The sequence below is a fragment of the Streptantibioticus silvisoli genome (assembly GCF_027947535.2).
In the GTDB taxonomy this organism is placed as follows: domain Bacteria; phylum Actinomycetota; class Actinomycetes; order Streptomycetales; family Streptomycetaceae; genus Streptantibioticus_C; species Streptantibioticus_C silvisoli.
Genome location: NZ_JAAGKO020000003.1, coordinates 57,000 through 113,542 on the forward strand (window position 1 = coordinate 57,000; position 56,543 = coordinate 113,542).

At 74.4% G+C, this 56,543-nt stretch carries 50 protein-coding genes (2 of these 50 cut by a window edge); 32 read left to right on the forward strand and 18 right to left on the reverse strand.

From position 1 onward, the window contains the following. The 3 genes from POF43_RS03100 to POF43_RS03110 all read right to left on the reverse strand — a co-directional run. On the reverse strand, nucleotides 1–165 hold the 5' end (the start) of the coding sequence (locus tag POF43_RS03100) for an alpha/beta hydrolase (RefSeq protein ID WP_282704387.1). The gene continues 621 nt to the left of window position 1, outside the view; the window shows 165 of its 786 coding nt (coding positions 1–165); its start codon is at nucleotides 163–165; the stop codon falls past the left edge of the window. Nucleotides 166–403: 238 nt separating this feature from the next. Then, nucleotides 404–1,405, reverse strand: a complete 1,002-nt coding sequence (locus POF43_RS03105) for a ribokinase (protein WP_282704388.1) — start codon at nucleotides 1,403–1,405, stop codon at nucleotides 404–406. After that, a complete protein-coding gene (locus tag POF43_RS03110; RefSeq protein ID WP_282704389.1) occupies nucleotides 1,402–2,679 on the reverse strand; it encodes a LacI family DNA-binding transcriptional regulator in 1,278 nt (425 codons plus the stop codon). The genes POF43_RS03105 and POF43_RS03110 overlap by 4 nt, the downstream gene beginning before the upstream one ends. 296 nt (nucleotides 2,680–2,975) lie before the next feature. Here POF43_RS03110 and POF43_RS03115 point away from each other — a divergent pair, with 296 nt between their 5' ends. Further along, on the forward strand, nucleotides 2,976–3,527 hold the full coding sequence (locus POF43_RS03115; protein ID WP_271325708.1) for a sigma-70 family RNA polymerase sigma factor: 552 nt from the start codon (nucleotides 2,976–2,978) through the stop codon (nucleotides 3,525–3,527). Next, nucleotides 3,515–4,189 (forward strand): hypothetical protein, encoded by a 675-nt coding sequence (locus POF43_RS03120; protein ID WP_271325707.1) that lies wholly within the window; start codon nucleotides 3,515–3,517, stop codon nucleotides 4,187–4,189. Before POF43_RS03115 ends, POF43_RS03120 begins: the two co-directional genes overlap by 13 nt. 198 nt (nucleotides 4,190–4,387) lie before the next feature. Here POF43_RS03120 and POF43_RS03125 read toward each other — a convergent pair whose 3' ends face one another. Continuing rightward, nucleotides 4,388–4,702, reverse strand: a complete 315-nt coding sequence (locus tag POF43_RS03125; RefSeq protein WP_271325881.1) for a hypothetical protein — start codon at nucleotides 4,700–4,702, stop codon at nucleotides 4,388–4,390. A gap of 177 nt (nucleotides 4,703–4,879) precedes the next feature. Here POF43_RS03125 and POF43_RS03130 point away from each other — a divergent pair, with 177 nt between their 5' ends. Then, entirely contained in the window at nucleotides 4,880–5,863 is a 984-nt protein-coding gene (locus POF43_RS03130) for an aldo/keto reductase (protein ID WP_271325880.1), read from the forward strand. A gap of 428 nt (nucleotides 5,864–6,291) precedes the next feature. On the opposite strand, the gene POF43_RS03135 is transcribed toward POF43_RS03130, so the two are convergent. Next, a complete protein-coding gene (locus POF43_RS03135) occupies nucleotides 6,292–6,675 on the reverse strand; it encodes a VOC family protein (protein WP_271318416.1) in 384 nt (127 codons plus the stop codon). Nucleotides 6,676–7,018: 343 nt separating this feature from the next. On the opposite strand from POF43_RS03135, the gene POF43_RS03140 reads away from it, so the two are divergent. From POF43_RS03140 to efeB, 6 genes are all read left to right on the forward strand, one after another. Then, on the forward strand, nucleotides 7,019–7,933 hold the full coding sequence (locus tag POF43_RS03140; RefSeq protein WP_271325767.1) for an NADP-dependent oxidoreductase: 915 nt from the start codon (nucleotides 7,019–7,021) through the stop codon (nucleotides 7,931–7,933). Between the two features lie 329 nt (nucleotides 7,934–8,262). Further along, nucleotides 8,263–8,997 carry a GNAT family N-acetyltransferase gene (locus POF43_RS03145; RefSeq protein WP_271323657.1) on the forward strand — a complete coding sequence of 245 codons (735 nt, stop codon included), beginning with the start codon at nucleotides 8,263–8,265 and terminating at the stop codon, nucleotides 8,995–8,997. A gap of 683 nt (nucleotides 8,998–9,680) precedes the next feature. Beyond that, on the forward strand, nucleotides 9,681–10,187 hold the full coding sequence (locus POF43_RS03150) for an Asp23/Gls24 family envelope stress response protein (protein ID WP_271317007.1): 507 nt from the start codon (nucleotides 9,681–9,683) through the stop codon (nucleotides 10,185–10,187). A 300-nt stretch (nucleotides 10,188–10,487) separates the two neighbouring features. After that, nucleotides 10,488–11,366, forward strand: a complete 879-nt coding sequence (locus tag POF43_RS03155; RefSeq protein ID WP_271323656.1) for an alkaline phosphatase family protein — start codon at nucleotides 10,488–10,490, stop codon at nucleotides 11,364–11,366. A 151-nt stretch (nucleotides 11,367–11,517) separates the two neighbouring features. Beyond that, nucleotides 11,518–12,765 carry an EfeM/EfeO family lipoprotein gene (locus tag POF43_RS03160; RefSeq protein ID WP_271323655.1) on the forward strand — a complete coding sequence of 416 codons (1,248 nt, stop codon included), beginning with the start codon at nucleotides 11,518–11,520 and terminating at the stop codon, nucleotides 12,763–12,765. Further along, nucleotides 12,762–14,039: an iron uptake transporter deferrochelatase/peroxidase subunit gene (efeB, locus tag POF43_RS03165; protein ID WP_271323654.1), complete on the forward strand. Its 1,278-nt coding sequence runs from the start codon at nucleotides 12,762–12,764 to the stop codon at nucleotides 14,037–14,039. The genes POF43_RS03160 and efeB overlap by 4 nt, the downstream gene beginning before the upstream one ends. Nucleotides 14,040–14,262: 223 nt before the next feature. Here efeB and POF43_RS03170 read toward each other — a convergent pair whose 3' ends face one another. After that, on the reverse strand, nucleotides 14,263–15,903 hold the full coding sequence (locus tag POF43_RS03170; protein ID WP_271314917.1) for an FAD-dependent monooxygenase: 1,641 nt from the start codon (nucleotides 15,901–15,903) through the stop codon (nucleotides 14,263–14,265). A gap of 140 nt (nucleotides 15,904–16,043) precedes the next feature. On the opposite strand from POF43_RS03170, the gene POF43_RS03175 reads away from it, so the two are divergent. The 7 genes from POF43_RS03175 (at nucleotide 16,044) to POF43_RS03205 (ending at nucleotide 21,437) form a co-directional block, all read left to right on the forward strand. Then, nucleotides 16,044–17,144 carry a SchA/CurD-like domain-containing protein gene (locus tag POF43_RS03175; protein WP_271314916.1) on the forward strand — a complete coding sequence of 367 codons (1,101 nt, stop codon included), beginning with the start codon at nucleotides 16,044–16,046 and terminating at the stop codon, nucleotides 17,142–17,144. Between the two features lie 144 nt (nucleotides 17,145–17,288). After that, entirely contained in the window at nucleotides 17,289–17,768 is a 480-nt protein-coding gene (locus POF43_RS03180; protein ID WP_271324305.1) for a cupin domain-containing protein, read from the forward strand. Then, nucleotides 17,765–19,033: a beta-ketoacyl-[acyl-carrier-protein] synthase family protein gene (locus POF43_RS03185; RefSeq protein ID WP_271314914.1), complete on the forward strand. Its 1,269-nt coding sequence runs from the start codon at nucleotides 17,765–17,767 to the stop codon at nucleotides 19,031–19,033. Before POF43_RS03180 ends, POF43_RS03185 begins: the two co-directional genes overlap by 4 nt. Then, complete coding sequence (locus POF43_RS03190) at nucleotides 19,030–20,253, forward strand: beta-ketoacyl synthase N-terminal-like domain-containing protein (RefSeq protein WP_271314913.1); 1,224 nt, start codon at nucleotides 19,030–19,032, stop codon at nucleotides 20,251–20,253. Before POF43_RS03185 ends, POF43_RS03190 begins: the two co-directional genes overlap by 4 nt. A 35-nt stretch (nucleotides 20,254–20,288) precedes the next feature. Continuing rightward, a complete protein-coding gene (locus POF43_RS03195; protein WP_271314912.1) occupies nucleotides 20,289–20,546 on the forward strand; it encodes an acyl carrier protein in 258 nt (85 codons plus the stop codon). Between the two features lies 1 nt (nucleotide 20,547). Then, nucleotides 20,548–21,108: an SRPBCC family protein gene (locus tag POF43_RS03200; protein ID WP_271324306.1), complete on the forward strand. Its 561-nt coding sequence runs from the start codon at nucleotides 20,548–20,550 to the stop codon at nucleotides 21,106–21,108. Beyond that, a complete protein-coding gene (locus POF43_RS03205) occupies nucleotides 21,105–21,437 on the forward strand; it encodes a TcmI family type II polyketide cyclase (RefSeq protein WP_271314910.1) in 333 nt (110 codons plus the stop codon). Before POF43_RS03200 ends, POF43_RS03205 begins: the two co-directional genes overlap by 4 nt. Before the next feature lie 100 nt (nucleotides 21,438–21,537). On the opposite strand, the gene POF43_RS03210 is transcribed toward POF43_RS03205, so the two are convergent. Further along, nucleotides 21,538–22,602: a methyltransferase gene (locus tag POF43_RS03210; protein WP_372515793.1), complete on the reverse strand. Its 1,065-nt coding sequence runs from the start codon at nucleotides 22,600–22,602 to the stop codon at nucleotides 21,538–21,540. Next, nucleotides 22,599–23,681 carry a right-handed parallel beta-helix repeat-containing protein gene (locus tag POF43_RS03215; RefSeq protein ID WP_271326007.1) on the reverse strand — a complete coding sequence of 361 codons (1,083 nt, stop codon included), beginning with the start codon at nucleotides 23,679–23,681 and terminating at the stop codon, nucleotides 22,599–22,601. Before POF43_RS03215 ends, POF43_RS03210 begins: the two co-directional genes overlap by 4 nt. Nucleotides 23,682–24,033: 352 nt before the next feature. On the opposite strand from POF43_RS03215, the gene POF43_RS03220 reads away from it, so the two are divergent. Both POF43_RS03220 and POF43_RS03225 read left to right on the forward strand, forming a co-directional pair. Then, on the forward strand, nucleotides 24,034–24,741 hold the full coding sequence (locus POF43_RS03220; RefSeq protein WP_271318073.1) for a hypothetical protein: 708 nt from the start codon (nucleotides 24,034–24,036) through the stop codon (nucleotides 24,739–24,741). A gap of 61 nt (nucleotides 24,742–24,802) precedes the next feature. After that, nucleotides 24,803–25,312 (forward strand): DinB family protein, encoded by a 510-nt coding sequence (locus POF43_RS03225; RefSeq protein WP_271325932.1) that lies wholly within the window; start codon nucleotides 24,803–24,805, stop codon nucleotides 25,310–25,312. A gap of 158 nt (nucleotides 25,313–25,470) precedes the next feature. Here the strand turns inward: POF43_RS03225 and POF43_RS03230 are convergent, their stop codons facing one another. The 3 genes from POF43_RS03230 to POF43_RS03240 all read right to left on the reverse strand — a co-directional run bounded on the left by POF43_RS03230 (nucleotide 25,471) and on the right by POF43_RS03240 (nucleotide 28,801). Continuing rightward, the gene (locus tag POF43_RS03230) at nucleotides 25,471–26,676 is read right to left on the reverse strand and encodes a saccharopine dehydrogenase family protein (RefSeq protein ID WP_271325891.1); all 1,206 of its coding nucleotides are present in this window, start codon (nucleotides 26,674–26,676) and stop codon (nucleotides 25,471–25,473) included. Between the two features lie 327 nt (nucleotides 26,677–27,003). Further along, on the reverse strand, nucleotides 27,004–28,290 hold the full coding sequence (locus tag POF43_RS03235; RefSeq protein ID WP_282698953.1) for an MFS transporter: 1,287 nt from the start codon (nucleotides 28,288–28,290) through the stop codon (nucleotides 27,004–27,006). Between the two features lie 88 nt (nucleotides 28,291–28,378). Beyond that, complete coding sequence (locus POF43_RS03240) at nucleotides 28,379–28,801, reverse strand: ArsR/SmtB family transcription factor (protein ID WP_282704390.1); 423 nt, start codon at nucleotides 28,799–28,801, stop codon at nucleotides 28,379–28,381. A 119-nt stretch (nucleotides 28,802–28,920) separates the two neighbouring features. Between POF43_RS03240 and POF43_RS03245 the strand changes: the two genes are divergently transcribed. After that, nucleotides 28,921–30,189 (forward strand): FAD-binding protein, encoded by a 1,269-nt coding sequence (locus POF43_RS03245; RefSeq protein ID WP_271322412.1) that lies wholly within the window; start codon nucleotides 28,921–28,923, stop codon nucleotides 30,187–30,189. 18 nt (nucleotides 30,190–30,207) lie between these two features. Then, nucleotides 30,208–31,167, forward strand: a complete 960-nt coding sequence (locus POF43_RS03250; protein WP_271322411.1) for an aldo/keto reductase — start codon at nucleotides 30,208–30,210, stop codon at nucleotides 31,165–31,167. Between the two features lie 7 nt (nucleotides 31,168–31,174). Here the strand turns inward: POF43_RS03250 and POF43_RS03255 are convergent, their stop codons facing one another. From POF43_RS03255 to POF43_RS03275, 5 genes are all read right to left on the reverse strand, one after another. Beyond that, on the reverse strand, nucleotides 31,175–31,993 hold the full coding sequence (locus POF43_RS03255; RefSeq protein WP_271315539.1) for a class II glutamine amidotransferase: 819 nt from the start codon (nucleotides 31,991–31,993) through the stop codon (nucleotides 31,175–31,177). Nucleotides 31,994–32,261: 268 nt separating this feature from the next. Further along, complete coding sequence (locus POF43_RS03260) at nucleotides 32,262–33,146, reverse strand: amino acid ABC transporter permease (RefSeq protein WP_271322410.1); 885 nt, start codon at nucleotides 33,144–33,146, stop codon at nucleotides 32,262–32,264. Continuing rightward, a complete protein-coding gene (locus tag POF43_RS03265) occupies nucleotides 33,143–33,787 on the reverse strand; it encodes an amino acid ABC transporter permease (protein WP_271315537.1) in 645 nt (214 codons plus the stop codon). The genes POF43_RS03260 and POF43_RS03265 overlap by 4 nt, the downstream gene beginning before the upstream one ends. A 9-nt stretch (nucleotides 33,788–33,796) precedes the next feature. Further along, complete coding sequence (locus tag POF43_RS03270) at nucleotides 33,797–34,771, reverse strand: glutamate ABC transporter substrate-binding protein (protein ID WP_271315536.1); 975 nt, start codon at nucleotides 34,769–34,771, stop codon at nucleotides 33,797–33,799. A gap of 118 nt (nucleotides 34,772–34,889) precedes the next feature. Then, nucleotides 34,890–35,663 (reverse strand): amino acid ABC transporter ATP-binding protein, encoded by a 774-nt coding sequence (locus POF43_RS03275; RefSeq protein ID WP_271315535.1) that lies wholly within the window; start codon nucleotides 35,661–35,663, stop codon nucleotides 34,890–34,892. Between the two features lie 193 nt (nucleotides 35,664–35,856). On the opposite strand from POF43_RS03275, the gene POF43_RS03280 reads away from it, so the two are divergent. The 11 genes from POF43_RS03280 (at nucleotide 35,857) to POF43_RS03330 (ending at nucleotide 53,027) form a co-directional block, all read left to right on the forward strand. Next, entirely contained in the window at nucleotides 35,857–36,798 is a 942-nt protein-coding gene (locus POF43_RS03280) for a LysR family transcriptional regulator (protein ID WP_271322409.1), read from the forward strand. Nucleotides 36,799–37,247: 449 nt separating this feature from the next. Next, a complete protein-coding gene (locus POF43_RS03285) occupies nucleotides 37,248–38,330 on the forward strand; it encodes an AfsR/SARP family transcriptional regulator (protein WP_372515798.1) in 1,083 nt (360 codons plus the stop codon). Between the two features lie 112 nt (nucleotides 38,331–38,442). After that, nucleotides 38,443–40,629 (forward strand): TOMM precursor leader peptide-binding protein, encoded by a 2,187-nt coding sequence (locus POF43_RS03290; protein WP_271322408.1) that lies wholly within the window; start codon nucleotides 38,443–38,445, stop codon nucleotides 40,627–40,629. Further along, entirely contained in the window at nucleotides 40,619–42,601 is a 1,983-nt protein-coding gene (locus POF43_RS03295) for a TOMM precursor leader peptide-binding protein (RefSeq protein WP_271322407.1), read from the forward strand. Before POF43_RS03290 ends, POF43_RS03295 begins: the two co-directional genes overlap by 11 nt. 94 nt (nucleotides 42,602–42,695) lie before the next feature. Continuing rightward, entirely contained in the window at nucleotides 42,696–44,300 is a 1,605-nt protein-coding gene (locus POF43_RS03300; protein WP_271322406.1) for a nitroreductase family protein, read from the forward strand. Further along, a complete protein-coding gene (locus POF43_RS03305; RefSeq protein ID WP_271322405.1) occupies nucleotides 44,297–47,035 on the forward strand; it encodes a lantibiotic dehydratase in 2,739 nt (912 codons plus the stop codon). Before POF43_RS03300 ends, POF43_RS03305 begins: the two co-directional genes overlap by 4 nt. 1 nt (nucleotide 47,036) lies before the next feature. Then, a complete protein-coding gene (locus POF43_RS03310) occupies nucleotides 47,037–48,101 on the forward strand; it encodes a lantibiotic dehydratase C-terminal domain-containing protein (protein WP_271322404.1) in 1,065 nt (354 codons plus the stop codon). Then, a complete protein-coding gene (locus POF43_RS03315; RefSeq protein WP_271322403.1) occupies nucleotides 48,098–49,375 on the forward strand; it encodes a M50 family metallopeptidase in 1,278 nt (425 codons plus the stop codon). Before POF43_RS03310 ends, POF43_RS03315 begins: the two co-directional genes overlap by 4 nt. A gap of 45 nt (nucleotides 49,376–49,420) precedes the next feature. After that, nucleotides 49,421–50,344, forward strand: a complete 924-nt coding sequence (locus POF43_RS03320) for an ABC transporter ATP-binding protein (RefSeq protein ID WP_271314011.1) — start codon at nucleotides 49,421–49,423, stop codon at nucleotides 50,342–50,344. After that, nucleotides 50,341–51,096, forward strand: coding sequence for an ABC transporter permease (locus POF43_RS03325; RefSeq protein WP_271322402.1), 756 nt, complete (start codon nucleotides 50,341–50,343; stop codon nucleotides 51,094–51,096). The genes POF43_RS03320 and POF43_RS03325 overlap by 4 nt, the downstream gene beginning before the upstream one ends. Beyond that, a complete protein-coding gene (locus POF43_RS03330) occupies nucleotides 51,093–53,027 on the forward strand; it encodes a TOMM precursor leader peptide-binding protein (RefSeq protein WP_271322401.1) in 1,935 nt (644 codons plus the stop codon). The genes POF43_RS03325 and POF43_RS03330 overlap by 4 nt, the downstream gene beginning before the upstream one ends. A gap of 83 nt (nucleotides 53,028–53,110) precedes the next feature. On the opposite strand, the gene POF43_RS03335 is transcribed toward POF43_RS03330, so the two are convergent. Next, entirely contained in the window at nucleotides 53,111–53,278 is a 168-nt protein-coding gene (locus POF43_RS03335) for a thiazolylpeptide-type bacteriocin (RefSeq protein WP_271314008.1), read from the reverse strand. A gap of 251 nt (nucleotides 53,279–53,529) precedes the next feature. Here POF43_RS03335 and POF43_RS03340 point away from each other — a divergent pair, with 251 nt between their 5' ends. Then, nucleotides 53,530–54,897 carry an amidohydrolase gene (locus POF43_RS03340; protein WP_282704391.1) on the forward strand — a complete coding sequence of 456 codons (1,368 nt, stop codon included), beginning with the start codon at nucleotides 53,530–53,532 and terminating at the stop codon, nucleotides 54,895–54,897. A gap of 208 nt (nucleotides 54,898–55,105) precedes the next feature. On the opposite strand, the gene POF43_RS03345 is transcribed toward POF43_RS03340, so the two are convergent. Then, nucleotides 55,106–56,543 carry the 3' portion of a glycoside hydrolase family 15 protein gene (locus tag POF43_RS03345; protein WP_271324333.1) on the reverse strand. It continues 752 nt past the right edge of the window, so the window shows 1,438 of its 2,190 coding nt (coding positions 753–2,190); its start codon lies beyond the right edge, outside the window — the gene reads right to left on this strand; the stop codon is at nucleotides 55,106–55,108.

The following is a 56,543-nucleotide window of genomic DNA, read 5'->3' on the forward strand; positions in this document are numbered from 1 at the left end:
CACCCGCCCGGCGGCCTCCGCCGCCCGGATCCGCTCCAGCAGCCGCAGGGTGTGCGCGTAGCCGCTGCCCCGGCCGTGCAGCAGGTGCAGCACGGGGTAACCGCTGTCCGCGTCGGCCGGGGCGTCGGGAACGGACGCCCAGCAGGCGACGCGTTCACCGAGCACGGGCGAGGCGACGGTGAGGGGGTGGGCGGTGCCGGGGGGCGGTGGAGCCGGCGGCGGCGGGGAGCCGGGAGGCGCGGAGCCGGACCGGGACGTGGCCGATGGCGGAGTGGCGGGTGGCGACGTACCCGGGTTCGGGGTACCGGGGAGTGGCGAGCCGGACCGGGACGTGCCCGGCGGCGGGGTGCCCGACGGCGGAGTGGCGGGGGGCGGGAAGTCCGGCGGTGGGGAGTCCCGCATGTCAGTCGGTGGTGGGCAGGCCGGCCAGCCGCGTCAGCGTGGCGAGGTCCACCATGCCTTCGCGGGCGCCCTCGTGCTCGGTGGAGGCGGACGCGGCGGCGACCGCGACGCGGGCGGCCTCGACCAGTTCGGTGTCGCGGGCCAGGCACCAGGCGAGGGTGCCGTTGAAGGCGTCGCCGGCGCCGGTGGTGTCGCGGACGGCGACCCGGGGCGCGGCGACCCGGTCGGCGCCGTCCTCCCGGTGGCCGGCGACCAGGGCCCCGTCGCCGCCGAGGGTGGCCACGACGGTGCCGCGCAGGTCGGCGGCGAGCCGGCGGGCGCCGATCCCGGGGGCGTCGGCGGAACCGCCGGTGAGGGCGGCGAGTTCGTGGGCGTTGGGGGTGAACAGGCAACCGTCCGGCCACCTCCCGGTCAGCCGTGCGGTGGCCGGCGCCGGGTTGACGATCACCTGCCAGCCGGCGTCGGCGGCCAGCCGGGCGGCGGCCCGGACCTCGTCGAGCGGCACCTCGAAGCAGGCGACCAGCACGCCGGGTTCCCGTTCGGCCAGCACCGGCGCCAACTGGGCCGCGCGGACGGTGGCGTTGGCGCCCGGGGCGACGGTGATGGCGTTGTCGCCGGCGTCCTCGACGATGACGACGGCGGTCCCGGTCGGGGTGCCCGGCACCACGGCGACGTGACGGCGGTCGACCCCGTCCGCGTCGAGCGCGGCGAGCGCCTCGCGGCCGGTGACGTCGTCGCCCACCGCGCCGACGAACAGCACCGGTCCGCCGCCGAGCCGGGCCGCGGCCACCGCCTGGTTGGCGCCCTTGCCGCCCCAGCGGCTGGTGAGTTCGGCACCGCCGACCGTCTCACCGGGGCGGGCGATGCGCTCGGCGGCCAGCCGGATGTCGCGATTGAGCGAGCCGAAGACGACGACGGGCCGGGGGGTGTCGGACCGGCTGGCGGGGGGCCGGGGAGCGGCGGGCCGGGCGGGCGGCTCGGGTGGCGTTTCACCGGTGTTCATGGCGTGCGGGTTCCTTCCGGGGGCGGCGCGCAGGAGGCGCGGACGACGAGTTCGGTGGGGAGGCTGACGAGGACGGGCGCGGCGGGGTGCGGCAGGTCCGCGTCCGGCTCGGCGGGGTGCGGTGCGGGGGCGTTCCGTACGTCGGAGTGCGGCGCGGAGGGGTCTGCGGCGCGGGTGGAGGACCCGGCGACGGTGGAGTCCCGCGCGCCGGCGGAATCCGAGGCACCGGCGGAGTCTGCGGCGCCGGTGGAGTCCCGCGCGCCGGTGGAGCCCCGCGCGCCGGCGGAGTCCCGCGCACCGACGGAGTCCCCGGCACCGGCGCAGTCGTCCGCGCCGGCGGGGGCCGGGAACCCCGCGGGGTCCGGCGGGCGGGGGCCGAGCAGGAACTCCATGGCCCGGGCGGCGATCCGGCGGACCGGCTGGCGGACGGTGGTCAGGGCCGGGCTGGTCAGCGCGGACAGCGCGATGGCGTCGAAACCGCAGACCGAGATGTCGTCGGGGACGCGCAGACCGCGGTTCAGGCAGGCGTGCAGGACGCCGATGGCCTGCTGGTCGCTGCCGGCCAGGATCGCGGTCGGCGGGCGGTCGAGGTCGAGCAGTTCGCGGGCGGCACGCTGGCCGGTCGCGTAGTCGAAGGGGCCGCGTACGACCGGGCCGTGGCCCTCGGGGGTGCCGCCGGTCAGGGCGAGGTAGCCGGCCAGCCGCTCGTCGGCGGCGTGCACGCCCGGCGGTCCGGCGAGACAGGCGATGCGCCGGTGGCCCAGGCCCATCAGGTAGGCGGTCGCCGCGCTGGCGCCCTGGCGGTTGTCGCTGACGACGGTCGGCGCCGCACCGCCCGGGAGCCGGCGGTCGCAGACCACGAGCGGCACGTCGCCGGTCGCCGGCAGGGCGGTGGTACCGGCGGTGGGGACCACGACGATGCCGCTGGGGCGGTGGTCGAGCGCGGAGAGCAGCGCGTCGTACTCGGTGGCGGGCGACTCCATCGAGTTGCGCAGCACCAGCTGGTATCCGCGGGCGGCGCAGTCGAGTTCGAGTTCCCTGGCGAGTTCGGCGAAGAAGGGGTTGGTGATGTCGGGCACCACCAGCGTCACCAGCCGGCTGCGGCGGGCCCGCAGGCCCTGCGCCAGCGGGTCGGGCCGGTAGCCCAGTTCGCGGGCGGCCGTCCGGACCCGTTCGCGGATCTCCGGCCGCACGCCGGGATGCCCGTTGACCACGCGGGACGCGGACCCCATGGAGACGCCCGCCCGCGCCGCGACATCGCTGAGCCGGACCACGTACCACCCCGGTGAATCGATTCCAGAACGGGGTCATCCTGCGGCGCCCGACCGCGACTGTCAAGGTCACACCCGTGCGGACCTGCGGGTTCATCGAGCACCGGGTGGCGGGCGCGGCAGCAGGCGCACGGGACCGGCTGGAACCGATTCACCGGTGACGTCAGGGGTCCGGGGCGCGGCGCGGCGGGTCCGGTGACGGCCGCGCCGAATTGTTCGCCGCCACGTTCAACGTTTCGCCGGCGCGTTACGTATTCACCTGCGGGACGCGGATCGACAGGTCGAGGGTGGGGAACGGGATGTGGCAGACGCGGCGCTCCGCGGCACCGGCCCGGGGGTGCGGGGAGTCGCTGCGCACCCCGCAGGATGTCCGGGACGCCTACGAGCGGTACGGCGGCGAGTTGTTCGGTTTCGTGTTGAAGACGCTGGACGACCGGTGGCTGGCGGAGGACGTCGTGCAGGAGACGTTCGTCCGCGCCTGGCGGACCGGCCGGCGCCCCGCCCCGGCCCGCGGCACGCTGCGTTCCTGGCTGTTCGCCATCGCCCGCGACGCGATGGCGGACGCCGCCGGCCACCGCGGGACCGGGCCGGCGTCCGGGGGCCCGCGGGCGCGACGCACCGGTGGCGCCGACCCGTTCGACCGGCTGCTGTCGAACATCCAGCTGGACGAGGCGCTGCGGCGGCTGAGCCCGGAGCACCGCAGGACGGTGGTGGAGGTCTACTACAACGGACGCACCGGCGCGGACCTCGCGCGCCGCCTCGGGGTACCCGCGTCCGCGGTGCGCGGCCGGCTGTACTACGGGGTCCGGGCGCTGCGGCTGGTGCTGGAGGAGAACGGATGGCTGGCCTGACCGGCGGCCCGCCCTGCCACCCGGTGCGGCTGGAGGCGACCGAGTACCTGATGCTGCGGCTGCCGCTGCCGGAGCGGCTGGTACGGCACCTGGCCTGCTGCGCGGAGTGCGCGGCCGACATCGAGGGCACCGAGCAGGTCCTGCGGACGTTCCGGTACGCGGAGTACGTGCCGCCGGGCGCCGCAGGACCACGCCCGGCGCCCAGTGCGGGCCTGGGCGACCTCGTGGTGCGCCGGGTCCGGGGCGCCCGGTCGGCGCGGCGGTGCGCGGTGCTGCTCGCGGCGGCGCTGACGGCGGCGGGCTTCCTGGGCACCGGCGCGCTGGTGCTGCGGGCTCACGGCGCCGGGCCGCCCGCACCGGGGGCCGCGCCGCGGGTGACGCTGACCCGGACCGGGCCGCCGGTGGCCGAACCGTGGGGCACCCGGGTCCCGGTGGCCCTGTCCGGGCTGCTGCCGGGCCGCACGTATCACGTCGTGACGCGCGACGCGGCCGGCCACCGCACCCCGGCCGGCAGCGTGTGCGTCGCCCGTTCCGGCACCGGCGCGGTACGGATCGAACTGGTCAGCGCGATGAGCCGCGACGCGATCGTCACCCTGATCGTCGACGACGCGAAGGGCCACGAGGTCGCCGAGACGGGGGTCCCGCCGGAGGTCGGGGGGTGAGTTGAGGGGGGCGGGGCGGGCGGTGCGGGGCGGACGCGACCGTGAACCGCACACGGCCGTGATCGTCCACGACACCACCGGCGAGGCCGCCGGACCGACCGCATCCTCGTCCGGCTCGACGCCGGTCCGGATGGGCTTCGGCCACGGGCCGCCCGGAAACGGTGACGGACCGGCAGGCGCCTCGTGGGTCCCGCGGGGTCATGACGGCCGGGCGGCGATCCGCCGGCGGGCGGCCTCCCAGACCTCCTCGAACTCGTCGCGGGTCAGCGGCTGCGGATCGTGGCCTTCCCACTCGGGGACGGGCAGTTCCGCGGTGAGCCCGAACCTGTTGTCGTAGTCGCCGAGGCGGCCTGCGGCGCAGGCCCGCTGCCATTCCACGAGAGAGGCCGCCGCGATCGGGGTCAGCCCAGGTCCTTCGAGTTCGCTCTGCCGGGTCACCCGGCCTTCGGTGTCGACCTCGAAGAGGAACCAGACGTCTTCCTCGCCCCAGTGGCACCGCATCCATGGCGTCACGTGACCATGATGAGGCCGAATTCCAGGGTGGCCGATCCAGGGGGCCCTGCGCCGGAAAGGGAGAACGCTCCGGCCGGGGAGTCTCACCGGCGGTACCCATCCCGCCGTGCTGCCGTCGCGGCCGAAGGCGGGTGGTGGTGACGCGGCGGTGTGGTTGAACGCCGTACGATTCGGGGCATGGAACAGCGAGTACTGGGCAGGACGGGCCGTGCGGTGTCCGTCGTCGGGCTGGGGACGTGGCAGCTGGGCGCCGACTGGGGGCAGGTCGACGAGCGCGACGCCCTCGCGGTGCTGGACGCGGCCGTCGAGGAGGGGGTGACGTTCTTCGACACCGCGGATGTGTACGGCGACGGGCGCAGCGAGCGGCTGATCGGGCGCCACCTCGCGGAGCGGCCGGACTCCGGTGTGTTCACCGCGACGAAGATGGGCCGCCGGGCCGACCAGGTGCCGGAGAACTACAACCTGGCCAACTTCCGCGCCTGGAACGACCGTTCGCGGTCCAACCTGGGCGTGGACCGGCTGGACCTGGTGCAACTGCACTGCCCGCCGACCCTGGTGTACTCCCGCGACGCGGTCTTCGACGCGCTGGACACGCTGGTGGCCGAGGACCGGATCGCCGCGTACGGCGTGAGCGTGGAGACGTGCGCCGAGGCGCTCACCGCGATCGCCAGGCCCGGGGTGGCCAGCGTGCAGATCATCCTCAACCCGTTCCGGCTCAAGCCGCTGGAGCACGTGCTGCCGGCCGCGGCGGAGGCGGGCGTCGGGATCATCGCACGCGTACCGCTGGCCTCCGGGCTGCTGACCGGCAAGTACACCGGGTCGACGGTCTTCCCCGCCGACGACCACCGCTCCTACAACCGTGCCGGCGAGGCGTTCGACCAGGGCGAGACGTTCTCGGGCGTCGAGTACACCGAGGGCCTGGCGGCGGCCCGGGAGTTCGCCGCGCTGGCCCCGCACGGCGCGACACCGGCCGGGACGGCGCTGCGGTGGATCATGCAGCAACCCGGCGTCACCAGCGTCATCCCCGGCGCGCGGTCGGTCACCCAGGCCCGGGGCAACGCCGCCGCGGCCGCGCTTGCGCCGCTGGGCCCGGAGACGCTGAAGGCGATCGCCGACCTGTACGACCGCAGGATTCGCGGCCAGGTCCACCACCGCTGGTAGCGGGGGCGTCCTGCGCCGGGGGCGGTGGGCGGCGGACCGCGGTGGCCGGTCTCCCGGCGGGGGCGATGGCGGTGCCGGCGGGCGGGGTCGCGGTCCCGGCCGCTGCGGCGTTCCGCGGGCGCGGGCCGAACCGGAAGGCGTCACGCGGTCCTGGCTCCGGCGCCGCCCCGGTCCGGTACGTCGCCGGTCCTGCCGCGGGGCAAACGTCGTGGGCCGGGCGTCATACGGACGGGCGGGGCTCGGGACGGGGGCACGACGATTCCCGCCCCCGTCCGTTCACCCGGCTCCGGCACGCGTGGCCGCCCGGCTCCCGTTGCGTCGACTCAGTACGTCAACTCACTGCGTCAACGTTCGGCCCGGCGCTTCGTCAACTCGCCGCGTCCATCCGTGGCGTCAACTCATCGCGTCAACCTGAGTCCCGTCACGTGTTACAGGGGCTGGAGCCGGGCGTTCAGGAGGCAGAACTCGTTGCCTTCCGGGTCGATCAGGACGTGCCAGTTCTCGGTGCCGCTCTGGCCGATGTCGGCGGGCCTGGCGCCGAGGTCGAGCAGGCGCTGGAGCTCGGCGGCCTGGTCGCGGTCCGTGGCGTTGACGTCGATGTGCAGTCGAAGCTTCCCGGGCCGCGGGTCGCTGTTGAGGCTGAAGATGAGGGTGGGCTGCGGACCGCCGAAGCCGACGCCGGCCGGCCCGATCTCGATGCTTCCGTCACTTTCCCGGCTGAGTTCGACGTAGTCGAGGACCTCGCTCCAGAACGCGGCCAACCGTTCGGGGTCGGCGGTGTCGATGATCAACTCACTGATGCGGCATGCCATGCCCGTCAGTGTACGGAGACCGCCCGGGAGTCGACCGCCGGAGGCGAACCTGCCGGAACGTTGCGGTGCGGTGCGGCGCGCTTCGTGGTGCTTCGGTTCGGTTCCGTTCGTTCCGGTTCCGTTCGGTTACGGAAGGACGTCCGCAGCCGGCTGCGGACCGGACCGCCTGCCGCCGACGCACCCCACCGAGACGGTGTCACCCATCCGTGGCACATGTCCGGTACCGGGGAATAGCAGGGCGGACCGGGCGGCTGGAACGGTGAGCGACGCGGTGCACACGCGCCGGGGAGTGGGACGTCGGGGCGGGACGAGTCGACTGGGAACGTGGGAAAGGAGCAGGGCGATGCCTGAGGCGTATGTGTTCACGGCGTTCGGCGGACCCGAGGTGGAGGGGTACGCCGACCTGCCGGTGGCCGAGCCGGGTCCGGGGCAGGTGCGGATCGCGGTGCGGGCCGCGGGGGTGAACCCGGTGGACTGGAAGCTGCGTTCCGGGATGATGCCCGCCGTGGCCGACGGTGGTTTCCCGGTGGTCTTCGGCAACGAGGTGGCCGGCGTGGTCGAGGCCGTCGGCCCGGACACCGAGGACTTCGCGGTCGGCGACGAGGTCTTCGGCAATCCGCTGACCGGCGGTTACGCCCGCCGGACGCTGCTGTCGGCCGCGCTGACCGCGCACAAACCGCCGGAGCTGTCGTTCACCGACGCGGCGGCCCTGCCGGTCGCGGCGGCCACCGCGTACGACGCGCTGCGCCAACTGGCGCTGCCGCGCGGCTCGACGCTCGTGCTGGTCGGCGCCGGCGGCGGTGTCGGCGTGGCCGCGGCCCAGATCGCGGCGCACGAGGGGATCCGGGTGGTCGGCGTGGCGAGCGCCGGCAAGCGGGAGCTGGTGGAGTCGTTCGGCGCGGTCCACGTGGCCCACGGCGACGGCGTGGCGGACCGGGTGGCGGCCGCGGCGCCGGACGGGGTGGACGCGGTGCTCGACCTGGCCGGCGGCGCGGGCCTGGAGGCGGTCGCCTCCGCCCTGCCGGGCGTGCGGCTGGTCACCGCCGGCGACCCGGTGACCGCCGGCCGCTTCGGCGGCGTGATGGTCGAACGGGTCCGCGGCGCGGACGCCCTCGCCGAGGTGGCCCGGCTCGCGGTGGCCGGCGTGCTGTCGCCCGGGGTGACAGCGGTCTTCGGCCTCGACGAGGCCGGCCGGGCCCAGCGGTCGGTGGAGAGCGGCCACGCGATCGGCAAGACGGTCATCGAGGTGACCGCATGACGGCTGCGACCCCCTCGGGCGGGGAGCCGACGCCGCACGGCGGGCGGGCAGCGGGGCAGGGGGCGCCGGCCGGCACGGGGCATGCCGCAGCGACCTCACCGGCCGGGTCGCCGGCCGCGCCTGCCACCTCTCCCGCGCCAGCCACATCTCCCGCGTCGGCCACGTCTCCCGCGCCGACCGCGCCGACCACCCCTCCCGCGTCCTCCACCCCCACCGCGATACCCCGGCCGCCCACCCCGACCACGGCATCGCCCGCCTCGCCCGCACCGGCGGCCCCGGCACCGGCGAACCCGGCACCGGCAGACACCGCACCGGCGAACCCCGCCTCGGTGGACCCCGCGCTGGCGAATCCGGGGCTGGCGGCGCTCACCGGGCCGGACGGCCACCGTGCGGAGCGGCGCGGGCGGGTGCTGCGGTACGCCGGGGGTGACGTGTGCCCGTTCCTGGGGTGGCCCGACGACCCGGACGAGCGGGACTGGGCGGACCTGGCCGCGTTGCTGGGCCCGGGCGGCCAGGCCGGGTTCGCGGCGGTCGACGTGGCGCCGCCGCCGGGGTGGGAGGTGGCGTTCCGCATCCGGGGCGTGCAGATGCTCGGCGACGGGGTCGCGGGCGCGCCGGCCCCGGAGGCGGTGCCGCTCGGCGCGGCCGACGTGCCGGAGATGCTGGACCTGGTCGAGCGCACCAGGCCGGGACCGTTCCTGGAGCGGACCGTGGAACTGGGCGGCTACCTGGGCATACGGCGCGGCGGGGCACTGGTGGCCATGGCCGGCGAACGCCTGCACCTGCCGGGGTGGACCGAGATCAGCGCGGTATGCACCGACCCGGCGTTCCGGGGCCAGGGCCTGGCCGGACGGCTGGTCGCGGCGGTAGCGGCCGGCATACGGGCCCGCGGCGGGCGCCCCATGCTGCACGCCGCCGGCGACAACACCGGCGCGATCCGGCTCTACGAATCGATGGGGTTCCGACTGCACCGCACGGTGTACTTCACCGGCCTGATCGTGCCGGACGCGGTCGCCGCACCGGCACGGAAGCAGTCGCGTGAACCGGCGGAGGCGACAGCGTAGGCACGACGGCGTGGGCACGAAGCACGACGGCGTAGGCACGAGGCACGACGGCGTAGGCACAAGGCACACGGAGTGCGCGGCGGCGGGCGGCGGCGACGCCGGCGGATGACGCCGGCGGATGACGTCGGCGGCGACCCGGCGCCGTTGCTGGTGCCGGCGCCGGTGCGACGACGTCGGCGGCAGAAGACGTGAGGGCGTAGGCAGCGGAGGACGAGGGCACCGGCTCGGGGAGCAAGGGGCGAGCGCCGCGGGCCGAAGGGCGGCAGGTGCGGGCGGGCGGCGCGGGCGGATGGTGCGAGGTGCCGGCCGCGCGGTGGGGGTGCTGCGCACGGGCTGGCTTTGACCGGGGCGCCGACGCGTGCGCGACACGGTCGCTGGCCGGAGCGCGGCGCCGCCTTTCCCCGTGGGGCGAGCGCACTTTTCCCGGGACGCGAGCGCCGCTCTTCCCGTGGGGCGAGCGCCGCTTCTCCCGTAAGGCGAGCGGCCTGCGCGGCCTTGCCCCGGCTCAGGGAGCGACCGCGGCGCCCACCACGCCCCCGCTAATCCGACAATAAGTGCCAATCGTCACAGATCGGACTAGGCTTGGCCTGAGGTCGCGTGCCGTGGGCGCGCCGAGCGGGCGGGCCGGCCCGGCGGGACGCGAGAAGGCCGGAGGCACGCATCGGACGAGTCAGGAGAACCCCATGACAGACACCCTCTCCCGCAACGCCAAGGACACCCGGCCCGGCGGGGGCGAGCAGTCGGACCGGTCGCCGCAGGGACGCAGCGGTACGGACATCAAGGCGGAGGAGCGCGGCCGCACCAGCATCGCGAACGACGTGGTGGAGAAGATCGCCGGCATGGCGACCCGGGAGGTACCCGGCGTCTACGGCCTGGGCGCCGGGATGAGCCGGGCGCTGGGCACCATGCGCGACCGGGTACCGGGCGGCAGCCGGGACAGCAGCGTCACCCGGGGCGTGAAGGTCGAGGTCGGCGAGAAGGAGGCGGCGGTCGACCTGGACGTGGTCGTCGAGTACGACGTCGACATCATGCGGCTGGCCGGGCAGATCCGCTCCACCGTGGTCAGCGAGGTCGAGGGCATGACCGGCCTGGACGTGGTCGAGGTCAACATAGCCGTCGACGACGTCCATCTCCCGCAGGAGGAGTCGGAGTCCGACGAGGACGCGGACGAGGGCGGCCGCGTTCGCTGACCATTCCTGACGCTTCGTCAGTTCTCCGCGCCCCGGGCACCGTCGCCCGGGGCGCGGACCTACGTCTACCCCCGGCCGAGGTATGTGTTGTAGCGTCATATGGCCGACGGTGCCCGGGTGTTCGGGTGCGGCGCGGCGGTTCCGGGCAGTGACTGCCGGACGGTACCCCACCATCGTTCAGCCTCTGTTCACCCGTGGGTCCCCGGAACTCCGCGCGGAGGGTGAGCCGGGCAGCGGATCATCTGCTGCGCCGCTCGGCCGGGCCGACGCCCGGTGCCCCCTTCCCCCCATGGAGAAACGATGCGCCTCAAGCTGCGTCCCGCCCTCCCGTTCGCCGCCGCCGCCGCGGCGGCCGCCTTCGTCGCCGCCGCCCTCTACCCGCACGCCGGTTCCGTCACGCCGGTCGGGCCGGCCGCCAGCGCCGTCGCCGCGCCGGCCCACGTCGTGGTGGTGATGGAGGAGAACCACTCCTACTCCGACATCATCGGCAACACCGCCCAGGCCCCGTACATCAACTCGCTCGCCTCCCAAGGGGCTTCGCTCACCTCGTCGTTCGGTGTGACGCACCCCAGCGAGCCCAACTACATGGCGCTGTTCTCCGGGAGCACCGACGGGCTGACCGCCGACAGCTGCCCGGTCAGCGCGGGCAGTGCGGCGAACCTCGGCTCCGAACTGCTCGCCGCCGGCAAGACGTTCAAGGGGTACTCCGAGGGCCTGCCGAGCACCGGCTCGACGACCTGCACATCGGGGTCCTACGCGCGCAAGCACGCGCCGTGGATCAACTTCAGCAACGTGCCGACCTCCGACTCGCTGCCGTTCTCCTCCTTCCCCTCCGACTACAGCAAGCTGCCGACCGTCTCGTTCGTCATCCCGAACCTGGACGACGACATGCACGACGGCACCATCAACCAGGCCGACAGCTGGCTGAACGACAACATCTCGTCGTACGCGACCTGGGCGAAGGCCAACAACAGCCTGCTGATCGTCACTTGGGACGAGGACGACTACACCGAGAGCAACCAGATCCCCACGCTCTTCGTGGGCGCCGGTGTCAAGACCGGTCAGTTCAGCGACAGCGCCGACCACTACGACGTGCTCGCCACGCTGGAGCAGCTGTACGGCCTGGGCAAGGTCGGCGCCAGCGCGAGCGCCACGCCGATCACCGACATCTTCAACTGACGGCGTCGCCCGCACGACCGCCCGACCGCGTAACCTGCACGCCCGCCCGACCTGAACGACCGCACACCGCACGACCCGCGTGACCGCACATCGCACACCGCACCACCCGCGTGACCGACCGCCGCCGGCCCACCGAGAGGACTCCCCCGCCATGTCCGAGCCGGACCCCGAGCCGGACCCGGCCCCGGAGCCCGGCCGGTCCTTCCGATGGGCCGGACCGCGCCGGGTGTCCGGCCGGCGGGCGGCGGCGGCCGGGCTGGCGCTGGCGGCGGTCGCTGCGGGCGCCGGGCTGGGCGCCGCGCGGGGCCACTCCCCCGCGGTCGCCGGCGGGCCGCTCGCGGTGGACACCGCGCGGTGCGGCACGCCCGCGACGCGGATGGCGGCCGGGCCGGTGGCGTTCACCGTCACCGACAGCTCGCGCACCGCGTACGTGTCGGTGTACCTGACCGACGCCGGCGGCGGGCGGGTCTACGGCGAGATCCCGTGGCTCACCCCGCGGCACGCGGCGCCGCTGAACACCACGCTGGCCGCCGGGCGTTACGCGGTGCGCTGCGTCTTCTCCGACGGCACCAAGCGCACCTCGCGGCCGGTGACGGTCAGCGGCCGGGCGAGCGGGGCGGCGGCCGGATACCGGCCGGTGCCGGACCTGGCGATGACCGCACCGGTCACCGCGTACCGCTCGTGGGTCTCGGGCCGGCTGCCCGTGCTGCTGACCGCGGTGCGGCGGCTGGACGGCGACGTGCGGCGCGGCGACCTGTCCGCCGCCCGGCGCGACTGGCTGACCGGGCATCTGGACTACGAACGGCTGGGCGCCGCCTACCACTCCTTCGGCGACTTCGACGACGCCGTCGACGGCATGGCGGACGGGCGGCCCGGCGGGGAGGCGTCCGCCGGCTGGACCGGGTTCGAGGCCGTCGAGTACGGGCTGTGGCACGGGCGGGGCGCGGACCGGCTGCGGCCGCTGACCGCGCGGCTGGTCAAGGACGTGACCGCCCTGGAACGGGACTTCCCCAGCGAGGACACCGATCCGGGCGACCTGCCGCTGCGGGCGCACGAGATCCTGGAGAACGCCCTGGAGTTCCAGCTCGGCGGCTCGGCCGACTACGGCAGCGGGACGACGCTGGCCACGGTGGGCGCCAACATCGCCGGCACCCGCGAGGTGGTCCGGGCGCTGACCCCGCTGATCCGGCCACGCGACCCGGCGCTGCTCACCACCGTCACCCGGGACCTGGACCGGGCCGACGCCGACGTGGCCGCGTGCCGTACGGCCGGCGGCGGCTGGACGCCGGCGCGGAGCCTGGACCGCGAACGGCGCGCCCGGGTCGACGGCGATCTCGGCCAGGCCCTGGAAGACCTCTCGTCGCTGCCCGGACTGCTCGCCCCGAGGACGTCAGCATGAACACACCGCACCCGACACCGGACGCCGGCACGAGCACACCGCGCCCGTCACCGGTGGGCCGCCGGGCCTTCCTGCGCGGCGCCACCGCGGTCGGCGCCGCCGGGGCCGGCGCGGCCGCGTTCGGGGTGGCCGACGCGATGACCGCGACCGCCGCCCCGGCGTCCGGCCGCCGCGTCCCGTTCGAGGGCGTCCACCAGGCGGGCATCGTCACCCCGCAGCAGCAGGCCGCGACGTTCGTCTCCCTCCAGGCGATCGCGCCGGACCGCGCGGCGCTGCGCGAGATGTTCCGCACGCTGACCGACCGGGCGCGGTTCCTGACCGCGGGCGGGCCGGCGCCGGCCGGTGACGTGGCGGCCGTGCCGTCCGACAGCGCCACGCTCGGGCCGGTCGTGCCCAGCGACGGGCTCACCGTCACGGTGGGCGTCGGCGCGTCGCTGTTCGACCACCGCTACGGGCTGGCCGACCGCCGTCCGGCGCGGCTGACCGCGATGCCGGTCTTCCCCGACGACCACACCGACGGCTCCGCCGAGCTGCACGGTGACATCTCGTTGCAGATCTGCGCCGACTCGCGCGACACGGTCATGCACGCGCTGCGCGACATCACCCGGCACACCCGCTCCGGGATGCAGCCGGTGTGGAAGGCCGACGGTTTCCGGGCGGCACCCCGGCCCAGCGGCACGCCGCGCAACCAGCTGGGCTTCAAGGACGGCACCGGCAACCCGGACGTGGCCGACCCGGCGACCGCCGACGCGCTGATCTGGACGCGCGGCGCGGCGGACGGCGAGCCGGCCTGGGCGGACGGCGGCTCGTACCAGGTGATCCGGATCATCCGGATGCTGGTGGAGTTCTGGGACCGGGTCTCGCTCCAGGAGCAGGAGACGATGATCGGCCGCCGCCGGGACTCCGGCGCGCCGCTGGACGGCACCGCGGAGTCCGACGTCCCGGACTACGCGGCCGACCCGCGGGGGCAGGTCACCTCGCTGGACGCGCACATCCGGCTGGCCAACCCGCGGACCGCGCGGAGTGCGGCGGGCCGGATGCTGCGCCGCGGCTACAACTACGACCGCGGTCTCGACCTCAACGGCGACCTGGACGTGGGCCTGCTGTTCTGCTGCTACCAGCGCGACGTCGCCCGGCAGTTCCAGGCGGCGCAGGAACGGCTGGCGGGCGAGCCGCTGGTGGACTACGTCCGGCCCACCGGCGGCGGCTACTTCTTCGCGCTGCCCGGGGTGCGGGGCCCCGGCGACCACTTGGCCGCCGCCCTGCTGGCCTGACCCCGCACCCCCGCCACACCGCGGCCCGCGCCTCCGCGCCGCCTCCGCGCACCTCCGCGCCACACCGCGGCCGGCACCGGAGCACCGTGCACCCCGGCACCGGCACCGGCACCCGCCGACAGCGCACCGCACTCCCGGACCGCCCGGACGGCGCGATCGGCACCCCCGGGCAACGGCAACGCACTGCGCCCCGGACGGCTCCCCCGCACCCCCGGCCCCGCCCTCAGCCCAGACGCAGCAACTCCCGCAGCACCCGCGTCAGTTCCTCCTCCGGATCGGGTACCGCGCCGGAAGCGCGCCAGGCGACGAAGCCGTCCGGGCGTACCAGGACCGCGCCGTCGGCCGCCGTACCGTGGGCGGCGGCCCAGTCGGCGCCGTCCTGCGGGGTGAGGTCGGCGTGCGGGCCGGTGCCGAGGCGGTGGGCGTCCAGCGGTACCGACAGGCGTTCGGCCACCGCGCGGGCGGCGGTCTGCCAGGCGGCGCCGGCCTCGCCGTCGCCGGACAGCAGCACCAGGGAACGTTCGTACAGGTCGAGCGTGGAGCGCCGCTCGCCCTGCCGCGCGGCGGTCAGCCACAGGTGCGGGGCGCGGCCGCCGGGCTCGCCGGTCGGCTCGAAGTCCTGCGGGACGACCGGGCCGTCCGGGTCGGCGCCAAGCACCGCGCCGCGCGGGTAGCGGTAGCCGAGGGCGACGACCAGCACGCCCTTCTGCGGTCCGCCGCCGGCCGGCGGGGCGTAACCGGGGTGGCTGTGCTCGGCGGAGCGGGCCGAGGCGCGTTCGCTGGTGGCGACGGCGACCGGGCGGCGTTCGGCCTCGTAGGTCTCCAGCAGTTCGGGCCCGGCCCAGCCGTCGATGACCGCGGCGAGCTTCCAGGCGGCGTTGTGGGCGTCCTGGATGCCGGTGTTGGAGCCGAAGGCGCCGGTGGGCGACATCTCGTGGACCGCGTCGCCGGCCAGCAGCACCCGGCCGTCGGCGTACCGGTCGGCGACGCGTTCGGCGGCCCGCCAGGGGGCCTTGCCGGTGATCATGACGTCCAGGTCCGGCACGCCGACGGCGGCGCGGATGTGGGTGGCGCAGCGCTCGTCGGTGAACTCCTCCAGGGTCTCGCCGTCCTCGGGTTTCCAGGGGGCGTGGAAGACCCAGTTCTCCTGGTTGTCGACCGGCAGCAGTACGCCGCCGGCGTCCGGGTCGGTCAGGTAGCAGGCGATGAAACGCCGGTCGCCGACCGCTTCGGCGAGCCGTTTGGCCCGGAAGGTGATGGAGACGTTGGCGAACAGCTCGCCGCGGCCGGACTGGCCGATGTCCAGGGCGCGGCGCACCGAGCTGCGCGGTCCGTCGGCGGCCAGCAGGTAGCCGGCCCGTACCTCGCGCCGCTCGCCGGTGGCCCGGTCGAGCAGCGTGGCGGTGACGCCGTCGCGGTCCTGGGTGAACGAGACCAGCTCGGTGTTGAAGCGGATGTCGCCGCCGAGCCGGCGGGCGCAGCCCAGCAGCACCGGCTCCAGGTCGTTCTGGCTGCACAGGCACCAGCCGGACGGGCTGATGGCCTCCAGGCGGCCGCCGGGGCTGATCCGGCGGAAGAGCCAGTGCGCGTCGTCGCCGGTGAGCGAGCCGGCCTGGAGGATGCCGTGGTTGTCGGCCAGCACCGAGGCGGCCTGGCGGATCAGCGGTTCGGCGCCGGCCGCGCGGTACAGCTCCATGGTGCGCAGGTTGTTGCCCCGGCCGCGGGGGTGGCTGGAGGTGTCGGGGTGCTTCTCGACCAGCGTGTGCCGGATACCGAGGCGGCCCAGGAAGAGTGAGGCGGACAGGCCGACGAGCGACCCTCCGACGATGAGGACCGGAACCCGGTCATCGGCCGTGGAAGTCATGGCTGGCTTCATAGCCGGATTGAGGGCCCAATTGCCGCTCATCACTCTATTGGATCACAAATCTCGCACCGGACGGCCGTCGCGGAGACGATCAGTCACGGACCTCGGGGTCGATCTCGCTCTCGAAGGAGAGGTGGAACATGACACCGCTGGCCGAAAAGGTCTCGCAATCCGCTCTCGACGGCTCCCGGCTTCGCGTCGTGCTGCAGCTGGAGGTCGAGGACGGGGCCGAGCAGCGGTTCCTCGACGCGTACGACCAGATGTGCCGCCGGGTCGCCGCGGTACCCGGTCACATCAGCGACCAGCTGTGCCAGTCGATCGAGAACCCGTCCCAGTGGCTGCTGACCAGTGAGTGGGAGAGCGCGCTGCCCTTCCTGTCCTGGGTCGACAGCCCGGCCCACCTGGAGATGGTCGGGCCGTGGCACGGGTGTGTGCGCGACACCCGCTCGATGCGGTTCGCGGTGCTGCGGGAGACCGGCAATCCCCGCGGGACCACGGGCAAGTTGCAGGCCGGCGCCCGGATGGGCGACGGCATCGTGCGGCACGCCATCACCTTCACCGTCAAACCCGGCAGCGAGGAGAAGGTGGCGGGCATCCTGGCCGGCTACACCTCGCCGCGGGCCCGGGTCGACGACACCACGCGGCTGCGCCGCACCTCGCTGTTCATGCACGGCAACCGGGTCGTGCGGGCGGTGGAGGTGGAGGGCGAACTGGTCCGGGCGCTGCGGCACGTGGCGATGCAACCGGAGGTGCGGGCGGTCGAGGAGGCCATCAACCCGTACCTGGAACAGGAGCGTGATCTGAGCGACCCTCGGTCGGCACGGGATTTCTTCGCTCGCGCGGCCTTGCCCGCGGTCCACCATGTGGGCCCACGGCAACCCATGGGAGAAGTGATCCGGCACGCGCTGCACTACCCGGTCAAGCCCGGCTGCGGGCAGGCCGTCGCCAAGCTGCTCGCCCGGATGGACGAGCGGGCGGTCGGTGACGCGGACGGGCCGGTGGCCAGCAGCACCGTCTTCCTGCGGGAGGACACCGTGGTGCGGCTGGTGGACCTGCGCCGGCCGCTGGACCAGGTGCCGCTGGCCGCGATCGGGGTGCCGGACGCCCGCAAGGCCGCCGTGCTGGCCCGGCTGCTGCGGCTGGAGGACGGCGAACCGCCGCTGGCCGAGGCCGGCGTCAAACGGTTCCTGGCCGACTGCGACATGCGGCTGGTCACCGACCGCCAGGCGTCCGGGGCCTGACCCGCCGCCGCGACCGGTTCGCCGGTCACCCGGTTCCGGCCGCCCCCGCGGCGGCCGGAACCGGACCCCCGCCGGGAGCCGGCACGGACCCGACGCACCACGACAGCGGGCGCCGTCCCGTCCCCACCGCTGAAGGAGCCGAGCATGACCGTCACTCCCCCCGTCACCCCCCGCGTCGTCGACCTGGACTCCGCCGCGCCCAACCGGCGCCGCGGCGGCGACCTGCGGGCCATGCTGACCCCTGCCGCGGTCGGCGCCACCAGCGGCTTCATGGGCCTGGCGCTCATCGAGGCGGGCGACCGAATAGCGGAGCACTACCACCCGTACTCCGAGGAGTTCGTGTTCGTGGTCTGCGGCGCGCTGGAGGTCGACCTCGACGGCGTCACCCGTGAGCTCCACCCCGACCAGGGGCTGATGATCCCGGCGTTCGTGCGCCACCGCTTCCGCAACGTCGGCGACACGCAGGCCCGCATGGTCTTCCACTGCGGTCCGCTGGCCCCGCGCCCGGAGCTGGGCCACGTCGACACCGAGGAGACCGAGGGGCCAGGCCAGGTGCGGGGCGCCGGCCTCAGCCGGGGCCCGGCGGGCGCGGGAGGCGCCCACGACCGGGGCGGCGCCCGATGACGCGCCGGGTGGCGGTGACCGGCGTCGGGGTCGTGGCGCCGGGCGGGGTCGGGGTGCCCGCGTTCTGGGACATGCTGACGGCCGGCCGCACGGCGACCCGCGGCATCACCTTGTTCGACCCGGCGGGTTTCCGGTCCCGGATCGCGGCCGAGTGCGACTTCGAACCGCTGGCCTGCGGGCTGAGCGTGCAGGACGGTGAACGGGCCGACCGCTACGTGCAGTTCGCCCTGGTGGCGGCGGCCGAGGCGATCGCGGACTGCGGGCTGGACCTGGCCGTGCAGGACCCGTGGCGGATCGGGGTGTCACTGGGCACCGCGGTCGGCGGCACCACCCGGCTGGAGCGCGACTACCAGCTGGTCAGCGCGGGCGGCGAGCGCTGGGACGTCGACCACCGGCAGGCCGGGCAGCACCTGCACCGGGCGTTCGCGCCCAGCGCGCTGGCCTCCGAGGTCGCCGAACGCTACGGCGCCCGCGGCCCGGTGCAGACGGTCTCCACCGGCTGCACCTCGGGACTGGACGCCATCGGCTACGCCTTCCACGCCATCGAGGAGGGCCGCGCCGACGTCCTGCTGGCCGGCGCGTCGGACTCGCCGATCTCGCCGATCACGGTGGCCTGCTTCGACGCCATCAAGGCCACCTCCGCCAGCAACGACGACCCCGAGCACGCCTCCAAGCCGTTCGACCTGCGGCGCGACGGGTTCGTGATGGGCGAGGGCGGCGCGGTGGTGGTGCTGGAGGAGCTGGAGCACGCCCGGGCCCGCGGCGCCACCGTGTACTGCGAGATCGCCGGCTACGCCACGTTCGGCAACGCCTACCACATGACCGGCCTGACCAAGGAGGGGCTGGAGATGTCGGAGGCGATCGACCGGGCGCTGGAACACGCCCGGCTCGACCCGTCGGCCATCGACTACGTCAACGCGCACGGCTCGGGCACCAAGCAGAACGACCGGCACGAGACGGCGGCGGTCAAGCGGTCGCTGGGTGAGCACGCCTACGCGATCCCGATGAGTTCCATCAAGTCGATGGTGGGCCACTCGCTGGGCGCGATCGGCGCCATCGAGGTGGTGGCCTGCGTCCTGGCGCTGGCCCACGGCGTGGTGCCGCCGACCGCCAACTACGAGGTGCCCGACCCGGAGTGCGATCTGGACTACGTGCCGCGTACCGCCCGGCAGCTGGCGCTGCGGTCGGTGCTGTCGGTGGGCAGCGGCTTCGGCGGGTTCCAGTCGGCCGTCGTCCTCAACCGCGGCGAGGGGAGCCTGCGATGACCCGCGAGACGGTGATCACCGGTATCGGTGTGGTGGCGCCGAACGGCATCGGCGCCGAGGCGTTCTGGAAGTCGACGTCCGAGGGCATCAGCGTCCTGGACCGCATCAGCCGCGAGGGCTTCGAGGGGCTGCCGCTGCGGGTGGCCGGCGAGGTGCGCGGGTTCGACGCCGCGTCGGTGATCGAGGAGCGGTTCCTGGTGCAGACCGACCGGTTCACGCACTTCGCGATGGCCGCCGCCGACCTGGCGCTGGCCGACTCCGGGCTGCGGGCCGACCCCGGCTCCCCGTTCGGGGTGGGCGTGGTGACGGCGGCCGGCTCCGGCGGCGGCGAGTTCGGCCAGCGCGAGCTGCAACGCCTGTGGGGCCAGGGGCCGCGCTACGTCGGCCCGTACCAGTCGATCGCCTGGTTCTACGCGGCCAGCACCGGCCAGATCTCCATCCGCGGCGGCTTCAAGGGGCCGTGCGGTGTGGTGGCCAGCGACGAGGCCGGCGGGCTGGACGCCATCGCGCACGCCCGCGGCAACGTCCGGCGCGGCACCGACGCGGTCGTGGTCGGCGCGGCGGAGGCACCGCTCGCGCCGTACTCCGGGGTGTGCCAGCTGGGCTACGCCGAGCTGAGCCTGGTCGGCGAACCCGACGACGCCTACCTGCCGTTCACCACCAGCGCCCGCGGGTTCGTGCCCGCCGAGGGCGGCGCGATGCTGGTGGTGGAGGAGGCGCGGCACGCCGAGCGGCGCGGCGCCGGGATCCGGGCGGTGATCGCCGGGCAGGCGGCCACCTTCACCGGCGCGTCCCGCTGGCAGGACTCCCGCGAGGGCCTGGCCCGGGCCATCACCGGCGCGCTGGCCGACGCCGGGCTGTCACCGGCCGACGTCGACGTGGTGTTCGCCGACGCGATGGGCACCGTCGAGGCCGACCGGGCCGAGGCGCTGGCGCTGGCCGACGCGCTGGGCCGGTACGCCGGCCGGGTGCCGGTGACCGCGCCGAAGACCGGGACCGGCCGGGCGTACTGCGGTGCGCCGCTGCTGGACACCGCCGCGGCGGTGCTCGCCATCGAGCACGGCCTGGTGCCGCCGACGCCGCACGTCACCGACATCGCCCACGACCTGGACCTGGTCACCGGCCGGCCGCGCCCGGCGCGGCTGCGCACGGCGCTGGTCCTCAGCCGGGGGCTGATGGGTTCGAACTCGGCGCTGGTCGTCACCGCGCCACGTTCCTGACCGCCAGGCCGGGAACCCAGCCGAAAGGAAGCACTGTGAAGAAGGAACTGACCTACGAGGAACTGGCCGCGCTGATGAAGTCCAGCGCCGGGGTCACGGTCGATCCCGCCGCGCTGGCCGCCGGTCCCGACACGCGGTTCACCGAGTACGGCCTGGACTCGCTGGGGCTGCTCGGCATCGTCGGCGAACTGGAGAACCGGCACGGCATCGCCATCGACGGCGACGCCGACTCGTGCACGACCCCCCGCGCCTTCATCGAGGTCGTCAACGTCTCCCTCACGGCTGGAGTCTGACATGGCAGGACACACGCAGAACGAGATCACCGTCCCGGCGCCCCTCGACGTGGTGTGGGAGATGACCAACGATCTGCCGAACTGGACGGACCTGTTCAGCGAGTACGCCTCGGTGGAGATCCTCTCCGCCGAGCAGCAGGAGCACGGCAGCACCACCACGTTCCGGCTCACCATGCACCCGGACGAGAACGGCCAGGTGTGGAGCTGGGTCTCGGAGCGGATCACCGACCGCTCGGCGCGCACCGTGCGGGCCCGCCGGGTGGAGACCGGGCCGTTCGAGTTCATGGACATCCACTGGGCGTACCAGGAGGTGCCCGGCGGCACCGTGATGCGGTGGACGCAGGACTTCGCGATGAAGCCCGGCGCGCCGCTGGACGACGAGGGGATGACGCAGCGGATCAACGCCAACTCCCGGATCCAGCTGGAGCTGATCCGTGACCGGATCACCGAGCGCCACCAGGGCGGGGAGCGGCCGAAGCCGAAGCCGGTGCCGAAGCCGGCGCCGCGGGTGAGGAAGCCGGCCGCCCGGCGGGCGGCGGGCCACAAGGAGGACGCGGCATGACGCACCGCACGCTGATCGTGGCCCGGATGCGGCCGGAGTCGGCCGACCGGATCGCCGAGGTCTTCGCGGCCTCCGACGAGGGTGAGCTGCCCGGTCTGATCGGGGTGAGCGGGCGCAGCCTGTTCCACTTCGGCGACGACCTGTACCTGCACCTGGTCGAGGCGGACACCCCGCCGGACCGGCAGGTCGCCCGGCACCAGTCCCACCCGGAGTTCCGCGGCATCAGTGAACGGCTCAAGCCGTTCGTGCTGCCGTACGACCCGGAGACCTGGCGGGAGCCGAAGGACGCGATGGCCCAGGAGTTCTACCGCTGGGAGCGCAGCGGCTGACCCGGCCGCCGAGCGCGACGGGAGAGGGGCCCGGCCGGATCGCACCGGCCGGGCCCCTCCCGTTCGTGGTCCGCGCCCGCCTTCCGGTGCGGGTTCGCGGTCAGGCCGGCACGGTGGCCAGCAGCGCGTGCAGGTAAGCGTTGACCGGCCGGACGTCGCCGACCAGCAGGCCGGCCTCGTTCATCAGGGCGGTCATGGTGGCCTCGGTGTGCTTCTGGCCGCCGACGTTGAGCAGCAGCATCAGGTCCATGGCGGTGGTGAACCGCAGGGAGGGCGTGTCGTCGACGAGGTTTTCGATGACGACGACGCGGGCGCCGGGTCCGGCCGCGTCCACGACGTTGCGCAGGGTGCGGCGGGTGGACTCGTCGTCCCACTCCAGGATGTTCTTGATGACGTACAGGTCGGCGGCGACCGGGACGGCCTGACGGCAGTCGCCGGGCAGCAGGCGGGCCCGGTCGGCGAGCGGGCCGCCGTCGCGCAGCCGGGGGTCGGCGCCGGCCACGACCTTGGGCAGGTCGAGCAGCGTGCCGCGCACCCGGGGGTGCTTCTCCAGCAGCGCGGCCAGTACGTGGCCCTGGCCGCCGCCGATGTCGACGACCTCCTCGACCCCGGTCAGGTCGAGGGCGGCGGCGACGTCCCTGGCGGACTGGCGGCTGGAGTGGGTCATGGCCCGGTCGAAGACCCGGGCGCTGTCGGCGGCGTCGGTGTGCAGGTAGTCGAAGAACTCCTTGCCGTACAGCTCGGGGAAGACGGTGCGCCCGGAGCGCACCGCCTCGTCGAGCCGGGGCCAGGCGTCCCAGGTCCACGGTTCGGTGCACCACAGCGCGACGTAGTGGAGGCTGTCGGGGGCCTCCTCGCGCAGCATGCGGGACATGTCGGTGTGCCGGAAGCGGCCGTCGGGCAGCTCGTCGAAGACGCCGTAGGACGACAGGGCCCGCAGCAGGCGGCCCAGCGGGCGCGGTTCGCAGCCGACGGCGGCGGCGAGGTCCTCGACGGTGACCGGTCCCTCGGCGAGCGCGTCGGCCACCCCGAGGCGGACGGCGGCGCGCACCGCGGCGGCGCACGCGGCGCCGAAGACCAGTTCGCGCAGCCGCATCGCGCTCTGCGGCGCGGCGGGGGCCGGGGCGGGGGTCGGGGCCGGGGCGGGCAGCTGGGTGTCGGTCATCGGTCGCACCTTCCGGCGACGACGGGCGCCGCACTGCCGCAGGTGTTGGCCAGGAAGGTGTTGCCGGCGCCGTGGTCGCGCACGGCCAGGTCGGCCGGGGCGTTGCCGGTGGCGATGTTGCGGCTGACGGCGTTACGGGTGTCGTGCACCCCGACGTTGCTGTTGAACAGCACGACGCCGCCGGACATCGGCGAGGTGCCGGTGTTGTCGAGGATGGTGTTGCCGGTGACGCGCACGCCGTCGGTGCCGGTCAGCAGCACGCCGGTGCCCTGGATGAACGGCAGGCGGGCCGCGGCGGCGCAGTACTTGTTGTTGCCGACGATCTCGTTGTCGACGATGTCGAGGTCGCCCGCCCGCGGCACGTTCTCGTCGCCGATGACGAAGACCCCGCCGCAGTTGCCGGACACCAGGTTGCGCTCGACGGTGAGGTCGCGCAGCCGGCGGACGACGACGCCGAAGCGGTTGCCGGTCAGCCGGTTGGCGGTCACCCGGGTGCCGAGGGTGTCGGTGGCACCGCCCTCGGTGGAGACGGTGTTGGCGAGGAAGATTCCGGCCTGCCCGTTGTCGCGGGCGGTGTCGCCGCGGAAGACGCCCCGCACGGAGCGTTCCTGGCTGATGCCCTCCTCGCCGTTGTCGCGGGCGGTGACGCCGGTGACGGTGAGCCGGTCGGCGTAGGAGGCGTTCAGGCCGTTGGTCCGGAAGCCGCGCACGGTGAGGTTCTTGACGGTGACCCCGGCGGCGTTGTCGGTGGCCGTCCCGGTCACGCAGATGCCGTCGCCGGCGATGGCGCAGGCGTTCTGCGGCCCGCTGACGCCGGGCACGATGACGGTGTCGGGGCCGGTGCCGCGCAGGGTGACACCGGGGGTGGTGATGCGGACGCTGCCCGGATAGGTGCCCGCAAGTACGACGATCTCGTCACCCGGCCGGGCGCTGTCGACGGCGGCCTGGATGGACTGGCCGGCGGAGACCGTCCGCAGGTGGGGGAAGAGGGCGGTGGCCTGGGCGGCGGGGACGGCTGTCAGAGCGATGACGACGGTGGCCGCGACTGCCGCGGCGCCTTGGACCCGGCGTGTGGTCATGCTGGACACCTGCTTTCCGGTGGCACACGAAGCCACCGAAAAAACGCTATGGGTGATCTTTTGCCCCGGCCACTCAGGCCGGGCAGACGGGTAACGGCCCGTCACGCGGCGCGGCGGAGGCCGGAGATACGGGGGTGGGGGTGCGGGGGGGCGCGGGTCCGGAGGCGCGGGGATGCTCGTGGCCGCGGCACGAGGTGCGGTGCGAGGCGCGGCACGAGGCGCCGTACGACGCGCGCGGCGGGCGGTCCCGAGGGGCGAAGCAGGCATGGTTGGGTGGTTTGTGAACCGGCATCAGGAGAAGTTCGCCGATACGAGTGGACATCCGGCCATGGGATCGGAATGCTCTGGTGCCATGGCCGACTCTTTCCCGATCCCCACGCGGTCCGGCGTCGCACGCGAGCCGCTCGACCCGACCGCGGTGACGCCCGGGCCGCAGCCCGTCGACGTCTCGGAACGGGACGGACACCACGTCATCGTCGGCGAGGTGCTGAAGCCGGGACGGCACCGCGCGTTCCGGCCGCGCCGGAAGGTGGCGATCAGCGGAGCGGTGCTCTCGGCGGCGGGCGCGTTCGTCACGCTCGCGCTGATGATGGGTCACGGCGGCAGCACGGTCAGCGCCGCGCCGCGGGTCACCCCGAGCGCTCCGCTGCCCGACCTGCCGGACGAGCCGGCCGCCGCCCAGCACCCGGCGCACACCGCGCCGACCCCGCCGGCGCACACCGCCGCACCGGTGGCCGCGCACACCCCGACCACCCCGCACACCGTCGCCCCGCCCGTGACGCGGGCACCGGCCGCGACCGCCCAGCAGCGGCTGGCGGCAGCCGCCGCCCAGATGCGGGCGCAGATACGCCAGGACAGCGCGCACGACGCGCAGGTGTGGGCGGCCGCGATGCGCGAGGCGGCGGCCCAGCAGCACGGCGGCCGGCAGCAGGCCGCGGCCCGCGCGTACGAGCGGCAGGCGGCCGAGCAGAGCCAGGCGGCGAACGCCGGCGCCGGCCGGTCCCACGGTCCGCGGCACGCCGGCGGCGGCTACGGAGGCCACGGGCGCGGCGGCCGCTGAGGCACCGCCCCGGCGGGAAATTGCGGCGCACCGCACCACGGCGCGCTGTTACGGTCCGCGCATGACGAACACCGCGCCGTGGACCGGCGACGAGAAGGCGATCCTGCGCTCCGGCCTGGACCGGCACCGCGACGCGGCGCTGTGGAAGCTGGAGGGGCTGGACGAGGAGCAGGCCCGGCGGCGGATGACGCCGTCCGGGACCAGTCCGCTGGGTCTGGTCAAGCACCTGGCCGCCGTCGACTACTGGTGGTTCTGCGTGACGTTCGGCCAGGAGACCGAGCCGCTGCCGTTCGTCGACGACGACCCGGACGCGGACCTGCGGGTGGACGACGGTGAGAGCGTCGCGGACGTGGTCGCCTTCTACGGCCGGGCACGGGCGGCGGCGGACGAGGTGCTCGCGCGGCTGCCGCTGGACGAGGTGGCGACGAGCGAGGACGGCCGGGTGGTGTCGCTGCGCTGGGTGGCGGTCCACATGATCGAGGAGACCGCCCGGCACGTGGGCCACCTGGACATCCTGCGGGAGCTGATCGACGGCGCGACCGGCGACCACCGGCGGTTCGCCGCGTCCTGAACGGCACGGGCACGCCCGGTCCGCGGGTGGCGGGGACGGCGGGTGGCGGGCCGGGTTCCGCACGTTCCCACCGCGTCGCAGGCCCGCGCACCCCGCGCGCCGCTCAGGGTGCGCGGGGCCGGGGCGGGTGTGCCGCCGTGGGGGCCGCCGTCAGCGGCTCACTGCTCGCGCAGGCCCCAGGGGGAGCCGTACGCGGTGAGCAGGTCGAGGTACGGCTTGGGGGCGAAGGCCTCGGCGCCGAGGACGCCGGTGCCCTGCCACACGCCGGTGGCGCGCAGTTCGAGGGCGACGACCGGGTTGACGGCGGTCTGCCAGACCACCGCCTGCGAGCCGTACTCCGCCATCGACCACTGGTTGTCGACCACGTGGTAGAGGTAGACCTCGCGCGGCGCGCCGTCCTTGGTGCCCTTGACCCAGGTGCCGGCGCAGGTCTTGCCGTGCATCCGCTCCCCCAGGCCGGCCGGGTCCGGCAGCGCGGCGGCGACCACGTCGCGCGGGCTGACCTGCCGGTCGCGGACGGTCACCGTCTCGGTGCTGTCCAGGCCGAGCTTGTGCAGCGTCTTGAGGACGTCGATGAACTCGTCGCCCAGGCCGTACTTGAAGGTGACCCGTTCGGCGCCGACCCAGCGCGGGATGAGCAGGACCTCCTCGTGCTCGACGTTGACGCACTCCACCGGGCCGATGCCCTCGGGGAAGTCGAAGACCTCGGGCTCGCTGAACGGCTCGGTGGTGAACCAGCCGCGGTCCTTCTCCCAGACCACCGGCGGGTTCAGGCACTCCTCGATGGTGGTCCAGATGGAGAACGACGGCGCGAAGTCGTACCCGTCCACGGTGAGGTTGGCGCCGTCGCGCACCCCGATCTCCTCGATCTCGTCGAAGAGTTCGTCGGCGGCGTACCGGGCGAAGACGTCCGACAGGCCGGGTTCGACGCCGACGCCGCCCAGCGCGAGCCGCCCGGCCCGCTCCCAGTCGGCGGACCGGTCGAACTGCTCGTCGCCGAGCTTGACGCCGCACTCCTGGTAGGGGCGGTCCGGATGCGGCCGGGAGAGCGACATGGCCATGTCGAGGTAGTCCACGCCGGCGGTGAAGGCCGCGTCGAACAGCGGCATGACGAAACGGGGGTCGGTCGCGTTGAGCAGGACGTCGCAGCGGTGCTCGGCCAGCAGCGCGGTGACGGCGGAACGGTCGGACGCGTCCACCCGGGCCGCGGTGAAACGGGGGTCCGGGCCGGTCCCGGCCACCGCGTCCCGTGCGCGGACCGGGTCGCAGTCGGCGACCACCATGGCCTCGAAGAACGATCGACGGGCCGCGATCTTCGCGATCGCCGAGCCCACCCCTCCTGCCCCAACAAGCAGGATTCGCATAAGGAACGCACCTCTCACCGTGCCCCGCGACAGCCGGTGACGCGGAGGTCTCTGGAATGCTGGGCGTCACGGTATCAGTGTTGCATCGCCCGGAGAACTGTCTATTTCCCCGATCCGAGCGCCGTCTTCCAACGAAATCCGCAGCGAATCGCGCTCTGCTTCACGCCTGCCCTTGCCGGTGAAGGGAGTTGGGAACGACGACGCGCCGGCACGCGGTTCCGGCACGCCGTCCGAGGACGCACCGGCGCATCTGCGTCGGCGCACGCCATCGGACCGCCTGCCGGCGCACCTGCGCCGGCGCCCCGGCCGGCCTCGCCGGTGCCCCCGCTACCCGCGGCGTGCCTCGTCGCAGCGGTCGGGGCCGGGGGCGGGGCTCGGGGCCGGGCGGGCGGTGTCGCCGGCCACCACGCGGGAGCGGGTGCCCTTCGTGGCGAACGGGGAGTAGCGCGGCGCCCAGCGCAGCAGCGCGCCGGCCGCCAGCACCCCCACGACGCCCATCGTGCTGATACCGGCCGCCAGGCTGCCGAGACCGGCCGCGGCGGAGACCACCAGCGGGCCGCCGGCGCTGCCGGAGTCGGCGCACAGCCGCCACACGCCGAGGAACTGCGAACGGCTGGCCGGCGGGGCGACGTCGGCGCCGAGCGTCATCAGGATGCCGCTGCCGATCCCGTTGCCGAAGCCCATCACCATCGCGACGACGGTCAGCTCGCCCAGCGTGCGGGTCAGCGGCAGCGAGACCATGGTCAGGCCGAGCACCAGCATGGACGGCACCGCGATCCACAGCCGTCCGAGGCGGTCCATCACCTGGCCGGACGGGTAGAAGGTGAGGGTGTCGACCAGCCCGGCGATGCCGAAGACCACGCTGGTGGTGGCCGGGGTGAAGCCGAGGTGTTCGGCCCACAGCGGCAGCACCGTCTGCCGGGCGGCGCGCACCGAGCCGACCAGCAGCACCGCGACGCCCAGCGTCAGGAAGACCGTGCGGTGGTCGCGGACCACCGCGCGCACCGGGGCGGGCGCGGCGGTGCCGGCCGTCCGGCCGGTGAGGGGGTCGGTGACGTCCGGCACCAGCGCGACGACGAGGGCGGCGGCCAGGGTGAAGGCCACCGCGAGCCAGTAGATGTCGTGCACCGGGTGGGTGCTCAGGACCGCGGCGCCGATGAACGGGCCGACGAAGGAGCCGACCCGCGACATGCCGCCCAGGGTGGACAGCGCGCGGGCCCGCAGCTCCTTCGGCGCGGCCTCGGTGAGGTAGGCCTGCCGGGCCAGTACGAAGACCGCGTTGGTGGCGCCGGTGGCGGTGACCGCGATGCCCAGCTCCCCCACGTTGCGGGCCAGCGCGCAGCCGCACAGCGTCAGTACGGCGACAGCGGCGGCCATCAGCATCGCGCGCCGGTCGCCGACCCGGGCGGCCAGCGCGCCGGCCGGCACGTCGCCGAGGATCTGCCCGACGCCGAGCAGCGCCAGCACCAGGCCGGCGGTGCCGACCGAGGCGCCGAGCGCCCGGCCGCTGAGGGCGAGGACCGGGGCGAGCGCGCCCATGCCGGTCTCGAAGACCAGGGCGGGCAGGAAGACGGCGGGCGCCATCCGCAGCAAGGACATCGGACGCGAACTCACCGGCTGCCGCCTCATCTCGGTACGCGCTCCCGCAGGGTGGGGGACGGGAACGTCGGCGAACCGATGATATGCAGGCAGGCCGATCCGATCACCGGCGCCCGCGAACCCCCGCCCCGGCACCGGAGGCCTGGCCGGTAGCCCCCGCACCGGAGGCGTGATCGGCAACCTCGGGGGCCGCGGGGACCGCACCGGAGGCGTGGTCGGGGGCCGCGGGGAGCGCACCGGGCGGGCCGGGCGGCGGCGGGGCCAGGTCGTACTTGTCGATCCAGTGGTCGCGGATCAGGCGTATCGGGCGGCCGTCGAGGAAGTGCAGCTTCACCCGGCCGTGGCGGCGGCTGACCACGAGTCCGGCCTCCTCCAGCACCTTCAGGTGCTTCATCACCCCGAAGCGGGTCATCTCCACACAGCACTGGAGCTCGGTGAGCGTGCGGCCGTCGCGTTCGAACAGCCGGTCCAGCAGCAGCCGGCGGGTGGGGTCCGCCAGGGCCTTGAACACGCGGTCGTCGTTCACCGCACCTCCTTGACAGGTGACCGAACAGTCACGCACCGACCCTCGCGCGCCTGCCGCGCGGGGTGCACCATGATCACGGGGGCGGACCGGCCGCCCGGCTGACGACGGAGGCCGTCGACGTGACGCACAACTGGGCGGGGAACGTCACCTTTTCGGCCCGGGAACTGCACCGGCCGCGGTCCGTCGAGGAGTTGGCCTCGCTGGTCGCCGGCCACACGCGGGTCAAGGCGCTGGGGGCCGGGCACTCGTTCAGCCGGATCGCCGACACCGAGGGCGTACTGGTCTCGCTGTCGGACCTGCCGCCGCTGGTGGAGACCGACCCGGTGGCCGCGACCGCGCGGGTCGGCGCCGGGATGCCGCTGTACGCGGTCTGCGCGGCGTTGCGCGAGCGGGGTCTGGCGCTGCCCAACCTGCCGTCCACCACGCACCTGACGGTGGCCGGCGCCTGCGCGACCGGCACGCACGGCTCCGGCGACGCCCACGCGACCGTGTCGGCGGGCGTGCGGTCGGTGGAGCTGGTCACCGCGGACGGCTCGACGCTGACGCTCTCGCGCGGCGAGCCGGACTTCGGCGGCGCGGTGACGTCGCTGGGCGCGCTCGGTGTGGTGACGGCGCTGACGTTCGACGTGGTGCCGTCGTTCACGGTGGAGCAGCGGGTGTGGGAGGGGCTGCCGTGGGAGGTGCTGTTCGCCGAGCACGCGCGGATCGCGGCGTCCGCCCACAGCGTCAGCGTCTTCACCGACTGGACGGCGCGGCCGAGTTGCTGGGTCAAGCGGCGCACCGGCGATCCGGCGGCCGGCCTGGAGTGGACCGGCGCGGTGCCGGCCGGCGGGCCGCGGCATCCGGTGCGCGGGATGGACGCCGGCGCCGTGACCGTACAGGACGGTGTGCCGGGCGCGTGGGACGAGCGGCTGCCGCACTTCCGGGTGGGCGCGACGCCGAGTGTGGGCGCCGAGATCCAGTCGGAGTACTTCACCTGCCGGACCGACGCACCGGCCGCGATGCGTGAACTGCGGTCGCTGGCCGAGGAGTTGGCCCCGGTGCTGCGGGTCTGCGAGATCCGGACGGTGGCCGGTGACCCGTGCTGGCTGGGACCGGGTGCCGACGGCCGGGTGGGTTTCCACTTCACCTGGTCGCCGGACGTCCCGGCGGTGCACCGGGTGCTGGACCTGGTCGAGGAGCGGCTCGCGCCGTTCGCGCCGGTGCCGCACTGGGGCAAGGTGCACCGGATGACGCCGGCGGCGGTCCGCGCCGGCCATCCGTCGGCCGGGCGGTTCGCGGCGCTGCGGCACCGGCTGGACCCCGGCGGGGTGTTCGGCAACGCGACGCTGGACGCCGTCTTCGGCGGCGCGGCGCCCGGGGCGGTCCTGCCGGGCGGCACCGCCTGAACCGGTAGCGTGACGGCCATGACTGCTGATCGTCTGCACGGCGTGCGCGGGGTGGCGCGGATCGGGCTGGGGCTGGCGGCGCTGGGCCGGCCGGGGTACATCGACCTGGGGCGCGACCGCGACCTGCCGGACCGTTCGGCCGAAGGGCTGCGGCGGCGCAGCCACGCGGTGCTGGACGCCGCCTGGGACGCCGGGGTGCGCTACTTCGACGCGGCGCGGTCCTACGGCCGGGCGGAGGAGTTCCTCGGCGGGTGGCTGGCGGCGCGGCCGGCGGCGGCCGGGGCGGTGGTGGGCAGCAAGTGGGGTTACACGTACACCGGCGGCTGGCGGGTGGACGCCGAGGTGCACGAGGTCAAGGACCACGGCACCGCGGTCTACGACCGGCAGGTGGCCGAGACGCGGGCGCTGCTGGGCGACCGGCTGGACCTGTACCTGGTGCACTCGGTCACCCCCGACAGCCCGGCGCTGACCGACCGCGCGCTGCACGAGCGGCTGGCCCGGCTGGCCGCCGAGGGCGTGACGGTGGGGCTGTCGACCTCCGGGCCGCGGCAGGCGGACGCGGTCCGGGCCGCGCTGGCGGTCGAGGTGGACGGCCGGCCGCTGTTCGGCGCGGTGCAGGCCACGTACAACGTGCTGGAGCCGTCGGCCGGCGACGCGCTGGCGCAGGCGGGCGCGGCCGGCTGGGCGGTGGTGGTGAAGGAGGCGATGGCCAACGGGCGGCTGGCCGTGCCGGACGGCCCGCTGGCGCCGCTGGCGGGCCGTACCGGCCTGGCCCCGGACACGCTGGCGCTGGCCTGGGTGCTGGCGCGGCCGTGGGTGACCGTCGTGCTGTCCGGTGCGGTGACGACGGGGCAGTTGGCGTCCAACCTCGCGGCGGCCGGCGGTGAGCGGGTTCCGGCGGACGGGGCGGACCTCGCCGGTCTGGCCGAGTCCGCCGACGGCTACTGGCGGCACCGCGCGTCGCTGCCCTGGACCTGACGCGGCGTCAGCCGGCCGGGGTGGCCGGCCGCCGCCGCGGGGCGGGCCACCCTGCGGCGGCCACCGCGCGCGCGGGGTCCAGGCGGTGGACGGAGGTGTGCAGGTCGCCGCGGCGCACCCGCAGGATCTGCCCGTTGCGCAGCGGCTCCCACGGCTCGTCGTCGTGCGCCCAGCCGGTGGAGGCGACGATGACGCGGTCCGTGCCGATCCGGTAGCCGAGTTCGTAGGAGACGTGCGGGTCCTTGCCGGAGGCGGTGGGCCGGGAGCCGTCGTAGCTGGTGAAGGCGTAGAGGGAGTCCTCGGTCAGCAGCAGGCAGTTGAGCGCCTCGGTGTCCATGGTGCCGAAGACCTGGGCGCTGACGGCGGCCAGGGCGACCTCGACGGGCACCGAGCGCAGCGCGGCGCGCACCAGGGAGAAGTAGCGCTCGCTGTCGGTGCTGCCGACGCTGGCGGGGCCGTCGGCGGCGGCGACCAGCGCGTCGAGTCCCGGCTTGTCGCTGGCCCAGCCGTTGTGGGCGAAGGCGATCCGGCCGTCGGTGAACGGGTGGGTGTTGTCGCAGGTGTTGACCATGCCGGCCGACGCCTTGCGCAGGTGCAGCACGGCCGCGTCGGTGTGGGCGTCGGTGACGGCTTCGAGGTAGGCGGCGCTCGGGGCGGCCGGTTCGGCGGCCTTGCGGATCGTCAGGCCACCCTGGTCGTTCCGGTGGGCGACGCCCCAGCCGTCGCAGTGCTCCGACGACAGCGCGGTGAACTGCGGCAGGTCGTCGCGCAGAAGAGCGGTCAGCGGCTGCGCCGTCGTGGAGACGACACCGAGCAGTCGGCACATGGTGTTGCTGTCCCTCCTGAGGAGATGGTTCGAGCGGGTGGGCCGGCGCGCGACGCCCGCACATGCGGCAATGCGCCGCGCCGGCCGCACATTCCCGGCCGCGGACGTCGCGCCGGTCACCCGGCGCTCCCATCGTGCGACGGGCGTTCGCCGGACGTGGGCGTGGCCCGCGTCGCGCACCGCCGGGCGGCCGTCCCCGCGGGGCCCGCCGTACCGGTGCGGGGACGGCGGGCCCGGTCCGGCCCGTGGTGCGGGGCCGGCGGGGCGGTCAGGCGACGCGCAGCGTCTCGGAGTCCAGTTCGGTGGCCGGCCGGGTGCCGTCCGGGTCGGGGACGACCCCGCCCGCCCGGGGCTTGCGCCGGGCGCGGCGCTCCAGGGCGTGGGCGAACTGGGAGATCGCGGCGTTCACCAGGATGTAGACCACGGCCACCACCGTGTAGCTCTGGATGAAGTAGTGGGTGTAGGAGCTGAGGTCCTTGGCCTGGTTGAGCAGTTCGGCGACGCTGACCGCGTAGCCGAGGGTGGAGTCCTTCAGCAGGCTGACCAGCTGGCTGACCAGGGTCGGCACCACCAGCCGGATGGCCTGCGGGAAGACCACGATCCACATCACCTGGCGGCGTTTCATGCCCAGCGCGTAGGCCGCCTCGGACTGGCCGCTGTCCAGCGCCATGACGCCGGCCCGGAAGACCTCGGCCAGCACCGCGCCGCTGCACAGCACGATGGGGATGACCAGCTGCCAGAAGACCGGGAAGGTGTACCCGCTCTTCGGGACCGCCAGCAGGAAGATGTAGATCACCATCAGCAGCGGTACCGAGCGGAAGAACTCGATGAAGACCACGCAGACGGCCGTCAGTACCCGACTGTCCGACATCCGGCCGAGCGCGAGGACCGCGCCCAGCGGCAGCGCCAGCACGGCGCAGACCGCGGCCACCTCGCCGGTGGTGCCGATGCCGCTGAGCAGGAACCGCAGGATGGGGGCCTGGGTGAAGTAGGTCCACTTGGCGGCGACCAGCTGGCCGTTGCGCCCGAACTGGACCAGGCCCAGGACCACCACGCCGGCCATGACGAGCACCGACACGACGGAGGCGACGGCGATCCGGCGGCGGGCCCGCGGCCCCGGCGCGTCGAACAGGACGCGATTGACCCCGCTCATCGGCGTACCGCCATTCGCTTCTGCACACGCCCCGCGACCAGGGCGATGGTCAAGGTGATCACGACGTAGCCGAGGGCGGCCAGCCCGACGGTCGGCAGCGGCTCGTCGTACTGCAACTCGAGGATCTGCACCCGGCCGGTCAGTTCGCTGACGCCGACGGCGGCGCCCAGCGAGGAGCCGAGCACGATGCCGATCAGCACGTTGGCCAGCGGCTGGACCATGGTGCGGAACGCCTGCGGCAGGATGATCAGCCGCAGGGACTGGGTGAAGGTCATGCCCAGCGCCCGGGCCGCCTCCGCCTGCCCGACCGGCACCGCGTTGATCCCGCCGCGCATCGCCTCGCAGGCGAAGGCCGCGAAGTACATCGCCAGGCAGATCGCCTCGGAGGTGAACAGCGGGAAGGAGATGCCGGCGTCGGGCAGGCCGAAGACGAACAGGAAGAGGAACACCAGCAGCGGGATGTTGCGGAAGACCTCGACGTACAGGGTGCCGAACGCCCGCAGCGGTGTCACCGGGCTGACCCGCATGATGGTCAGGGCGATCCCCAGGACTGCGGCGCCCACGAAGCCGAGCAGGGACAGTTCGACGGTGACGCCCAGTCCGCCGACCAGGACACCGATGTGCTTGAGGATCTCAGACATGATGGATCGTCAGGACCCGTCCGCCGAACCGATCTTCGGCACGGCCGGCGGGTTGCCGGCGATCTTGGTGCCGATGGTGGCCTTCCACAGCTTGGCCCACTCGCCGTCGGCGTAGATCTTCTGCAGCCAGGTGTCGACGAACTTCTTGGCGGCCGAGCCCTTCGGCACGCCGATGCCGTACGGCTCCTGGGTGAAGGGCTGCCCGACGACCTTCAAGGACGTGTCGCTGACCGCGTCGCCCAGCAGGATGCCCTGGTCGAGCACGTAGGCGTCGGCACGGCCCTGCTTGACGGCGGCGACGCACTCGCCGTCCTCCTGGAAGAGCAGCACCTTCGCCTTCGGCGCGAACTTCTTGATGTCCAGCGCGGCGGTGGAGTTGCCCTCGGTCGCGACGGTCTTGCCGTTGAGGTCGGCGACCGACTTGATCGAGGAGTTGCTCGACTTGACCATGATCGCGTCGCCGGACTCGAAGTACGGGCCGGCGAAGTCGACCTTCTGGGCGCGCTGCGGGGTGATGGTGTAGGTGGCGAACACCGCGTCGACCGTGCCGTTCTGCAGCATCGTCTCGCGGGTGTCGACGGTGGTCAGCGACAGCTTGGTGGCCGGCTTGCCGGTGATGTAGCGCGCCAGCATCTGCGACAGGCCGGCGTCGAAGCCCTCCAGCTGGCCGCTGACCGGGTTCTTCTGCGAGAACAGCGGGCCGGAGTCGGTGCCGCCGACCCGCAGGTAGCCGCGCTTCTTGATCTGGTCCATCCACGAGCCCGGGGTGATGGCGGACGCCGCGGCGACCGGGGCGGCCGCGACGACCTGGGCCTGGGTCAGCGCGGACGGCTTGCCCTTGCCCGCCGAGGAGCCCCCGGCCGGCGGGAGCGAGGAGCCGCTGCTGCCGCAGGCGGACAGGCCGGCGGCCACGACGGCGACCAGGCCGGCGGCGAGGATCCGGTTCCGGCCGGCGGCACGGGTCCCGTTGTTGAGGGCGTTCATGGAACTCCTTCGGTACGCAGTGGAGCTGAGGGTGCAACCGGGTTGCTCCGGCGCGGCGTTGGGCCGGAACGATAGCCCAGGGGAAGGCCGCGTGGATCGGTGCTGGGGAATCGGTGGATCAGTGCTGAAGAATCGTGGAGAGGAAGTCGCGGGCCCGTTCGGTGCGCGGCCGGGTGAAGAACTCCTCCGGGGGGCCGGTCTCGACGATCTGCCCGGCGTCCATGAACACCACGCGGTCGGCGGCCTGGCGGGCGAAGCCCATCTCGTGGGTGACGGCGACCATGGTCATGCCGTCCTTGGCCAGCCCCACCATGACGTCGAGGACCTCGCGGATCATCTCCGGGTCCAGCGCCGAGGTCGGCTCGTCGAACAGCATCAGTTTCGGGTGCATGGCCAGCGAGCGGGCGATGGCGACGCGCTGCTGCTGGCCGCCGGACAGCTCCGCGGGGTGCGCGGACTCCTTCTGCCCGACCCCGACCCGGTTCAGCAGCGCCCGCGCCTCCTCGACGGCCTGCGCCTTGGGCGTGCGGCGCACCCGGATCGGGCCGAGGGTGACGTTCTCCAGGACCGTCTTGTGGGCGAAGAGGTTGAAGGACTGGAAGACCATCCCCACGTCGGCGCGCAGCCGGGCGAGTTCGGTGCCCTCCTGGGGCAGCTCCCTGCCGTCGAAGACGACCCGGCCGGAGTCGATGCTCTCCAGGCGGTTGATGCAGCGGCACAGCGTCGACTTGCCGGAACCGGAGGCGCCGAGGATGACCACCACTTCGCCCTCGGCGACCTGGAGGTCGACGTCCTTGAGGGCGGTGAAGTCGCCGAAGCGCTTGTTCACCGACTCGACGCTCAGCAGCACCTTGCCGGACGGGGTGCTCGTGCCGTCTGCCTGATCAACCATGGGGATGAAGATAGGACCGCGATCGGCGCACGGCTAATAGAGTCTTTCTCGTTAAATTGAAGAGATGGTTATACCACCCGCTTCCTCCGCCAATGCACCATAGGCCGGATATGACCGCCACGACAGGTGACCCGGACGTCACGGTTCGATCACCCCGGGCGCCTTCGGGGTCCGGCTCACCTAACCTGTCCCCATGTTCGACCCGCGCCACCTGCGGCTGCTCCAGGAAATCGCCCGCACCGGATCACTGTCCGCGGCGGCACTGGAACTCGGGTTCAGCCAGCCGGCGGTCTCCTACCAACTGCGCAGCCTGGAGCGCGAGGTCGGCACCGTACTGGTGGTGCGCAACGGCCGCACCACCCGGCTGACCCCGGCCGGCGAGGCGCTGGCGGTGCACGCGAACACCATCCTCAGCTCCATCCAGACCGCCGAGCAGAACCTCGCCGACATCGTCGGCACCCAGGCCGGCCTGGTGCGGATCGCGGCGTTCCCCAGCGGCTGCGCGACGATCGTGCCGGCCGCGATGGCGGCGATGCGGCGCATCCGGTCGGCGGTGGAGATCCAGCTGCACCAGGCGGAACCCCCGCTGGCGCTGGAGATGGTGCGGCGCGGCGAGGCGGACGTGGCGGTCTCCTACCGCTACGACGTGCCCTCGCCGAACCGGCGGCCCGGTGCCCGCGAGGCGCCGTTGCAGCGGATGCCGCTGCTGGAGGATCCGATGCAGGTGGTGCTGCCGGCCGGCCATCGGCTGGCGGAGCGCGAGTCGATCGCGACGGGCGACCTGGCGGACGCCACCTGGATCATCAGCAGCCCCTGCTTCGAGGGCATCCTGCAACGGGCCGCGCTGTCGGCCGGGTTCACCCCGACGGTGAGCATGGTCGCCGACGACTACGTGGCGATGCAGGCGCTGGTCGCCCACGGGCTGGGCGTCGCGGTACTGCCCCGGCTGTCGCTGGTGGCGCACCACGACGAGCGGGTGGTCTCGCGTCCGGTGCGGGGCTGGCCGCCGCGGCTGGTCGAGGTCGAACTGTGGCCGGACCGCATGCGGGTGGACGCGGTCGCCACGATGCTCGGCGCCCTGCGTGAGGCGTGCGCCCCGCACAAGGCGGCCGGCCACGCCGCCGTCCCCGCCTGAGCGTCCCCCGCCCGAGCGCCCGCACCGGAGCGTCCCCCGCCTGAGGGTCTCCGCCTGAAGGTCTCCACCCGAGCGTCCCCGCCGCCGCCAAGCGGAATCCTTCCCGGCCGTCCGGCGGCCGTTCCTTATTCATCAACGGGTGATCCGGTGCGGCCGATCGCGCGCCCGCCGCGGTGGTCGCGGATATGCCGTACCGGTGGCACCCTCCCATTGCGTCCACCGCCCGGCGGGCCGGCCCGCCACTTCCCCGGCCACCGGGTTCACGGACCGAAGGCGAAACCTCAAATACCGCTCAATTGACTGCCGGGTCGCCGTGCTGGAGAGCGCCTCCACCAAGGAGACAACAGCGACAATGCGGCCCATCCCGGTGCCGTGGCCTGCGAGTTCAAGCACTTGTCGAGTACTTCTGGGCCGTGGTAGCTTCCGACCGGTCAAGGGAGTGGGCGGAAATGCATAAAAAGCAATCTGTCGACACCGGGAAATTGCAGTCGGATCCGATCACCCCCCACGGGTACGACAACCCGGCGAATGTTTCACCTCGATTTCTTCTCCTGGGACCGGTCGCCCTCACCGACGGTCGGGAAGCAATCGTTCTTCAACCGTCAAAACCCGCCAGTCTGCTCGCCGCCCTTTTGCTGCACCCCAATTCCGTGGTGTCCGCGGACTTCTTGCGGCAGGTGGTGTGGGGGGAGGCCGGCCCCGGCGTGCCGCGCTCGGCGCTGCACACCTGCGTCCAGCGGCTGCGCCAGCTGTTCGCCAAGTACGGCCTGTCGGGACACCTGATCGACTCCGTCTCCGGCGGCTACCGCATCACCGCCGACGCGCGGTCGCTCGACCTGATCGCCTTCCGCGACCTGGCCCGCCAGGCGGAGGCCCAGGCCGACCCGGGCGACGAACTGCGCCTGCTGCGCGCGGCGTTGAGCCTGTGGCAGGGGCCGGTGCTGTCCAACGTGCACTCCGACACCCTGCACCGGGAGATCGTGCCGCGGCTGGCGGAGGAACGGCTGCGCGCGATCGAGCGGGTCTTCGACATCGAACTGGGCCTGGGCCGCTACCGGCAGGTAATCGCGGAGCTGTGGCCGACGGCGCGGGCGCACCCGGCGCACGAACGGCTGTGGGCGCAGCTGATCGAGGCGCTGCACCGCACCGGGCGGCGGGCGGACGCGCTGGCGGAGTACCGCACCGTCAAGGACTACCTGCGCGCCGAGCTGGGGGTCGACCCGGGTCCGGTGCTGCGGCGGCTGGAGATGGCGGTACTGCGCGGCGACGAGCTGGCCGCGGCCGGCTCGCGGCGGCCCGCGGCGCTCGGCGCGGGCCCGGCCGCGGCGGGCGGCACGCCGGGCGCGGCGGCCGGGCCGCCGCGGCCGCCGGCGGCGGCCGACCGGGTGCTGGGGGCGCTGGTCGACGCGGGGCTGCTGGAGGAGGGCCCCTCCGGTTTCTACTCGATGCACGATTCGCTGCGGATGCTGGCGCGCGGCGCGGCCGCCATCCACGGTGAGGAGTCCGGATCGGCCCCGCCTTTCGACGGCTGATCCCTTCGCCCGTTTTTCGTCCGGATTTCGTCCGGATTTTCCACCGGTAGTTCCACCCGTTGTTGTCATTGCCTGTGCAACCAGCACGCTTCGCCAGGGGGACCGCGTTCAGATGACTGTGACGTACGAGAAGATTGCGGATGCGCGACCGCGGATACGCAGAGACATCCTGTTCACCCAGACCCCCGGCGGGGTGGTCTTCCACAATGCGCACGGCGGCTTCAATCTGAGTGGTCGCAGCGCTTATCGATTCGCGTCGCTGATCGTTCCCCATCTGAACGGCCTCCATACGGTCGGCGAAATCTGCGGCGGGCTGGGGGAAAAGCAGCGGGCCATGGTCGCGGAGCTGGTCTCCACCCTCATCGCGCGCGGCTTCGCCCGGGACGTGCCCGAGGGCGGTGACGGCCTGGAGGCGCTGGACGAGGTGGTGCGCGAGCGGTTCGCCGCGCAGATCGGGTACGTCGACCACTACGCCGGTGAGGCCGGTTCCCGGTTCGCCCGCTTCCGAGCGGCCCGGGTCGCGGTGCTGGGCCGCGACGCGGTGGCCGCCTGGTGCGTGCTGAGCCTGGTGCGCAACGGCAGCGCGGCGGTGGCGGTACCGGCCGGCGGGCGGGACCCGCTGCTGGCGCAGGCGGTGGCCGAGGCGGCCGAACTGACCGACACCGGTTGCCCGGTGGTGGTGGAGGAACTGCGGTTCGCCGGTGCCGAGCCGACCTGGCAGGAGCTGGCGGGCTTCGACGTCGTCGTCGCGGCCGGCGGACCGCGGGCGCTGCTGCGGCTGGTGGAGGCCGGGGTGCCGGACGGGGTCGAACTGCTGCCGGTGTGGACGTTCGGCCGGCGCGCGGTGGTCGGCCCGCTGACCGCGCGCGCGGTGCCGGGCTGCTGGTCGTGCGCGGCGCTGCGGCTGGGCGCCAACGCCGAGCAGGACGCGGCGGCGCTGTGGAGCGCGGCGAGCCTGGGCGACCCGGACGCCTCCGGCGAGGTCACGGTGACCGGGCCGACGGCGGCGATGCTGGGCAACATGGTCGGCTACGAGATCTTCCGGCTGCGCACCGGCGCGATGGCCGCCGAGTCGCGCGGCAAGGTCGTGGTGCAGGACCTGGACTCCCTCGACGTGGTCTCCGAGACGCTGCTGCCGCACCCGCGCTGCCCGCACTGCCGCGTCGCGGACGCCCCGCGGCCGGCGCCGGTGGAGCTGGGCGACGCGCCGCTGCCGCCGCGCACCGGTGAACTGGCCGACGACGGCGACGCGGCGCTGGCGGAGCTGGAGACGCGCGGGGTGCTGGTCGCCGAACGGGCCGGGGTCTTCGCCGGCTACGCCGACGACGGGTGGGAGCAGACCCCGATCAAGGCCGGCACCGTCACGGTCGGTTCGGGCGCGGCACGGCGCGACGTGAGCGCCTTCGACGTGCACCACGTGGCCGGTGCCCGGCTGCGGGCGCTGCGCGCGGCGGCCGCGGTGTACGCCGAACGGGCCGGCGGGCCGGCGACCCTGCCGCGCGACGCCGGCCGGCCAGCGGTCGATCCCGCGGCGATCGGCACCGCCACCGGCGTGGAGGTGCCGGACGCCGCGCTGCGCCACCAGGTCGCGGCGGTGTCGCTGCTGACCGGTGCGACGGCGTGGCTGCCGGCCGGCGCGGTGGCGCCGTTCGGCGCGTTCAACGCCGACCTGGCCTGGGCTCCGACATCGGCGGGCACCGGTGCGGGCGGCACCGTGCCCGAGGCGGCGGCCCGCGGCCTGCTCGGGGCGCTGGCGTACCGGGCGTTGACCTCGGCGGTGGCCGGTCGCGGTGAGGTGCGCCGGGTGGGCCCGGACACCCTGGACGGCGACCCGGAGCTGGTGTTCCTGGTGCGGTCGGCCAAGAACCTGGGGCTGCGGCTGGAGTTGCTGGACCTGCTGGACGGCGACCGGCCGGCGCCGGTGGTGCTGGCCCGGGCCCGCGACGACCGCGGCGGCGCGTGGCACTGGGCGGTCGGCTCCTCGGTGTCGTGGAGCGGGGCCGCGGTGGAGGCGATGCGCGATCTGCTGGGCGCCGTCCAGCTGGAGCGGCAGGACGACGGCCGGCCGGCCGACACCGGTGACCCGCTGCTGGCGGACTTCGCGCCGGGCACCTTGGCGGTGACCGGTGAGTGCGGAGCGGGCGACGACGCGGCCGGCGGCTGGGCCGGGCTGCTGGAGCGGCTGCGGGCGTCGCGGACCGACGCGCTGCTGGTGGAGCGCGGCAGCGCGGACCTGGCGGCCGGCGGTCTGCGGGTCGTTCGGGTGGTCCTGGTGTCCGGGAGAGACTGTGCGCGCTGAGGCAGCGCCGCGGCCGGCCGCCGGCACCGCTGACACCGCTGACACCGCTGACGGCACCGGCGACGGCGCGGCGCCGTGGGCGGCCGGGACCGCGCGGTTCCAGGCGGCCGTGCGGCACGGCGCGGCCGGTCACGGGGTGGACCCGGCGGGGGTGTCGGTGCGGGCGCTCGGCGCCCGCGACGAGCTGGCCGCGGCCGGTCCCGGCGCGGCGATCGCGCCGGACGCGGTGGTCCACCTGTACGGCCATCAGGCGGTGGTCGGCCCGTTCCCCGCCGGCCGGGGGCGGACCTCGGGCTGTCCGCGGTGCCTGGTGCGCCGCTGGCAGTCGGTGCGGCCGGGGCCGTTGCGCGACGCGCTGGAGCTGGGGTCGGGCACGACGGCCACCGGTGAGTGGCCGCTGCCGCTGCCGTTCGTCACCGACGCGGTCGCGGCGCTGGTCGCGGCGGCCCGACAGCGGGCGGCGCGGGACGGCGGGCGGTACCCGTCGGTGCACCTGGTCGACCTGGAGACGTTGCGGGTGGACCGGGCGCCGCTGGTGGCCGACCCGGAGTGCCCGAGCTGCGGGGTGCGCACCGAGGACACCGCGCGGGCCGCCCGGATCGCGGTGGACAGCGCGCCGAAGGCCGATCCGGCGGGTTTCCGGCTGCGGCCGGTCGACGCCTACGAGCTGTCGCTGGAGGCGTTCGTCAATCCGGTGACCGGCATGCTGGGCCCGTCGGTGGCCCCCGACCTGGTCTCGGCGTCGACCGCCTCCACGGTGGGCGCCTTCACCCTGCGGTCCGGGTCGTACCTGCGCGAGTCGTACTGGGGTGGGCACACCGGCGGTTACCGGCGCAGCGTGCGGGTCGGGCTGCTGGAGGGCATGGAGCGGTTCGCCGGGATGCGGCCGCGCGGCCGGCGGACCACGGTGGTGGCCTCGCTGGACGAGCTGGGCGCCGACGCGCTCGACCCGCGCGCGTGCGGCGTCTACAGCGACGCGTTCTACGCCGGGCAGGACGTCACCGAGCCGTTCGCGCCGGACGTGCGGCGGCCGTGGGTGTGGGGCTGGTCCCTGCGCGACGAACGGCCGCTGCTGGTGCCGGAGGTGACCGCGTACTACCACGCGCCCGGCGGCCTGCGGCAGCGGTTCGTGCAGGAGAGCTCCAACGGCCGGGCGTCCGGCGGGGCCGCGGCCGAGGCGGTCTACTACGGGCTGATGGAGGTCGTCGAGCGCGACGCGTTCCTGGTCGGCTGGTACGGCAGGGCGCGGTTGCCGGAGATCGACCCGTACACCAGCCGGGACCCGGCCACCGTGCACATGGTGCAGCGGCTGGAGATGTACGGCTACCGGGCGCGGTTCTTCGACAACCGGATCAGTTTCCCGGTACCGGTGGTGACCGCGGTGGCGCAGCGGATCGACGGCGGCACCGGCACGCTGTGCTTCGGCGCCGGCGCGAGCTGGGACCCGGAGGCGGCGCTCGGCGCGGGGCTGTGCGAGATCGCCACCGACGCGGTGAACCTGCGGGCCCGCACGGTGCGCGACCGGGCCCGGCTGACCGCGCTGGCGCAGGACTTCGACCAGGTGCGGGTGCTGCACGACCACCCGCTGGTGTACGGCCTGCCGGCGATGGCCCGCCACGCGGACTTCCTGCTGGCCGGCCGGGACCCGGCGGACCGGCTGCCGGTCTCGGCGCTGACGCCGGCCCACCGGCCGGCGGCTGACCTGCGCGAGGACCTGGCGGCGGCGGTGGCGGCGGTGACCGCCCGCGGGTTCGACGTGGTGGTCGTCGACCAGACGATGCCGGCGCAGGCGGCGCTGGGTCTGCACACGGTCGCGGTCATCGTGCCGGGGCTGGTGCCGATCGACTTCGGCTGGAGCCGGCAGCGGGCGCTGCGCATGCCGCGGGTGCGCACGGCGCTGCGCGAGGCCGGCCTGCTGGACCGCGACCTGGCCGAGGCCGACCTCAACCCCGCCCCGCACCCGTTCCCGTGACCGGTACCCGCGGCCGACGGCCGCTCGCGACCGGGCAGTTGACTTCGTACGCGGCGGCACGACCCGCGGCGCAAGAGCAGAGAAGAGGACTCCCATGGGTGTCGCCCATGACTACGCGACCGCGGTGATGAAGCGCGGCCGAGTCGCGATGGAGCCTGCGGACTTCGTCCCCGACTGGGCCGACCGGCCGCGCAAGGAGAAGTTCTTCCCCGGGCTGCCGGCCTTCCGGCTGCCGGACGGCGACTACCCGGCGGTGGCCTCGTTGCAGGCGGGCCTGCACGGGCCGGGCGGGGACGGGGAGTTCAGCCTGCCGCTGCTGGGCGGGATGCTGCGCGACTCCTACGGTTTGCTGGGCCGCCGGCTCGGGGTGCAGGCCAACACCGACCTGGGTTCGCTGCCGCTGTACACGCACGCCAACTTCTGGCGCGGTACGGCCTCCGGCGGCGGCCTGTACTCGGTCGGGGTGTACTGGGCGGCCGGCCCGTCCGCCCCGGTGCTGCCGGGGCTCTACCACTACGCGCCGCCGCGGCACGCGATGACCCGGCTGCTGGCCGGCGACGTCTCCGGCGAGGTGCGCGAGGCGCTGGGCGCCGGCGCCGGTGAACCGGGCGCGGACGGTGACCAGTTCCTGGTGCTGGGCGTGAAGTTCTGGCAGAACTCCTTCAAGTACAACAGCTTCGCGTACCACGTGGTTTCCACCGACGTCGGTTCGCTGGTGCAGACGTGGCGGATGTGGGCGGCGGCGCGCGGGCTGTCGATCGGGCCGGTGATGTGGTTCGACGAGGAGCGGCTGGCCGCGCTGCTGGGCACGACGACCCGCGAGGAGGGCGTCTTCGCGGTGGTGCCGCTGCGCTGGGCGGGCGCGGCGGCGCGGCCGGCCCCCGAGCCGGCGCCGGCGGTGGTCCACCGCGACCAGGAGCGCTCCCGGGTGCTGATCGACTTCCCCACCGTCGACGCCATGCAGGCCGCGACGGTGGCCGGCGGCACCCGGCGCCCGGCGCCGGACGCGCTGCGGGCGGCGGCGGTGCGCGGCCCCGAACCGGGCGGCACGCGGGTGGCGCTGCCGGAGGCGTACCCGCTGGAGATGGACGTGCGCCGGGCGCTGCGCGAGCGGCGCAGCAGCTTCGGCCGGTTCGACGCCCGGGTGCCGCTGGACGCCGCCCGGCTGCACGCGGTGCTGCGCGCGGCGGACTCCGCGGCGGCGTACCGCACCGACGTCACCCCGGACGGGCACGCGCCGCTGGTGGCCTGGTACGTCTTCGTCAACCACGTCGACGGCATCGCGCCGGGCTCGTACGCCTACGACCCGTTCGACGGGCGGCTGCGGCTGCTGAAGGCCGGCGAGCCGGGGGCGTTCCTCCAGGCCAACTACTTCCTGAGCAACTACAACCTGGAGCAGGCGGGCGCGGTCGTGGTGCCGGCGGTGCGCACGCCGGCGGTCATCGACGCGGCCGGCGACCGCGGCTACCGGCTGGTGGGCGCGCTGATCGGGGCGACCGCGCAGGCGGTGTACACCGCGTCGGCGGCGGCCGGGGTGGGCTGCGGGGTGGCGCTGGGCTTCGACGCGGTCTCCTACATCGAGGAACTCGGTCTTGAGCAGCGCGGTGAGCGGCCAGTGCTGATCATGATGGTCGGCAACGACGCACCGGGCGGCGCGGACTTCCGCTACGACATCACCGGGGCCGGTGAGGGCCGATGAGCGCGGCGCGGTGGCGGCGTCCGCTGGCGGAGCCGTTCATGCTGCGGCTGTCCGGGCTGCCGGTGGAGGCGGTGCGCGGGCTGCGGGCCGAGCGGGCGGTGGCGTGGGCCGGCGAGGTGCTGGACGCGGAGGAGCGGCTGCGGGAGCTGGGTGAGTCGCTGAGCGATCCGCTGGGTGCGCTGGTCGGCGGCAACAGCGACGACCGGATGCGGCGCGAGGTGCTGAAGCTGCGGCGGGCGGTGTTCAACAACCGCAAGCCGTCCGACCCGCGGGCGGCGCTGGCGCTGGCGCAGGACATCGGCGGGCTGACCGGTGCGATGCTCGCGCAGTGGCTGGCCGACCGGGTCGCGCTGGAGCAGGCGCTGCACCGCGGTCCGGCGCTGCTGGCGGACGAACTGGCCGTCACCCGCACCGCGTTGCTGGCGCTGGCCGGCGACGAGCGGCTGCGCCGGGGGCTGTTGCTGGCCTCCCCCGCGCTCGACGCCCAGCTGGACGGCTGGCTGGCGGCGCGCGGCGCGGGTCCGGCGAAGAAGGTCCGCAAGATCGAGCGGTCGCTGCTGGCGTACCTGTACCGGACGGCGTGCAAGACGAGTCCGTTCTCCACCTTCACCGGGGTGGCGCTCGGCGCGTTCGGCGCGCCGGACGAGCGGGCGGCCGGGGCGGCGATGACGGTGGCGGAGGAGTGGTCGAGCCACGCGCGGCTGAACGTCGTGGTGCTGTGGCGGCTGGCGCAGGTGGTGGCCGGCGACCCGCTGCGGCGCGGCGACCTGCCGGTGGAGCTGGCGTCCGGCTGGGACCTCGACGACGAGCGGGTGCGCTACGTGCGCCGCTCAATGACGCCCGGGGACGACGAGGCGACCGTCAGCTTCGACGCGGCGCAGGACCGGTTGTTCTTCCTGCGGCGGCGCGGGGTGCTCGACAGCATGCTGGCGCTGTTCGGCGAACGCCCGGTGCTGCGCCACCACGAGCTGGCGGCGTGGCTGTGCGAGCGGCACGGCGCGCGGCCGGCCGAGGCGGAGCGGTACCTGTCGGCACTGACCCAGCTGGGCATGGTGCGGTTGTCGGGCCTGTACCCGCAGGTGCACAGCCGCGATCCGCTGCGGGACTTCCAGGGTGCGCTGCGCGCGGTGGACCGGCCCTGGTCGCACAAGGCGGCGGACGCGCTGGACGGCGCGATCGCGGCGGTGGACGGCTATCCGGCGGCGGCGCTGGCCGAACGGCGCGCGCTGCTGGCGGAGTTGCGCTCGCAGCTGGAGTCGTTCCTGGGCGTGCTGGACGCCGGTGCGGCGACGCTGCCGCGCACGCTGCTGTACGAGGACGCGCGGGCGGCGCGCGACCGGGTCGCGGCGGACGGCACGTTCTGGAGCGAGGTGGCGCTGCCGCCGCTGAACGCGCTGAACCGGGTGCTGCCGGCGTTCGACGTGTCGCTGCCGCAGCGGCTGACGCTGAAGGGCTTCTTCCTGGCCCGGTTCGGTCCCGGCGGGTCGTGCCAGGACGTGCTCAAGCTGGTGCACGACTTCCACGAGGACATCTTCGACCAGTACCTGCGGTTCACCTCCGGCAAGGAGGCGGTGGACGGCGAGCGCGGTTACGCGGCGGAGGAGAACTGGCTCGGGCTGCCGCAACTGGGCGCGCTGGACCGGGCCCGTGAGCTGTTCGTGGCGCGGATGCGCCAGGTGTGGGACGCGCGTGATCCGCACGCGCAGGAGATCACCTTGACCGAGGCCGACCTGGCACCGGTGGCGGACGAACTCGGCGCGCTGTCGGGCGGGTTCGACCCGGTGAGCCACTTCCTCCAGCCGGCCGACCGGCCCGGTGATCCGCTGGTGGTCCTCAACGGCTCGTTCGGCGGCCTGAGTTTCCCCTTCACCCGCTTCACCCACACCTACGACGGACAGCAAGGGCCGGACCTGACACGGGTGTTGCGCGAGCAGTTGCGGGCGGTGCAGCCGCACGGCGCGGTGTTCGCCGAAGTGACGGCCGGCGAGGCCACCACCAACCTGAACCTGCACGGCCACATGACGGACTATCAGATCCTGTGTCCCGGCGAGACGAGTTCCGCGCCGGAGCAGGCGCACATCCACCTCGACGACCTCTACGTCGAGCACGACGAGCGGGCCGACCGGCTGGTGATGCGCTCGCGGCGGCTGGGCGTCGAGGTGGTGCCGCTGTACCTGGGCTACCTGGTGCCGATGGTGCTGCCGGAGATCCCGCGGACCCTGCTGCTGCTGTCGCCCACGTCGAAGGCGACGGTCCGCCCGTGGGTGGGGGTGCCGGCCGGCGAGGCGACCGGCGGGGTGACCCGGCGGCCGCGGCTGCGGCTGGGGTCGCTGGTGCTGTCGCGCCGCTCGTGGACGGTGCCGGCCGACGCACTGCCGGTCTTCGCACCCGGCACGGACGAGGCCGGGCGTTTCCTGGCCTGGCAGCGCTGGCGGCGCGAACACGCCCTGCCCGCCCAGGTGTTCGCCCGGGTGCACCCGGCCACCGCCTCCGGTGGCTGGGGCGGCGGTTCCAAGCCGCACTACGTCGACTTCACCAGCCCGCTGTCGCTCGGCGCCCTGGAGGGCCTGCTCGGCGAGGGCGCGGCCCGGCTGGTGCTGGAGGAGACGCTGCCGGCCGAGGACGAGCTGCCGGTGCGCACCGCCCGCGGCCGCCATGTGGCGGAACTGGCCGCCGAGATCATCCCGGTGCCCTGCGACGGCGCACCGGACACCGCCCGGACCACGGAGATCTGACATGTCATCAGCCACCGCGCCGGCCGGCGCCACCGAGGGCGCCTGGCAGGCGATCCACGTCTGGTACGCGGCGAGCCCCCGCCCGCTGCTGCTCGAATGCGTCAAGCCGCTCGTCGACGAACTCACCGCCGACGGGCTGCTGGCCGGGCACTTCTTCATCAACTACTGGCTGGAGGGCCCGCACCTGCGGCTGCGCCTGAAGCCGGCCGGCGCGGGAGCCGCCGAGGAGGTGCGCCGGCGTGCCGAGGAGGCGGTCACCGCCTTCCTCAAGCGGCGCCCGGCGCTGTACGAGGTGAAGAACACCTACTTCGCCGACCTGTACAACGCCCTGTTCGACCTGGAGTTCCCCGGCGAGGAACGCTCCCGGCTGATGGGCCCGGACGGGAAGATGCGGCTGCGGCCGAACAACTCCCACAGCTTCGAACCCTACGAGCCGGAGTACGGCAAGTACGGCGGCCCGGCCGGGGTGGCGCTGGCCGAGTGGCACTTCCAGCACTCCTCCGACCTGGTCGTGGAGGCGCTGCGCACCATGAACCTGCACCTGCGCACCGTGCTGCTGGGCACCTCCGCGCAGTTGATGATGGTGATGTCGGCCTGCTTCCTGACCGACGACGAGGAGCTGACCGTCTTCCTGGAGCGCTACCACGCCTTCTGGGACGGCGCGTTCGCCGGCACGGAGTTCACCGCGCGCCAGGGCTACGACCGGGCGTACGAGCAGATGGGCGCCGAACTGGGCCGCCGGTTCGGTGAGATCCGGGCGGCGCTGGCGGCCGGCGAGGACGCGCGGCTGCCGGCGTTCCTGCGCGGCTGGGCCGGGCACTGCCGTGAACTCGTGGCGCGCGTCAAGGAGTTGGCGCAGGCTGGCGCGCTGGAGTTCCGCACCTGGAGCGGTGACGAGCGGATGGTGGTCGACGACGTCGCCCGCGCGCTGCCGATGCTGGTGTCCCCCTATATGCACATGACCAACAACCGGCTGTCGGTGACCGTGCGCGACGAGGCGTTCCTGGCCTACGTCCTGGCCCGTTCGCTGCGCGAGGCGGCCGCGGTCCCGGCGGAACCGCGGTGACCACCGACAGCATGCTCCAGCTGCGCCCCAGACGCCGGCAGGACCTGCGGCTGGGCCCCGGCACGCTGCGCGGCACCACCGTGACGCACCCGGTGCTGGACCCGGTCACCGGCGGGCGCTACGAGCTGCGGCCCAAGGAGTTCTTCGTGCTGTCCAGCCTGGACGGCACCGCGACGCTGGGCGAGGTCGGCGAGGCGTACGCGGTGCGCTTCGGGGTGCGGCTGGGCGAGCGCAACTGGCAGCAGCTGCTCGTCCTGCTGCACGGCCGCGGCTTGCTGGTCGCCGACCACCCGAACGCCCAACGACCGCCCGCCGCCCGGCCGGTGGCGGCAGCGGCGGACGAGGCGGGTGATCCGGCGGACCGGCCGTCGAACCTGCTGGCCGGGCGGACCCGGATGGTGGCCGACGCGGACGCCTTCATCGAGGGGGTGCACCGGCGCACCGGGTTCGCCCGCTCCCGGGCGTTCCTGACGGCGCTGCTGGTGGTGACCGCCGCGATGCTGGCCGACCTGGGCCTGCACGGCGGCCTGCTGGCGCACGACCTGCGGGAGCTGGCCCACCGCCCGGTGCTGGTGCTGGCGGTCGGGGTGGTGCTGTGGGTGAGCCTGGGACTGCACGAGGTGGCGCACGGCCTGGTGGGACGGGCGTACGGCGGCCGGGTCACCGAGATCGGGTTGCGCTGGCGGCTGCCGGTGACGTATCTGTACTGCCTGGTGCGGGACATGGCGTTCTTCTCCCGGCGCGGCCACCAGGTGGCGACCGTGCTGGCCGGCCCGGCGACGAACCTGGTCTTCCTGCTGCCGTTCTGGGCGGGCTGGCTGCTGGTGCCGCGCGCCGGCCCGGCGCACTACGCGCTCGGCGGGCTGCTGCTGCTCGGGGTGGCCACCGCGGCCGGCAACCTGGTCCCGCTGCCGCCGCTGGACGGCTACAAGACCCTCGGCTACCTCACCGGCACCTCCCGGCTGGCCGCCGACAGCAGGGTCTTCCTGCGGCTGGCGGTCGCCGGGTGGTTCGGCCGGGGTCCGGGCACCGCCGGGTACAGCGGGCGGACGCGGTGGGTGTACGGCGTCTACGGGGTCTTCAACGCCCTGGTGACGGCGGCGCTGGCCGGCGGGCTGCTGGCCGGGGCGGGGCTGTGGCTGGCCGGCAGGTACGGCACCGCCACCGGGTTCCTGCCACTGATCGTGGTCGTCGCGGCGCTCGCGCTGCGACGGCTGGGGATGGCGGCGCGCGCGAAGCGGGAGGCGCTCGCCGCACACCGTTCGGCCGCGTGAGCGGACCGGACACGCGTTACCGGTGATCGACCAAGGGAAGGCGAGATGACAACACACGACACGGCGCCAGGAGCGGCCGTGCTGATAGAGGACGTGCACAAGGCGTACGGACAGGTCCGTGCCGTGGACGGCGTCTCGCTCAGAGTCGAACAGGGTGAGTTCTTCGGCATCCTGGGCCCCAACGGGGCCGGCAAGACCACGCTGATCGAGATGGTCGAGGGCCTGCGCGAGCCGGACCGCGGCACGATCGCCGTGCTGGGCACCACCCCCTGGCCGCGGGACGTGGCCCTGCTGCGCCGCATCGGGGTGCAGACCCAGGCGTCGGCGTTCTTCACCCGGCTGACCGCCGTCGAGCACCTGCGGACCGTCGCCGAGCTGTACGGTCTGGGCCCGGACGCGGCGGACCGGTCGCTGGCGCAGGCGGGGCTGACCGAGAAGGCCGGCACCCGGGTCGACAAGCTGTCCGGCGGGCAGCGGCAGCGGCTGGCGATCGCCACCGCGCTGATCCACCGCCCGGAGCTGATCTTCCTCGACGAGCCGACCGCCGCCCTCGACCCGGAGGTGCGCCGCACCCTGTGGGACATGCTGCGCGCGCTGCGCGGCGAGGGACGCACCATCATCCACACCACGCACCACCTCGACGAGGCCGAGGCGCTGTGCGACCGGGTCGCCATCATGGCCGGCGGGCGGATCGTCGCACTGGACTCGCCCGGCAACCTCATCCGGGCGCTGGACGCCCCGACCCGGCTGTCGGTGCCGGCCGGGCGGCTGAGCGTGCACAAGGCCGAGGCGGTCGACGGGGTCGCGCGGGCCTACGAGGAGGCCGGCGAGGTCGTCATGGAGACCCGCGAACCGGGCCGGGCGCTGGTCGCGGTCGGGGAGCTGACCGGCCTGGACCAGGTGCGCACCCGCACCGCCACCCTGGAGGACGCCTACCTCCGGCTGACCGGATCGGAGCACACCGCGTGAGCACCTACACGGCCCTGGCCAAGGCGAACTACAAGGCGTACACGCGGGACGTGACGACCATGTTCTTCACCTTCGCCTTCCCGCTGATCTTCCTGGTCGTCTTCGGCCTGATCTTCTCCGGCCAGCGCGTCACCAAGGGGGGCCTGCCCTACATCAACTACACCGCGCCCGGCGTGCTGTCGTGGGGGGTGGGCAACGCGGCGCTGTTCGGCGTGGCGTTCACCATGATGCACTGGCGGCGCGACGACATCCTGCGGCTGATCTGGCGCACCCCCACCCCGCTGTCGTCGGTGCTGGTCTCGCGGTACGCCATCGCGCTGGGCGTCGGCCTGGTGCAGGCGGTGCTGTTCACCGCGGTGGCGCTGCTGCCGTCGTTCGGGCTGCACCTGTCGGGCGGCTGGCCGACCGGGCTGCCGGTACTGCTGCTGGGGGTGACCGCGTTCATGGCGGTCGGCCTGGTCGTCGGCAGCCTCGCCGACACCCCGGAGGCGGTCGCCGCGATCGCCAACTGCGTGATGATCCCGATGGCGTTCCTGTCCGGCGCGTTCTACCCGATCACCTTGATGCCGCACTGGCTCCAGGACGTCTCCCACGTGCTGCCGCTGCGCTACTTCAACGACGGCCTGCTCAACGCCTTCTCCGGGCAGGGCGGTTGGGGCGACTTCGGGATCAACTGCGGCGGCCTGGTCGTCTTCACCGTCATCTTCGGGGCGATCGCCACGAAGACCTTCCGCTGGAGCAACGGCAGATGACGACCACCCTCGCACCCGCCCCGGACCCGGCGCCCGCGGTGCTCGCCGCCGTCGACGACGCCTGCCGGTGGCTGGCCGGACGGCTCGCGGCCGGCGCGGCCGGGGGCGTGCCGCCGGCCGTGGTGCCGCTCGGCGCGCACGACGCGCTGCTGACCGGGCGCGACCCGTACGCCGCCGAGCGGCCGGGTGCGAGGGTGCACCTGGCCCGCGACGGCGTGCTGATCGGCCCGTGGGGCGACGCACCGGCGGCCGAACGGGCCTGCGGGCAGTGCCTGGCGATGCGCTGGCAGCGGCTGCGCACCCGCTCGGAGCGGGAGGCGCTGGAGACCGGCGGGGCCAGCACGGCGACCGGCCGGTGGCCGGTGCTGCCGGACTTCGTGGCCGACGCGGTCGCGGCGCTGGCCGGTCGCGCCGCGGCCGACCGCGGCGCGGCAGACCTGCCGCGGGTGACCCGGCTGGACCTGGCGACCCTCCAGGTCGTCACGTATCCGCTGCTGCGCGAGCCACTGTGCCCGTCGTGCGCGGCCGACGGCCTCGACACCTGGCCGCCGCAGTCGCCGTGGCCGGTGGAGCGGGTCAAGGCGGCGCCGGAGGCGTACCGGCTGTGCGCCCCGGCCGACTACCGGCTGCCGCACGCCGCGCTGGCCAACCCGGTGTGCGGGGTGCTGGGCGCGGCGACCTGGACCGACATCACCTCGCCGACCACCGCGCCGGTGGCCGGCAGCGTCTTCATGCGCGGGTACGCGGGCCTGACCGACGTCACCTGGAGCGGGCAGGCCAACGCGTTCGCCGCCAGCCGGGACCTGGCCTTCCTGGAGGGCATGGAACGCTACGCCGGCACCCACCGGCGCGACCGGGCACCGCTGCGGGTCGCCTCCTACGAGGAGTTGGGCGACCTGGCGCTGGACCCGCGCGACGCCGGGCTGTACGCACCGGAGACCTACCGCGACGACCCGATGGTCCGCCCGTTCGACCCGGCCCGGCCGATCCCGTGGATCCCCGGCCACTCGCTGCGCGACGACCGCACGGTGCTGGTGCCGGCCCGGCTGGTGCACTACAGCGCCGGGGTGGCGGCCGACGACTTCGTCTTCGAGTGCTCCAACGGCTGCGCGATCGGCAGCTGCCTGGAGGAGGCGGCGCTGTTCGGGCTGCTGGAGCTGATCGAGCGCGACGCGTTCCTGCTGGCCTGGTACGGCCGGGCCCGGCTGACCGAGATCGACCTGGAGTCGGTCGGCGGCCGGCGGGTGCGGGCGATGGCGGACCGGGCGGCGCTGCGCGGCTACGACGTGCGGGCCTTCGACAACCGGGTGGACCTGGCGGTCCCGGTGGTCACCGCCCTCGCGGTGCGCCGCGACGGCGGTCCCGGCACGCTGGCGTTCGCGGCCGGCGCGGCCTTCGACCCGGAGGCGGCGGTGGAGTCCGCGCTGTCGGAGATCCTCACCTACATCCCGCACCTGCCGGGCCAGGTGCGCGAGCGGCCCGCCGAACTGGAGGCCATGGCCGACGACTACGACCTGGTCAAGCGGCTGCCGGACCACGCGGCGCTGTTCGGGCTGCCGCGGATGGCCGAGCACGCCCGCGAGTTCCTCGACCCCGGCCCCGTCCGGAGCCTGCCGGAGCTGTACGCCGGCTGGCAGGAGCGCCGGCCCCGGACAGCGGACCTGCGCGACGACCTGGCGGTGGTCCGCGAGGAGCTGACGGGCGCCGGGTTCGACGTCATCGTGGTGGACCAGACGACGCCGGAGCAACGCCGGCTGGGTCTGCGGACGGTGGCCACGCTGGTGCCGGGGCTGCTGCCGATCGACTTCGGCTGGAACCGGCAGCGGGCGCTCACCATGCCGCGGCTGCGCACCGCGTTGCGGCGGGCCGGCCTGCGCGCGACCGACCTGGCGGAGCAGGAGGTGCGGCGCGTCCCGCACCCGTTCCCCTGACCGGGGGCGGCGCGGCCGGCGCCGCAACGCCCTCCGCGCGGCACGGGAGTCCCGTACCGCGCGCAGGAGCTTCGCCCAGGAGATCAGGCGGTGCAGCTGGTGGTGCTGGTGGTCGACGAGCAGGTGCTCGTGCTGGAGCAGCTGGTCGACGAGCCGAGCATGACCTCGCTGGCGTCCGAGTAGTCGGTGATCTCGAAGGTCTCCGACTCCAGCTCCAGGATCTCCTGGGCGAGCGACTCGAGAGAGTTCATGTGCGCCTCCTTCACGTCAGGGGGTGGCACGTCCGGGGCGGGCGCTCCGGCCGACGGCTTGCGACCGGGCGCTTGAACTCCCGTGCGGTGGGCCGGGGTCAGTTCTACCGGGTGCCCCTGACAGGTCGTCCGGCATCCCGCTGTCATGTCGCTGTCGAAACGTTCCGCCGGCCGCCCCGCCGCCGGGCCCGGCCGGTCCCGGTCCCTTCCGTCCGCCTGTCCGTCCGTCCGTCCGTCAGGAGTGCGTGCCGATGTCCCAACGTCCCGGCCCCGGACCGGTCCTCGCGGCGCTGCCCGACGTGCTGGCCGACTGCGTGGGGTTCTACCTCGACGTCCACCGCTCCCCCGAGCTGTCCGGCGCCGAGGAGCGCACCGCCGGGCTGTTCGCCGACCGGCTGCGGGCCGGGGGCTACCGGGTCACCACCGGGATCGGCGGCCACGGCGTGGCCGGCGTCCTGCGCAACGGCCCCGGCCCGGTGGTGCTGCTGCGGGCGGAGCTGGACGCGCTGCCGGTGCGGGAGGCCACGGGGGCCGCGTACGCGTCGACGGTGCGGGCGCCGCAGGACGCGGCGGCGGACGGGTCCTGCGGGGCGGCGGGCGGCGGCGTGGTGCCCGTGTCGCACGCCTGCGGGCACGACATGCACCTGGCCTGCCTGGCGGGCGCGGCGGCCCTGCTGGCCCGGGGGGCGGCGCACTGGCGCGGCACCGCGGTCGTGGTCGGCCAGCCCGCCGAGGAGACGCTGACGGGCGCGGAGGCGATGCTGCGCGACGGGCTCTACGAACGCCTTCCGGCGCCCTCGGTGGTGCTGGCCCAGCACACCGCGCCGCTGCCGGCCGGCATGGTGGCGCACGGCGGCGGCCTGATGCTCAGCGCCGGCGCGATGGTGACCGTCACCGCGCACGGCACCGGCGGCCACGCGGCGACCGCCCACCTCGGCGTCAACCCGGTCGAGGTGGCCGCCGCGATCACCTTGCGGGCGCGCGAGTCGGTGGCGGCGGCCTTCGGCGCCGGCGACCACGTCAGCGTCACCGTCGGCGCGCTGCACGCCGGCACCCGGGGCAACGTCGTGCCCGACCGCGCCCGGCTGGAGATCGCCGTGCGCGCGCCGGACGCCGCCCGCCGCGACCGGGCGGTGGAGGTGCTGCGCGGCGTCTGCGCGCGCGAGGGCGCGGCGTACGGCTGCCCGCGCGCTCCGCAGGTCGAGGTCCGCGCGCTGTCCCCGGCCACGGTCTGCGACGCCCCGACGCTGGCAGCGCTGCGCACCGCGCACCTGGCCGCCTTCGGCGCCGGCCGGGTCGCCGGCTGGCCCCCGTCGTCGGCCACCGAGGACTTCGCGCTGTTCGGCTCGGCCGGCGCGTGGCTGCACGGGGTGCCCGGTATCCGCACCGGCTACTGGATGCTCGGCTCGGTCGGCCCCCTGCCGTGGCGGACGGCACCGGGCGGCACCGCGGCGGAGAAACTGGCCGCCCTGCCCGGCAACCACTCCCCCGCCTTCCTGCCCGACCCCAGGCTGACGACCCCGGCGGGGATCACCGCGATGACGACGGGGGCACTGGCGATGCTGGGGACGGCACGGGGTGAGGGAGCGTCAGCGGGGGATGAACTGGGGCCGGGGTGAGCCGGGGCGGGGGCTGAGCCGGGGCCGGGGTGACCGGGACCGGTGGATGGCCGACCGGTGGGCCCCGCACCGTCAGGCCGGCCTCGCGCGGGCGGTCGGCACCGCACCGCCCGCCGGGACCGCACCCGCCGGCCCCGCGCCATCCGCGGGAACCGCCGCGCGCCGGGGCGGACGTCAGGGTCCGTCCCGGCGCGCGGTCGGGCGGGGGTCAGCCGCCGGCCGGGGGTGCCGGGGGTGTGATCGGCGGGGTGACGCGCAGCTCCGTCTGGGCGCCGTACTGGAGCGAGGCCAGCACGTACCAGGCGCCGGTGACCGGCTCGACCATGGTGGAGACGACCGGCTTGTCCGTGACGTTGGACGTCGCCTCGCCGGGCGGCATGTAGCCGGTGGCGGTACGGGAGGCGTACCAGGTCAGGCGCTTGAGGGCGTCGGTCTTGTCGGCCAGGTAGATCTGGTCCAGCGCGACGTACATCGACATCTGCGGCCAGGACGGCTCGGCGGCCAGCGCCTCGTCGCCGGCCGGGTCGTAGGGCGAGGAGTAGTAGAAGTCGTCGCCGACGTAACGGGCCAGGCCGTAGGTGTCCTGGGTGAGCGTCGAGGTGATCTTGGCGATGTGCGACTCGGCGTAGGCGCTGTTGGCCGGCACGACGCCGAGCACGATCAGCATGTCGGAGGAGGAGTCGACCGGGTCGACGCGGGCGGTGTTGTCGGTGTTGACCGAGCGGTCGAAGTAGCCGCCGCCGGCCGAGTTCCACAGGCCGGCCGGGCTGGCCCCGGAGTCGCGGTAGATCGCGCCGTCGATGGTGGCCGCGGCCGAGGCCCAGCCGTTCTCCAGCGAGGAGTTGCTCTCGTCGGCGGCCAGCTGCTCGGCGGCGTACAGGCCGCCGACGTAGGTGGCCTGGGTGAAGGCGTTGTACTCGACGGTCTCCTCCCAGATGGAGTTGTCCGCCGGCCCGAAGCCGTTGCTGCCGATGCCGTTCTTGATGAAGTTGGCGGCCTTCTGCACCGCCGGCCACATCGCGGACAGGAACGAGGTGTCGCCGGTGGCGGTGTAGTGCCGCAGCACGCCGTCGATGAACAGGCCGACCGAGTCGTCCTCGGGCTCGACGAAGCTGACGTGGGCGCCGGTCCACTCGTCGTAGGTGGTGCCGAAGGACCCGTCGGAGTTCTGGATGCCGGCCAGCCAGCGGAAGTACTTGTCGGCCTCGGCGTGGTGGCCGGCCGCGTCGATGGCCAGCGCGGTGACGGCCGAGTCGCGCACCCAGGTCTTGTAGCCGTAGGCGATCGGGTTGGTGGAGGCCGGCCAGGTGCCCAGTACCGGGTTCTGGGTCTGCTTCATCACCACCAGCGCCCGGTCGTAGGCGGTCGACAGGCCGGAGTCGGTGTAGGTCGACGTGGTCCGCTTGCCGGCGTTGAGCCAGTTGGTGTAGGCGGTGGTGGTCTGGGTCTGCCAGTAGGTGTCGCTCTGCGCCCGCGCGGTGTCGGCGTCGGCCAGCGCGGCCGCGGCGGTGGAGTCGATGGCCAGGTAGAACGAGGTGGACACCGAGGAGTTCGCCGGGACGGTGACCTTCTTCGACAGGCCGACCGAGACGTCCGCGGCGGTCACCGCGTTGTTGTCCGGCAGGTTGCCGGAGGCGTCGAAGGCG

Excerpts from the sequence above, each read along its gene's own strand:
- POF43_RS03130 (WP_271325880.1), top strand. The coding sequence starts at position 4,880 with ATGGAACAGCGAGTACTGGGCAGGACGGGCCGTGCGGTGTCCGTCGTC.
- POF43_RS03320 (WP_271314011.1), top strand. The coding sequence starts at position 49,421 with ATGACAACACACGACACGGCGCCAGGAGCGGCCGTGCTGATAGAGGAC.
- POF43_RS03330 (WP_271322401.1), top strand. The coding sequence starts at position 51,093 with ATGACGACCACCCTCGCACCCGCCCCGGACCCGGCGCCCGCGGTGCTC.
- efeB (WP_271323654.1), top strand. The coding sequence starts at position 12,762 with ATGAACACACCGCACCCGACACCGGACGCCGGCACGAGCACACCGCGC.
- POF43_RS03280 (WP_271322409.1), top strand. The coding sequence starts at position 35,857 with ATGTTCGACCCGCGCCACCTGCGGCTGCTCCAGGAAATCGCCCGCACC.
- POF43_RS03205 (WP_271314910.1), top strand. The coding sequence starts at position 21,105 with ATGACGCACCGCACGCTGATCGTGGCCCGGATGCGGCCGGAGTCGGCC.
- POF43_RS03210 (WP_372515793.1), bottom strand. The coding sequence starts at position 22,602 with ATGACCGACACCCAGCTGCCCGCCCCGGCCCCGACCCCCGCCCCGGCC.
- POF43_RS03140 (WP_271325767.1), top strand. The coding sequence starts at position 7,019 with ATGCCTGAGGCGTATGTGTTCACGGCGTTCGGCGGACCCGAGGTGGAG.
- POF43_RS03265 (WP_271315537.1), bottom strand. The coding sequence starts at position 33,787 with ATGTCTGAGATCCTCAAGCACATCGGTGTCCTGGTCGGCGGACTGGGC.
- POF43_RS03155 (WP_271323656.1), top strand. The coding sequence starts at position 10,488 with ATGCGCCTCAAGCTGCGTCCCGCCCTCCCGTTCGCCGCCGCCGCCGCG.
- POF43_RS03120 (WP_271325707.1), top strand. The coding sequence starts at position 3,515 with ATGGCTGGCCTGACCGGCGGCCCGCCCTGCCACCCGGTGCGGCTGGAG.
- POF43_RS03175 (WP_271314916.1), top strand. The coding sequence starts at position 16,044 with ATGACACCGCTGGCCGAAAAGGTCTCGCAATCCGCTCTCGACGGCTCC.
- POF43_RS03150 (WP_271317007.1), top strand. The coding sequence starts at position 9,681 with ATGACAGACACCCTCTCCCGCAACGCCAAGGACACCCGGCCCGGCGGG.
- POF43_RS03275 (WP_271315535.1), bottom strand. The coding sequence starts at position 35,663 with ATGGTTGATCAGGCAGACGGCACGAGCACCCCGTCCGGCAAGGTGCTG.
- POF43_RS03180 (WP_271324305.1), top strand. The coding sequence starts at position 17,289 with ATGACCGTCACTCCCCCCGTCACCCCCCGCGTCGTCGACCTGGACTCC.
- POF43_RS03310 (WP_271322404.1), top strand. The coding sequence starts at position 47,037 with ATGTCATCAGCCACCGCGCCGGCCGGCGCCACCGAGGGCGCCTGGCAG.
- POF43_RS03305 (WP_271322405.1), top strand. The coding sequence starts at position 44,297 with ATGAGCGCGGCGCGGTGGCGGCGTCCGCTGGCGGAGCCGTTCATGCTG.
- POF43_RS03170 (WP_271314917.1), bottom strand. The coding sequence starts at position 15,903 with ATGACTTCCACGGCCGATGACCGGGTTCCGGTCCTCATCGTCGGAGGG.
- POF43_RS03285 (WP_372515798.1), top strand. The coding sequence starts at position 37,248 with ATGCATAAAAAGCAATCTGTCGACACCGGGAAATTGCAGTCGGATCCG.
- POF43_RS03115 (WP_271325708.1), top strand. The coding sequence starts at position 2,976 with ATGTGGCAGACGCGGCGCTCCGCGGCACCGGCCCGGGGGTGCGGGGAG.
- POF43_RS03160 (WP_271323655.1), top strand. The coding sequence starts at position 11,518 with ATGTCCGAGCCGGACCCCGAGCCGGACCCGGCCCCGGAGCCCGGCCGG.
- POF43_RS03300 (WP_271322406.1), top strand. The coding sequence starts at position 42,696 with ATGGGTGTCGCCCATGACTACGCGACCGCGGTGATGAAGCGCGGCCGA.
- POF43_RS03250 (WP_271322411.1), top strand. The coding sequence starts at position 30,208 with ATGACTGCTGATCGTCTGCACGGCGTGCGCGGGGTGGCGCGGATCGGG.
- POF43_RS03190 (WP_271314913.1), top strand. The coding sequence starts at position 19,030 with ATGACCCGCGAGACGGTGATCACCGGTATCGGTGTGGTGGCGCCGAAC.
- POF43_RS03335 (WP_271314008.1), bottom strand. The coding sequence starts at position 53,278 with ATGAACTCTCTCGAGTCGCTCGCCCAGGAGATCCTGGAGCTGGAGTCG.
- POF43_RS03270 (WP_271315536.1), bottom strand. The coding sequence starts at position 34,771 with ATGAACGCCCTCAACAACGGGACCCGTGCCGCCGGCCGGAACCGGATC.
- POF43_RS03200 (WP_271324306.1), top strand. The coding sequence starts at position 20,548 with ATGGCAGGACACACGCAGAACGAGATCACCGTCCCGGCGCCCCTCGAC.
- POF43_RS03260 (WP_271322410.1), bottom strand. The coding sequence starts at position 33,146 with ATGAGCGGGGTCAATCGCGTCCTGTTCGACGCGCCGGGGCCGCGGGCC.
- POF43_RS03105 (WP_282704388.1), bottom strand. The coding sequence starts at position 1,405 with ATGAACACCGGTGAAACGCCACCCGAGCCGCCCGCCCGGCCCGCCGCT.
- POF43_RS03230 (WP_271325891.1), bottom strand. The coding sequence starts at position 26,676 with ATGCGAATCCTGCTTGTTGGGGCAGGAGGGGTGGGCTCGGCGATCGCG.
- POF43_RS03135 (WP_271318416.1), bottom strand. The coding sequence starts at position 6,675 with ATGGCATGCCGCATCAGTGAGTTGATCATCGACACCGCCGACCCCGAA.
- POF43_RS03290 (WP_271322408.1), top strand. The coding sequence starts at position 38,443 with ATGACTGTGACGTACGAGAAGATTGCGGATGCGCGACCGCGGATACGC.
- POF43_RS03225 (WP_271325932.1), top strand. The coding sequence starts at position 24,803 with ATGACGAACACCGCGCCGTGGACCGGCGACGAGAAGGCGATCCTGCGC.
- POF43_RS03215 (WP_271326007.1), bottom strand. The coding sequence starts at position 23,681 with ATGACCACACGCCGGGTCCAAGGCGCCGCGGCAGTCGCGGCCACCGTC.
- POF43_RS03255 (WP_271315539.1), bottom strand. The coding sequence starts at position 31,993 with ATGTGCCGACTGCTCGGTGTCGTCTCCACGACGGCGCAGCCGCTGACC.
- POF43_RS03340 (WP_282704391.1), top strand. The coding sequence starts at position 53,530 with ATGTCCCAACGTCCCGGCCCCGGACCGGTCCTCGCGGCGCTGCCCGAC.
- POF43_RS03185 (WP_271314914.1), top strand. The coding sequence starts at position 17,765 with ATGACGCGCCGGGTGGCGGTGACCGGCGTCGGGGTCGTGGCGCCGGGC.
- POF43_RS03220 (WP_271318073.1), top strand. The coding sequence starts at position 24,034 with ATGGCCGACTCTTTCCCGATCCCCACGCGGTCCGGCGTCGCACGCGAG.